Origin of the sequence: Acidisphaera sp. S103, assembly GCF_009765975.1 — a bacterium.
Classification (GTDB): Bacteria; Pseudomonadota; Alphaproteobacteria; order Acetobacterales; family Acetobacteraceae; genus Rhodopila.
Genome location: NZ_LMUJ01000048.1, coordinates 308224 through 365109 on the forward strand (window position 1 = coordinate 308224; position 56886 = coordinate 365109).

Here is a 56886-nt window from a genome sequence, read left to right on the forward strand (position 1 = left end):
ATCGCGCCCGGCCGCGGGTGATGGTGCGGCCGCTTGCACTCTATCGCTGCCGATCGAACTGAAAATCCGCGAAACGGTGCAATTCCGCTTCGACACGCGCCTTGTGTGACCGAACCGACCCGCGCCCTACCCAGGTCCACTGCTGGACAAGCAGTTTCTGCTTCTCACGATCCGCCTTGAGATCGATGGCGGCGATAATTTCGTCGCCATCAAGCACGGGCAGGGCAAAATAACCAAGCAACCGTTTCTCTTTAGGGACGTACGCCTCGAAGCGATGTCCGTAATCAAAGAAGAACTGCAACCGTTTCCGTTGAATGATCAGCGGGTCGAACGGCGACAGCAAATGAACCCTGTCCGGGCCGGATGGCGGCGGCGTATCCAGCATCTCGGGTTGCACCCAGTGCTCCAGCTTCCCGGCCCCCTCTATCGCAACCGGCAGAAGTTCCTTGCGGCGAACCCGGGCGTCGATCAGTCGCCGGATCTCGGCCTTTCGGGGTGCATCCAGATGACAGATCGAATCGAGGCTGACCACGCCTTGCGATCGCAACGCCCGATCCAGCACATAAACCAGGACCTGCCGTTCGGAGGCGGCGTCCGGCCGCCTGTTCCAGCCAAAATGCCGGTCCATGAGTTCGTAGGTCTTGACCATGCCGGATCGCGCGCTGATGGTCAGCGCGCCGCTGTAGAATGCCCGTTGCAAGGCCCGTTTCGACGGCTTTCGGCTGGCCCAGGCATGGTCTTTCTCGACCAGCACCTCATCGTCGATGTCGCGGATGGACAGGGCGCCGTCATTTCGGATGAGCGTCAGAACGCGTCGCAAATCGTCTTGGCTGACCGCGGCGAATTGGGTCTTCGGCGACTGACGATGGCGCTTCATGGCGGGAAGAAAGAACCGGATGTCCTTGGCCGGCACGTAAGACAGAGCATGTGTCCAGTATTCGAAGATGGTCTTGTCCACCGACAGCGCCTGATGCAGATGCTGCCGGCGGTAGGCCGGAATGCGGGTCCATAGAATGTGGTGATGGCAGCGCTCTATCACGTTGATCGTATCGATCTGCACATAACCGAGGTGGTCTACCGCCTTTGCCACCGCCTCCGATCCGTCCCCAAACGGTGCAGGTCCGTCCAGCCGCTGCGCTCGAAGCCATATCCGCCTGGCTTCGGGCTTCGTGAGCATAAGGGGCGCGGCAGCAAGGTAAGGCATCACGTACTGGCAATGAACTGCAGCGTCTGCTTGGCGCATTCCTCAGGCTGGACTGCCGCGATGTGGTAGGAATTTCCAGGCAGCACCAGCAGTTTCGACTTCGGTATCTTCTCCTGATAGGCGCGCGCCGCCGAGACCGGTTGCAACGGGCTCGTTTCAGTCGTTACGACGAGGGTCGGCGCCGTTATCCGGCCGAGCAACGGTTCGAGGTCCATGATACCCGCGGCGCCGGAGTAGCCGATGCAGGCCTCCGGACTCGCCTTTCCCATCAATTCGTCAGTCCACCACTTCATCATTTCTGGTGAGGCATCGCTGCCAAGACGCGACGCCATCGTCGCCGCGGCCCAGCCACGGACGCCGTCCCTGCGTATCCACGCCGGGAACGAGGTCAAATCGGCTTTGCCCCCGGGTGCTCCTTTCGCAGGGGTACCGAAGACTGCCAGCGTTTTGACCCGGTCGGGATAGTCGGCGGCCAGTTGCAGGGCGGTCGAGCCGCCTATCTTGGCACCGACCAGGTGAAAATGCTCGATCCTCAGCGTATCGAGGAGCCGGATCAAATCGCTGGCGACCACTTGCGTCGTGCAGGCATAGGAGAGCGGCAACGGCGATTGTCCGAAGCCGGGCAGGTCCGGCCGCAACACGCGGAACCGCCCCGAGAGAAACGGCACCCACTGCTGCCAGGCGACATGGGATTCGGCAACCCCGTGCAGCAGAAGAATGGGTTCGCCGTCCTGCCACGGCGCGCCGAACCACTGGTCTGCATAGGCGATGACGACGCCTGGCCTGACTTCGTGTCTCGCCATGTCCGCGTCTTGTCCCGCCGCGACTCGCGTGGCCCGCGCGGAACGCTGCATCCCGGCATGCGGTTGGCCCGCCGCGGCCTGAAGCGGACGAGGCGCCGCGACAAGCCCCGCGATGGTGCTGGATCCAAGCGCCAATAACCCACGCCGTAGCGGCTGCTGCGTATTCATGTTTCGCTCCCCAGGAACCTTGTCGTTTGGGATTAGACCCTGGCCATCGCACGCCGTGCAACTCCGTCCCCCTGTGTGTCTGCAACGATCTGATAACGGCACTCGTTGGCGTTCATGTGGATGCCGTTTGCGGCCGGCCGATAAAAGTTCTTGATTTGTTCGAATGACCATCTAAAGTAGCTTCCAGCGAGGAACATTAGGGGAATATCGATGGAATGCAACCGATGCGGCGGCTCTGTGATGTTGGAGACCGTTATTAAACTTCGGCGTGGTTTCTTCGGTTTTCGGGAGACGCGGTCGCGGGGCACGTATTGTGCAAGCTGCAAAATTGGCGCGCCGATGGAAACCCATCAATCCGCCGCACGTTCGGCATCCTTGGCGGTTGCCCGCCGTGGCGGCAGGCCGGCGTTTCTCGATCGGATAGCCGCCGCAAGCCGGCCATCGCGTCGTGCGGCCCTGTTTCCGTGGCGAGATCGGCACAGCAAGATACCGGCATGGATGCTGTCCCGCCTTCAACGCGTTGCTCTCGACGCGCGATAAAGGCTTCTGGACGTTCTCGTCCACGATCGGGTTCGTCTGACGGCGTTTCGTGCTGTCCCAATTGGACTTTAGGGTTCGCGGATAAACAAGTGCTTCGGCGTTGGCACCGTCGCCCAATCCCATCATCGCAGGCGTAGGCCCGCCATGACAATGCGGGACTGGCGGCTCTCGCCAAACGATTCGGCTATTTTGCCGCAAGTCCCAAGGTGGCAGTCACCCCCCGTGGCGCAAATTCCGAGCGAAGAGCGCGAGCATCGCGACCCAGCCGCGCTCGGCGGCGGCATGATCGTAAACGGGGAAGTCCGGCTTCATCCAGCCGTGCGCGGCGGGGTAGGCTTCCGTGCTGTAGCGCACACCACCTTGGGCCAGCACCTTCTCGAACTGCTCGGCCATCTCAGGCGGATAGCTGCCGTCGTTCTCCGCGGCGGCGATATAGACCTCGGCCTTGATCTTTGGCGCAACCAGATGCGGGCTTGTCGGCGCGTCGGTCGCGAGATTGCCGCCATGGAAGCTGGCGACCGCCGCGAAGCGATCAGGGTAGGCTGCCGCCGCGGCAAACGCCATGCCGCCGCCCATGCAGAAGCCGACCGCGCCGACCTTGCGGCCCGCAACATCGTCGCGCGTGTCGAGGTAGGCGAGCAAGGCCTCTGTGTCCTCGACCGCCTTGTCGTTGCCGGTCGTGGCCATCAACGGACCCAGGATGGCGCGCACGTCGCCCGCGAAGACCTCCTTGGGCACGAACGGGCCATAGGGACCGTAACGGTAGAAGAGGTCTGGCAGCAGCACGGCGTAGCCGTCGTCCGCGAGCCGCTGCGCCATGTCGAGAACTGCCGGCCGTATCCCGCCAGCGTCCATATAGAAGATCACCCCAGGCCATGGCCCGTCGCTCGCCGGGATCATGACATGACAAGGGCAGTTCCCATCGCGCGTCCGGATCGTGACTTGCTCGTTCGGCATCATGTATTCCTCGGTTGCTCGTTCCAATGGTCTGCTTTGGGCCATCCATGACCGCAAGCGGACGGATTGGGATCGTGTCCCCCAAGTGGTGCAGGAACTGTGAATAAGTAGCCCGCCGCCGCGACCGCCCGGAGTCACCACGCAGCCCGTCGCGTTGGATCGGCCACCATCAGCCTTCCCCGTGCCTGGGCAAGTGAGATAGCGTTCCGTGCAACTCGCTTACAGGTGCACCCATGAACGACTTCGAAAACCCCGACTTTGCCGCCGCAACGGCGCTTCGATTGATCGGCCCCGACGCGGCAAACTGGGTCCCCGATCGGCCCGGCATCGATCACAACGTGATGCTGGTCGGCGGTGGGCAGACCGGATCCGCGCTGGCTTTCGCCCTACGCCGAGCCGGTGTCGGCAAGGTTTCGATCATCGATGCGGCGGATGACGAAACCACGGCCGGGATTTGGCTGACCGCCGCCAGGATGCACCTGTTACGCACGCCCAAGAACCTGTCGGGTCCGGAGCTGGGCATTCCCGAACTCAGCTTCCAGGCTTGGTATGAAGCCCGTCACGGACAGGCCGCGTATGCCGCGATCGACCGTATCCCACGGTTGCTATGGGCCGAATACCTGAGTTGGTATCGGCATTTCCTGAACATTCCCATTCGCTACCGCACGAATTTGATCCGCATCGAACCGGCCGACGGCTGCTTCCGCCTGCATCTGCGGATCGAGGGACGGTCCATCGTCGAAACAACCCGGAAAATCGTCCTGGCGACAGGCTTCACCGGGAACGGTGGCGCCTACATCCCGCCGGTTCTCGCCGCTCTTCCGAAGAATGTCGTGTCACACACCCATGACAGCATCGATTTTGCCGCGCTTCAGGGAAAGATGATCTCGGTCGTCGGCGCCGCGGCCGCCGCCTTCGACGCCGCCGGGGTTGCGTTGGAGAACGGAGCCGCCGCGGTGCATTTGTTCGCCCGCCGCCCCTCGATCGCATCGGTGCCCATTACCCGCCTGCGCGGCTATCCGGGTGCCTACGACAACTACCGGCAGTTGCCCGACGCGATCCGCTGGCATCAGGCGATCCGCTTCCGCGACGCCGGATCGACGCCAACCGTCGATGCGATCCAGCGTGCCGTTGCCTTCCCGAATTTTCACTTGCACCTCGCCGCCCCATGGCACGACGCGTCCATGGACGACGGCCAGATCGTGGTACGCGCCGCGGATGGCACCTTCCGTTTCGATCACGTCATCGCCGGCACGGGTTATTTCGTCGATCCCTCCGCTCGACCCGAAATCGCCGGTTTCGCGGACCGCATCCTGTTGTGGCGCGACAAATACCGGCCACCCGCGACCGAGGAAGACCCGTTCCTGGGCAGCCATCCCTATCTGGGACAGGGCCACGAATACCTGGAAAAAATACCCGGTCAGGCGCCGTATCTACGCGACATCCATGTCCACAATCCGGCCGGTTTCGTCAGCTTCGGCCTGCCGATCGGCGATGTCCCCAGCATGCGGCGAGACATCCCGTTGGTCACCGCCCGCATCAGCCGCGACCTGTTCCTGGCTGACCTCGACAGCCACGAGCAGCGGATGACAGGGACGATCCAGGCCGATTTCCCGGACGCCATTTATGCGTCCGCCGTGTGGAAGCGGCCGGACTGACCCGCCTGTGCCAGCCGCATCGAGGCTGGTTACATCGCCAGATAGCCGCCATCGACGTAAAGTTCCGCGCCGGTGACGTAGGACGCCTCATCGGAGGCCAGATACAGAATGGCGTTGGCGACGTCGTCCACCTCGCCATTGCGTCCCAGCGGCACGGCCCGCAGCATTTTCGCGCGGACGACCGGATCGGCGGTCGCGCCGGAGGTGCGCATCGGCGGCATCAATCCCGGATGCACGGAGTTGCAACGAATATTGTCCTTGCCGAACTGCACCGCGGTGGATTTGGTCATGACCCGCACCGCACCTTTCGCGGCATTGTAGCTCATATGCACCATGGTCTGGCCGACGATGCCGGAGATCGACGAGAGATTGATGATCGAGCCGCCGCCGTTCTGCTGCATCTGCCGCACCGCCGCCGCCGTGCCCAGAAAGACCCCGGTGCTGTTCACCGCCATCACCCGATTCCACAGCTCGGAATCGAGCAGATCGTTGGTGGCGCTGCCGCTGATGCCGGCATTGTTCACCAGGATGTCCAGTTTGCCGTAGGCCGCGACGGTCTTGTCCACCACCGTTTTCCAGCCGGCTTCGTCGGTCACATTCAACGCCATGAACATCGCCTTGCCGCCAGCCGCGTTGACGCTGTCGGCAACCGCCTTGCCTTCTTCCTCCAACATGTCGGCGATGACGACTTTCGCGCCTTCCTTCCCGAAACGCCGAGCGGTCGCGGCGCCCATGCCGGATGCGGCACCGGTGATGATGGCGACCTTGTCTTGCAGACGCATGGCTGTTTCCTCCTTTTGCCGTGGTTGACCGGACTCTGCCATCGCGGCCGCCCCTTGGCTACCGGCGGGTATTTGAGGCACATAGAAGACAGCATCATTGGAGCATGACCCATGGCCCACCGCGGCTTGACCTTCGGTATCTTCCTCGCCCCGTTCCACCGGCTGGGCGAGAACCCGACCCTGGCGATCGCGCGCGACGTGGAACTGATCCAGTGGCTGGATTACCTGGGGTATGATGAAGCCTGGGTGGGCGAACATCACTCGGCCGGCTGGGAATTGATCGCGTCGCCGGAACTGGTCATCGCCGCGGCGGCCGAGAAGACGAAGCACATCAAGCTGGGATCGGGCGTGACCAGCCTGCCGTATCACCATCCGTTCCTGGTGGCGCAGCGCTGGGTGCAACTGGATCACATGACCCGCGGCCGCGCGATGCTGGGCTGCGGGCCGGGCGCGCTGACGTCCGATGCCTACATGCTGGGGATCCAGCCAGCGACGCAACGGCCGCGCATGCTGGAGTCGATGGACGCGATCATGCGGCTGCTGCAGATGGACGGCCGGGTGACGATGAAGACCGACTGGTTCGAGATGAACGACGCCCGCCTGCATCTGGCGCCGTACAGCGACCCGCATTTCGAGATCGCCGTGGCCAGCACGATCACGCCGTTCGGGATGATCGCGGCGGGGACTCACGGGACCGGTGTGCTGTCGATCGGTGCGGGATTGCCGGGTGGGCCGGAAGCGATGGCCAGCCAGTGGAAAATCGCCGAGGAACACGCCGCCAAGAACGGCAAGACGGTCAGTCGGAAGAAGTGGCGGATCGTGGTGAACGCCCATATCGCCGAGGACGATGAACAGGCGCTGGACGAAGTCCGCAGGGGCGAGCGCAACGAGACGATCAGCTATTTCGAGGACACGCTGGGCCGGCCGCCCGGCCGGTCCGATGATCCGCTGAGCGACGGGGTAAAGCAGGGAACCACGCTCGTTGGCTCACCGGAAACAGTGGCGAAAGGGATCAACCGCCTGCTGGAGTACAGCCAGGGCGGATTCGGCGGCATCCTGTTCCGCGCACATGAGTGGGCGACGCGGGAACAGACGATGCGGAGCTACGAGTTGTTCGCCCGCTACGTGATGCCGGTGTTCCAGTCGTCGCTGGAAGGCCCAGTTGGCTCGCTGGCGTGGGCGCGGGAGAACCGGAAGCAGGTTTTCGGCGCGACACCGGATGCGGTGCGCCGGGCATTCACCGACTTTGGTGCGGCAGTGCCGGAGGACTTCAAGCAGCGCACGCTCGGCGGGCGGGATGTGACGTAGGGGCTGCTTCAGGGCACCCCGTTATACCAGCCGCCGTTGAAGCCGACCTTTGATCCGTCATGGCCCGGCGTCAGTCCGGGCTATCCGCCCCAGTAAGGTGCTGGATCGGATGCCCCGCACTTCGCCGGCCCAAGACGAGCCTGATGTGTCAACGTCAACGGCGGCTGGTATTACCAGTCGCCGGACAGTGCCCGTTACGGAAGTCTTCCATGAGGATCCTGTCCGACCCGTCGTCTTCATGCACCCACAACAATCAGCCCAACCGTCATTTATGTTCTATTGACCTCCGCTCAAATCCGCCAGCAGCGGCATGGCCTCCCGAGCGAACCATTCGATCTGATCGGCCTTCTGTTCATAAGGACCCAGCAGGTCCAGCACGACATGCCGCACCCCGGCGGCGTAAAATTCGCGGATGCGTTCCGCCACCATGGCCGGCGTCCCTAGCGCGCAGTACCGCTGCGCCGCCTTCCGGAAATCCATGGCATACCGCACACTCAGGGTTTCCGTCGCTCGGTCCAGCGCCTCTTCGTAGGTGTGATCCAACCGTGTAAACAGCAGATGCCCGGTCCCAAACGGGATCGATCCGCGGCCCGCCTGTTCCGCCGCTTCGCCGATCGTCGCCAGCGAGGCGCGATACATATCCGGGGAAATCACATAAGCTAGGTAACCGTCCCCCAGCCGCCCGATACGGCGCTGCGCCGCCTCCTTCCGGCCGGCAAACCAGATCGGCGGCCCGCCCGCCTGGCGCGGCGGCGGATTCATCGGCACGTCCTCGAACGGCCCATAGAATTTGCCGTGATGCGTCACCGGCTCGCCGCTGAAGAATTTTCGCAACACGGTCACCCCCTCGGCCAACCGAGCCCCGCGCTCGTTATGCGGCACATCGCAGGCAGCATACTCACGAGGAAACTCCCCACCCACGCCAACGCCCAGGATAAACCGCCCCTCGGTCAAATGATCCAACGTGGTGACCTGCTTCGCCACCGGAGTCGGATGCCGCAGCGGCAACAGCAGCACCGAAGTTCCCAACAACAGCCGCCGGCTGACCACCGCCGCCTGCGCCAACTGCAGCAGCGGGTCGAAGATCGCGACGGGGAAGGAGATATGGTCGCCCACCCACAGCGAGTCGTACCCACTGTCGTCCACCAGCCTCACCAGTTCGACCAGTTCGTCGATCCGAGGCAACCACGGGCTGTCCGCCGGTTCAGTCCGGCGGTGAATGGTCTGGATGCCGATACGCAGGCGCGTGTCCAGGATAAGGCTCATGCGGTGGGTCCCCCCCTTGATGCGGCATGCAGTGTTGCAGCCGCCGCCCCGTCACGCCAAGCTGGCCACGACTGACATCCTGGAGAACGTCCATGCCCGACCTGCTGGAGACCGTCGAAGACGGCATAGCCACGCTGACCTTGAACCGGCCCGAGAACCTGAACGCGCTGTCCGACGACATCCGCAACGGATTGGTGGAGGCACTGACCCGCCTGGGTGCCGATCCGGGCATCGGCTGCATCATCCTGACCGGCGCCGGCCGAGGCTTCTGCGCCGGCGGCGACGTCAAAACCATGGGCGGCCGGTCGGCCAAGGTGTTCGAGGAACGCGCCGCCGGCATCCTGCATTCCGGCCGCGTGCCGGAGCTGATGCACCGCACCCCGAAACCCATCATCGGCATGATCAACGGCGTTGCCGTCGGTGCCGGCCTCGGCATGGCGACCGGCTGCGACATCCGCATCGCCGCGCGATCGGCCCGTTTCGGCGCCGGCTTCATCAAGATCGGCCTGTCCGGCGACTGGGGCACGACCTGGTCGCTGACCCATCTCGTCGGCACCGCCAAGGCTCGGGAGCTGATGTTCACCGGCGACATGATCGATGCCGAGGAAGCCATTCGGATCGGTCTGGTCAACAAAGTGGTCGACGATGCGGAACTGCTGACGACAACAATGGCAATGGCGAAAAGGATCGCCGCCATGCCGCATCTCGCCCTGGGCTACACCAAACGGAATCTGGAAGTGGCCAACACCGCCGACTTCCCCACGTCGCTGGACGCCGAAGCCTTCAACCAGGCCCGTTGCTCGCAGATGGAGGACCACCGCGAAGCCGTCCTGGCATTCAAGGAAAAGCGCAAGCCCGTCTTCACAGGGCGCTGACCGATGCGCGTTCTGAACACGCTGCCGCAGGCCGACCTGCGGCAGACCGCCGCATCCGCCAAAGCATCCGAGGCAGCCGGCTACGACGGCCTGCTGACCATGGAGAACAAGCACGACCCGTTCCTGGCGCACGCCATCGCCGCCGTGAACACGGACCGGGTCGAACTCGGCACATCCGTCGCCATCGCCTTCCCACGCAGCCCGATGGTCGTTGCCAACGCAAGCTGGGATCTACAGAACGCCTCCCGCGGCCGCTTCGTGCTGGGCATCGGCCCGCAGATCCGCCCGCACAACGAAAAGCGCTTCAGCACCCCCTGGACCGCGCCGGCCCCCCGTCTGCGCGAATACGTGCAGGCCCTACGAGCCATCTGGAGCACATGGGAAAAGGGCGAAAAACTCGACTTCCGCGGCAAACACTACACCTTCACCCTGATGCCGCCTTATTTCATGCCGCCCTCGACCGGCCAGAAGATGGTGCCGATCACCCTCGCCGCCGTGGGCGAACACTCCCTGCGTCTCGCCGGAGAAGTGGCCGACGGCGTCCGCCTGCACGGCTTCTGCACCCGCCGCTACATCGAGGAAGCCATCATCCCCCGCGTCCAGGAAGGCATGGCCCGCACCGGCCGCACCCGCGAGCATTTCGAAATCACCGGCGGCGGTTTCGTCGCCACCGGCAAGGACGAGGAAGCAACCGCAAAAGCCTTCGAGATCGTCCGCGGCCGCGTAGCCTTCTATGGCTCGACCCCCGGCTACTGGGGCGTCCTGGAACTGCACGGCCACGGCGATCTGGGCCGCGAACTGAACGCCATGTCGAAAGCCGGAAAGTGGAACGAAATGGCCAGCCGCGTCTCTGACGACGTCGTCCACCTGTTCGCCGCCGTCGGCACGCACAAGGACATCGCCACCCGCATCCAGGAACGTTTCGGCGGCCTCAGCGACGCCCTGAACTTGCGAGCGGACTCCTCATCCTTCGGCGGCGACGTCCCACCCGACATAATCCAGGAGATCAAGCGGATCGCCACCCCGTTCCAGGGCTACAAAACCGACTGGTAGAGACTCGCAACGAAATCACCGAACCGCTTGGCGAGAGCCGCCAGCGTCTCATCGTCATGGCGGGCGAAGGCCCGCCATCCACGCCTTTTCCAAGGCCCGCTCTGCAAGTCGTGGATAGCGGGGCTTCGTCCGTCATGAAGGGATTGGGTGGTAATGCCAACGTCGAAGCACTTACTTATCCACGGGGCTTAAGCGGGCGAGGCTACCCCCGCTTCCACCCCAGCCAGTCGACCACACCCTGGCCCATCACCGTCTCCAGGTCCTTGCCCTTCAGCCAGGGCAACTCCTCGGTGAAGAACGTAACGCACTGCCGATAGCTGCACGGCATACGCGTAATATCCGTGCCCCAGAAGAACCGATCCGGACCGTAAGCATCGAAAATCCGATGCAGCCCATCCTGGATATCCCGGAACGGGTACCCCTCTTTCGAGTATCCCGGCGCCCCGGTCGCCTTGATCGCCACGTTCGGCAGCTTCGCCAACGGCAGCAGGTCATCCAACGTCGCAAACGCCTCCTGGCCCTGTCCCGACCGCACCAGCCCCAGGTGATCGACGATCAGCTTCAGATGTGGATGCCGTTCGGCAATCTGCTTGAATAGCGGCAGGAATCGCCACGCCATCGTCGCGATCGGCGTGCCGGCTTTCTCCGCCGCCGGCCACAGCCAGTCCATCGTCCCGTCCTGATGCCAGGTCTCCTGCCCATCCCGAGTCAACGACCACCGCAACCCCAGCATCCCCGGCTGCTGTTTCCACGTCTCGATCCGCTTGCGTTGCGACGGATCATTCAACGTAAACCACCCCAACGAGCAGAACTTATCCGGATACTTGACCGCCGCCTCAACAGCCATTTCGTTCGATTTTGCGTCCCAACTCGGCGGATGCAGGACCGCGCCGTTCACCCCCGCCGCGTCCATTTCCGCAATCAGCTCCTCCGCCGTGTAAACTGAGGTCTGGCGATGATGTGCGCTGGGCTTGCCGCTGCCCCAGATATGAACCTGCGCATCGATGATCAACATGGACGATCTCCTTCCCTTTCCCCGATGCTGGCCTCTTGCCCGCCGGGACGCAACCGGGCCAAACAGAGGCGGCAACAAGGAGTGCGCACAGTGCTGGATCGGGTCATGCTGACGAACGATGACGGGATAGACGCGCCCGGCATGCAGGTGCTGGAGGAAGTCGCCGCCCAAATCGCGCACGAGGTCTGGGTCGTCGCTCCCGAACACGACCAGAGCGGCCAGTCCCACGCCATCAGCCTGCATCACGCCCTACGCATCAGCGAACGCGGTGACCGTCGCTTCGGCGTGACCGGCACCCCCGGCGACTGCGCCGCGATCGGCCTGTGCCACATCATGAAGGACAACCCGCCACAACTGGTGCTGTCCGGCGTCAATCGAGGCCTGAACCTAGGCATGGAAACTGTCTTCTCCGGCACCGTCGGAGGCGCCATGACCGCGATGATGCTCGGCTGTCCGGCTCTGGCCCTGAGCCAGGCATTCAAGGACCGCAACAATGTCCCATGGGACACGGCGCGCTCATTGGGCGCCGAAACGATCCGCAAGCTGCTGGCGGTGGGATGGGGCAAAAGCGCCGTCCTGAACATCAACTTCCCCCCCATCCCCGCCGCCGAGGTAGGCCCGATGACCCTGGCCCGCCAAGGCGAAGGCGCAGTCGCCGGAATGCACGTAGACAGCCGGATCGACCCGCGCGGAATGACCTACCACTGGCTGAACTTCAAACGAGGCGACATCCAGCAAGGCCCAGAAAGCGACTACAGCGCCATGCGCGCCGGCAAGATCGTCGTGACCCCGCTACGCTACGACCGCACCGACGACGACGCCTACGCCGAACTAGCCGAACACCTACCCCGGTTCGGCCAATAGCGAGTTCGCCTCGCGCCTAAGGTCGTGCCAAGACCCAGCTCAGGTCCCCCCGTCATGCCGACGAAGGTCGGCATCCACGCCTTTCACATCCCAAACGAAACCATGGCACCCAGAGACCGCCCGACCACAACAATGACCGTTCCCAGCCATCACGGAACCGGCCCTACCCCGACTGCCCACCCGTCACATCGATCGTCAACCCCGTAACGAAATCCGCATCCGAGGACGCCAGAAAACAGATCACCTTCGCCTGATCGGAAGCTTCCGCCACCCGCCGCAACGGCGTCGCCTCGACCTGCGCTGCCTGAGCCTCCGGCGACCGCTGGTTCCAATGCGGCCTGATCCGCTCCGTCAACGTCAGGCTCGGCGCGATCGCATTGATGTTGATCCCAAACGGCCCAAGCTCGAACGACAATTTCCGAGTCAGCGCAATGATCCCGCCCTTGGCCGCGGCATAGGCCACCCCGCTGGCAACACTCATCCCCCGCCCGGCAATCGACGCCAGGTTGACGATTTTCCCCGCCTTCTGCCCCTTCATGATCGGCACGATCGCATGGGTAAACAGGAACGTCCCATCCAGGTTGAACTTGATCACCCGCTGCCAATCATCCAGCGAATGTTCCTCGACCGTCGCCGAAGGCTTGGCAATGATCGTGCTGCCGCCCACGGCATTCACCAGGATATCGATCCGGCCGAATTCCCGAACCACATCGGCAACAACGGCATCGACCTGCCCCTGATCCAACGCGTCACACAACCGCCCATGCGCCTGCTTTCCCAGTGCCGCGACCGCCGAACCCAGCCGTTCCGGGTGGTTATCAACGCAAACCACCGTCGCGCCCTCCGCCGCCATGATCGCCGCCGTTGCTCGGCCGATACCATTAGCCGCCGCCGTGATCAGCGCGATTTTGCCCTCAAAGCGCATCGTTTCCCCCATCCTCAGTTCAACCGAGCAGCCTGTGCCATCACCTCTATAGCCTCAGACTGACGAGACCGGACGGTCAGACTATTCGCACCTGAATCTTCCCAAGCCCGGAACCGTTCGCGAATGCGCGCCGGCGGTCCCACCAGGGACTTCATGTCCACCCATTCATCCGGAACCGCGGCAATGGCTTCGTCCTTCCGGTGCGCCAGATACAACTCCTGGATTCGATCCGCGGCCTCGGCGAATCCACGCCGGATCATCTGGTCCTTATGGAAATTCTTATCCTTGTGCCCCATGCCACCGACATACAGCGCGACCTCCGGCTTCAACTTCGCCAGGGCGCCTTTGACGTCATCGGCGACTTCCACATGGATCGACGCCTGGATATGAAAATCCTTCAGGCTCTTCCCATTGCCGGCCCGCCTGAAACCTTCCTGCAGCCAGGGGCCGTATTCCTCCATACAGCCGGGCACGAACCCCATCGGCAACCAGCCATCCGCGATTTCCGCTGTCAGCTTCACCGTCGATTCACTGCCCGTGGCCAGATAGATCGGAATCTCCGGGTTCATATGCAGAATGGATTTCAACGGCTTGCCAACACCGGAGGCGCCATCGCCGGTGTAGGGCAGGGGGATCTCACGCCCATCATGCGTAACCGGCTCTTCACGCGCAAAGATCTTGCGCATGATGGCAACATAGTCCTTCAGCCGGTAATACGGCCGTCCCCACGGCTGCCCATACCAACCCTCCACGATCTGCGGGCCTGACACGCCCAACCCGGCGATAAACCGCCCACCACCAGCCAGCGCATCAACCGTGCCCGCACACATCGCCGCATTGGCCGGCGTCCGCGCCGCCAATTGCATAATCCCCGTGCCCAGCCGGATCCGCTTCGTCACCGCCGCCAGGAACGCCAGCGGCGTCACCGCATCCGATCCATAAGCCTCGGCCGACCAGACCGAATCATACCCCAGTTCCTCGGCCCGCTGAACCAAGGCCACCGGCAGATCCAGCTTCGCCTTGGAATAACCGATCGACAACCCGAGTTTCATGTCACGCTCCTGCGCGGAATAGGAATCCCCAAATTCTCCCGTAACGTCGCACCCGTATAATCCTTGTGATACAACCCACGCCGTTGCAACTCCGGCACGACATGTTTGACGAACTCCATATAAGTCCCCGGCACGTGCGTCGCGGCGATCACAAACCCATCACACACGCCAGTGCTGAACCACTCTTCCAACCCGTCGGCAACTTCCTTCGGCCCCCCAATGAACGGCAAATTCGGCCGCGCCCGGTGGCTGAATTTCACAAAATCCCGAGGCGTCGGATTGCGAATACCGCTGGCCTTCACCACCCGGTCACGCATCGATTGCGTCCCGGAAATCCCATCCAACTCCTCATCGGAAAACGGTTCATCCAGCCCCTTGCTGGCGAAATCGAAATTCATCGCCTCCGACAGCAACGACAGGGCGTCTTCGTCAGTCGCCAACGTCTCGATCAAGGCCATCTTGTCCTCGGCCTCCATCTTCGTTTCAGCGCAAACAACATAAGCGGACGGCGTGATCGACAGATGCGAGGGATCGCGACCCTGACGCTCCACCTCGGCCTTCATCTCACGGTAATTCTGCCGCCCCACCTCCAGATTGACCGGGGTGCTGACGAACACCAACTCGCCCCAGCGTGCCGAAAACTGCTTGCCGCGGCCGCTCTGCCCCGCTTGAATGATAACAGGATGCCCCTGCTTCGACCGAGGCACCGTGAACGGCCCGCGAGACTTGAACCATTCGCCCTTATGATCCAGCCGGCTCACCTTGTCAGGGTTCGCAAACACACCGGTCGTCTTGTCATGCACGATGGCATCGTCGTCCCAGCTATTCCAATGCCCCAACACGACTTCCATGAACTCATCGGCGCGATCGTAACGAGAATCGTGTTCCTGATGCTCGTCCTTCCCCATGTTCAACGCTTCGCCATCATTCATCGACGTCACGACATTCCAAGCCGCTCGCCCTTCCGTCATCAGATCCAGCGTCGCAAACGTACGGGCGACGTCGAACGGCTCATAATAGGTCGTCGATCGTGTCGCACCCAAACCAAGCCGCTTAGTCGCCATGCCCATGACAGTCAGCACGGTAACCGGGTCCATCTTCACACAGCGGATACCATGTTCGACCGTATGCCGATGGTCGTTGCCGTATCGATCCGGCATCGCCAGCCGATCGTCAAAAAAACCAACGTGGAATTTACCCTCCTCCAGCACCCGCCCAATGGTCTGGTAATAGTCCGCCGAGGTCGAATCCGAACGCGACTCCGGATGCCGCCACGAGCTGACAAGGTTTGTACAGTTCTGGGCTTGCAGGAAGCCCACCATCACCATCTGGCGCATCAAAACATCTCCCGTTCCGTCTTCAATGTCCGCTAATTCCCGGCCGCGGCCATCCGTTCCTTCTCCGCCATCCGCTGCTTTAGCTGTTCGGGAGTCATCCGGACAATATCCTCATTCTGGTGCGCGTACAAATCGTATCGTTCGGTATCCAGATCCTCCAGCACGATCCGCCCCGCCAGCACATCTTGCTTCCAAGCGTCCTGCCGATCCTGCCGCCCATGGAACTCCGGCATCACCTCCCGAGCGAACAGGTCCAAGCTCTCACAAATATCCTGATGCGAGGTCTTCCCTGCCTGATTCAGCAGGATCACCTGATCGACATGCGCCTCCTCGAACTGCCGCAGCCGCTTGCGAATGGTTTCCGGCGATCCGATCAGCCCATTCCGCAACGCCGCCTGAGCCTTCTCCGTATGCCGCCAATCTTGATACTCGCGCCACAAATCGCCCTTGCCCGGCGCATCGACCCCTTTGCGCCCATAATACGACAGCGCGAAAATGAAGAACGTCCACCCGGCCGCCTTCTCCAGCGCCTCCTCGTCCGTAGGCGCGCACATGAACCCATTCACGATCGCGACGTTCGGGTTGGTCGCATACTCCGTCAGCCGCCGAGGCTGATGTAAATACATGTTATAATATTTATGCACCCACGCCTTCGCCGCATCAGGCGAAACGAAACTGAACCCCAGCGCACCCATGCCCCACTGCCCTGCCTCACCGATCGTGCGGATGTTGGAGCACGCGACCCACAGCGGGGGATGCGGCTTCTGATACGGCTTCGGCACCACATTCCGAGCCGGAAAGTCATGATACTTGCCGTGAAATTCCCAACTGTCATGCGTGAACATCGGGATGATGGCCTGCACCGCCTCTTCCCACCGGTCCCGCTTGTCGCGCACCCGAGTTCCGAACGGATGCAGCTCCGCCGGTCCCGCGCCTTCGCCCATGCCCAGTTCCACCCGCCCGCCGGAGATCTGATCCAGCGTCGCCACCCGCTCCGCCACCCGATGCGGCTGGTTGGTGGTCAACTGGACGATGCCATGCCCCAGCCTGATCCGCTTCGTCCGCTGGCTGGCCGCCGCCAGAAACACTTCGGGCGCCGAGGAATGCGAATACTCCTCCAGAAAGTGATGCTCGACTTCCCACATGTAGTCATAGCCCAGTTTATCCGCCAACTCGACCTGGGACAGTGAGTTCTGAAACAACTCATATTCGCTGGTCGCCGTCCACGGACGGGGCAACTGATGCTCGTAGAAAACACCGAATTTCATCGACTTTCTCCCTGGGCATCACGCTTGCACCCGCCCTATCCAGCGTCAAGGTTGCGCCGTCCCCGTCACACGCCTACCCTATCCGGAACGATAAGCCACGGGGAAACGAACCATGAACATGCGCGCGGCGTTGCTGATAACGTGTGGACTTGCGACCATCACACCCGCCCTCGCCAGCACCCACGACATGCTGATCGGCCTGGATGAAAAAGCCGCCTACGGCCCCAACGGCTCAGTCAACGCCGAACCCGGCCACGATGCCGTGCTGGTCGTGGATGTCTCCAACCCAGCCAAGCCCCGCATCCGCGCATCGCTGCCGCTGATGAACTCCCTGCTTGGCCCGCCCACCAACTTGCAGATCACGTCCGACGGCAAGCTGGGCCTCATCGCCAACTCCGTTGTGATGAACAAGGACGGCGACGCCTGGAAGACTGCGCCCGACAACAAGCTGTTCGTGATCGATCTGAACGCCAACCCACCGAAACTCGCCGACACCGTCACCGTCGGCGCCCAACCGTCCGGCATCGCGATCTCCAACAAAGGCGATCTCGCCCTAACAGCCAATCGCGCCGGCAAAAGCGTCTCCGTTCTGTCCATCCAGAACGGCGTCGTGAAATCCCTCGGCGACGTCCCGATGGAGCAGGAAGCCGCCGCCGTGGTCATCACTCCCGATGGCACGCGAGCCTTCGTCTGCCTGAACCTGGTCAACAAAATCGCCGTCCTCAACATCGACGGCCAGAAAGTCACCTACGACAAGACGCTGGACATCCCGTCCGCGTTCAATCCTTACAACATCGACATCACCCCGGACGGCAAATACGTCATCGCCTCCAACACCGGCGCCATGAAAAACAACGCCGACGCCGAGGTCATCATCGAAGCAACCGGCCCTCATCCGCATGTCGTCAACATCATGTCCCCCGGCACCGGGCCCGAGGGCTTCGCCATTTCCCCGAACGGCAAATGGGCCGCCACGCCGCTGATAGAAGGTTCGGGAGCGAAAGAAAGCGACTGGTTCAAGACCAAGGGCGGCGAACTGGCCGTGATGTCGATCGGACCCGGCGGCAAGCTGACCGTCACCGGCAAGGCCCCATTGGGCAAGCTGCCGGAAGGCATCGCCTACAGCCCGAACAGCGACTATATCTACGTCGGCAACTTCGTCGACAAAGACCTGCAGGTATTCCGGATCAACAACGGAAAACCGACCCAGGTCGGACCCAACATCAAGCTGCCCGGCCAACCCGCCTCGATGCGAGGACTGGCTCGGTAACAACCGTTAGCAGGAGAGCGCGTCATGAAACTGGCATTCTTCGATGATTTCAAACTGGGCGTCGTCAAAGGCGATGCGATCCACGACGTCTCCGCCGTGGTCAAGGACATCCGCCACGTTGGCCCCGGCGACCTGATCAGCAGCTTGATCGCCGATTTCGCCAACTACCGATCCAAACTGGAAGCCGCCGCCACCGGCTCCGGCACGCCGTTGGCCAGTGTCCGCATCCGCCCGCCGCTGCCGAAGCCCGGCAACATCGTCTGCATGGCGGTGAACTACATGGAAGACGGCACGCTGGCGAAACCCGCCCCGATCAACGCCTTCCACAAGGCCTCCACCGCCATCATCGGACCGAACGATACGATGGTGCTGCCCGACGTTCCGGCAACGATCTTCGAGGGCGAAGCCGAAATGGCCCTCGTCATCGGCAAGCGAGCGACCAACGTGAAGGCCGCCGACGCCATGGACTACATCTTCGGCTACATCAACTTCATCGATGGATCGGCCCGAGGCCTGCCGCCCGCCGGCAACGTGTTCTTCCAGATGAAATCCCGCGACACCTTCGCCCCCATCGGCCCGTACCTGGTGACCAAGGACGAAATCGCCAATCCGCAGAAGCTGCCGATCAACCTGTGGGTGAACGGCGACCTGAAGCAGTCTTTCAACACCGACGACATGGCCCACAACATCGGCCGCTGTATCGAATGGGCAACGTCGATCCACACGTTGGAACCCGGCGACATCCTCGCCACCGGCACCAACCATCGCGGCCTGTCCAGCTTCATGGATGGCGACGTCGTCGAACTGGAAACCCAAGGCCTTGGCAAGCTGCGCTTCAATATCCGAGACGAATTGAAACGCACCTGGTCACGCGAAACCCGCCTCGACCGGCAGAAGAAGAACCAGGAAGGTCCAACCCCGCAAATCGGCGGCAAATACGCAAAGTAACAAACGAAAGGATCGACCATGGCCGACCCCGAAATCGCCAAACTGCGCGCCACGATCGCCGCTCGCCCCCGGGCAACGGAAATCGCCCAGATGCGCCTCGATTCCGACGCGCGGGGGTTGGCCTTCGGTTTGGCGGCCGACGTAACCGTGCAGCCGGTGAACGCCAACGGTGTCAAGGCGGAATGGACCTCGACACCGAGCGCAGATCCCGCCAACGCCATCCTGTATCTACACGGTGGCGGCTATGTGATCTGCTCACTGGACAGCCACCGTCATTTGGCGGCCGAAGTCGGCCGGGCCTCTGGCGCCAGGACACTCGCAATCGACTACCGCCTGGCACCGGAGCATCCGTTCCCCGCGCCGGTGGAAGATGCCGTCGCAGCCTATCGCTACATGCTGGACAGCGGCCTTCAACCAAAACACATAGCCTTCGCCGGCGACAGTGCCGGTGGAGGCCTGGTGATCGCCGCCATGCTGGCCGCCCGCGACGCCGGCCTGCCGCTGCCCGGCTGCGGCTGGTGCATCTCCCCCTGGGTAGACATGCAGGCCACAGGCGCATCTTTCATCGACCGAGCCGAAACCGACCCGACAGTGCAGAAGGCCACGATCCAAATGATGGCCGGATTGTATCTCGGCGGCGCCGATCCGCGCCATCCGCATGCCTCACCGATTCACGGCGACTTACGTGGCTTTCCGCCGCTAGTGATCCAGGTCGGATCGGTTGAAACCTTGCTGGACGACTCCATTGCGCTCGCCCGCAAGGCCGGCACGGCGGATGTCCCCGTCGATCTGCAGATATGGCCCGAAATGATCCACATCTGGCACATCTTCTTCCCGGTCCTCTCGGCCGCAAGACGAGCCATCGCGGCCGGCGGCCTGTTCGTGCGCAACACCATCCGGCCGGAGTAGACGCTTACTCCGCCGCCATCCGGGACTGCCCGACGGCCTTCGCCTTCACCACCACCTTGATCGCATCGTCGATGCGTTCCCGAGCATAGCGCAGCGCCGTCGTCAAATCGGCCAGCGGGAACGTGTGCGTGTGGATTTTCGTCGCGTCGAACCGCTTCTGCCGCATGAAGGCTTCGGCACGATGCGTCGCACTTTTGCCCTCGCCGCGAATGCCATACAGGTAGATATTGTTGCGAACGATATTAGCGATATCGATCGTCGCCGGGTCATGCGGGAACGCCGCCAGGCAGATCCGCCCGCCGCGGTTCAGCATCGAAGCCGCCTCATTGATCGCATTCGGCGCACCCGAACACTCGATCACATAATCCACACCCTTGCCGCCGTTCAGCCGGCGCACCGCCTCAACCACATCTTCAACCCGAGCATTCACGACATGATCCGCCCCAAGCTCGACACCCATCTTCAACCGGTTGTCGCGCGTGCCGGTCAGGATCACCGGAGAAGCCCCGAGCGCCTTGGCGACCGCCACCGCCATCAGCCCGATTGGCCCAGGCCCGGTCACAACCACGCTCTCACCCGCCACCAGTCCGCCCAGTTCGGTCAGCCCGTACATCGCGGTGCCAGCGGTCACCACCAGCGTCGCCTCTTCATCGGACATACTGTCCTCGATATGAATCAGCGTGTTGATATGGTTCACCGCATATTCGGCGAAACCGCCATCGGTGGTGAAGCCGTTGGCGCGATGGCCCTTGTTCACGTCGCCATAGTTCAGGCCGTAGTTATGGCACGACGTGTACATGCCCTCACGGCACCGCTTGCACTGCCCGCAACCGGCATGGATCTCGACCGTCACCCGATCGCCGATCGCGTACTCGTCAACACCGGCGCCCAGCGCCACGACAGTGCCCATATATTCGTGGCCGGGCGTGAACCGCTTGTTGAACGGCATGCCGCCTTCGATCATCGCCGGCGGACCATGATAAATGATCTCCAGGTCGGTCGCACAAATCGCAACCGCATCGATCCGCACCAGCACTTCCGCCCGACCCGGCACCGGCGTCGGCTTTTCGCTAAAACTCAACTGGCCCGGATCGCCCAGCACCCACGCCTTCATCGTCTCCGGAACCGGAAAGTCCCGCTCGGTCTTCACGTTGGGATGGCTGTACATCGGCATCTCCTGTGTCCCCGTTGTCCCCGCCATATCACGCGCGTACAATCGACAGCAACAGCAGCCGGAAGTTGCTGTCAGAACATAAAAAGGAAACTGATCCATGGATGTTCGCTTTGATGACCGCGTGGCGATCGTCACCGGAGCCGGCGCCGGCCTCGGCCGCCAGCACGCTTTGCTGCTCGCCTCGCGCGGCGCCAAAGTCGTTGTAAACGACCCCGGCGGAGCGGTTGATGGCACCGGCGGCGCCAACGCGGCAGCCGATGCGGTGGTGGCGCAAATCAAGGCAGCCGGCGGCCAGGCCGTCGCCAGCTATGCCTCCGTCGCCGAGGAAGCCGCCGCCCAAACCATCATCGACACGGCAATCAAAACCTGGGGCCGCCTGGACATCCTGGTCAACAACGCCGGCATCCTGCGCGACAAGGCGTTCAACAACATGACGATGGCGGACTACGAGTTCGTCAATCAGGTGCATCACTTTGGCACCGCCTACTGCATCAAGGCGGCCTGGCCCATCATGCGCAAGCAGTCCTACGGCCGCATCGTCGTCACCACCTCCGGTTCCGGCACGGTCGGCAATTTCGGCCAGGCCAACTACGGCGCCGCGAAAATGGCGGTGAACGGCCTGATCAATGTGCTGCGCCACGAAGGCGCCAAATACAACATCCGCTGCAACGCGATCTCGCCATCCGCCTACACCCGAATGACCGAATCACTCCTCCCGCCCGACATCGCCCCCTGGATGAAGCCCGAACTCGTTTCCCCCATGGTCGCCTGGCTGTGCAGCGAGGAATGCGACCAGAACGGAGAAATCATGGCCGCCACTGCCGGCGGCTACGCCCGTGTGCAGTATTTCGTGAGTGAAGGCGCCCAGTTCGACCCCGCCGAGTCCGTAACGATCGAGATGGTGCGCGATAGTCTTGACCGTATTCGCGACCTGTCCGATGCCAAACCGTATTTCGGTATGATGGGCAACGTCGTGGAAAAACTGCGCGAAATGGGACGCATCAAGTAGCCATTTCCAATCGCCACAAAACCTGACTAAGCTTCCCGACGGAGCGCGCCCCAGAGAGCAGCGCCCGCGGGAGGCAACATGGGACAGACGACGACGGCCAACGGATGGGCGTGGGTTCGCGAAATCAGCCGCTATCAATGGATGGTGTTCCTGATCGCGTGGCTGGGATGGTCACTCGACAATACCGATTTCAGTCTGTTCGCCCTGGTGTTGCATCCGGCGATGACCGAGTTGATCGGCGGGCACCCGACCGCGGCAGATATTGGCCGGGTCGGCGGCTTCCTCAGCATGGCCGGCCTCCTCGGCTGGGCACTCGGCGGCTTCGTGTTCGGAATCCTCGGCGATTACTTCGGGCGGGTCAGAACGCTGATGTTCAGCGTCGTCCTGGTGGCCGTCTTCACCGCGCTGCAAGGCCTGACCCACAGCACCCTGACATTCGGCATCTGCCGCTTCTTCACCGGCGTTGGCACCGGCGCCGAAATCATCCTCGGCATCCCCCTGGTCGCCGAGGCATTCGCCGACATGCACCGCGCCAAGGTCCTGGGCATCATGATGACCGGCGGCGGCTTCGGCAGCCTGATCGGCGGCCAGCTTTTCGCGATCGTCGGACCCTATGGCTGGCGCTACGTCATGTTCACCGGCGTGCTGCCGGCGATCATCCTGGTCCTGCTGCGCCGAGGCCTGGAAGAACCCGAACATTTCCAAGCCGTCGCCGCTCGGCGCAAGGCGATCCGGGCACAGCGGGAACAATCAGCGGCCGACCAGGCCTATCTACGCTTCACCCCGGCGCAACTGTTCTCGCCAGGACTGCGTTACGCCACGTTCATCGGGCTGCTGTTCTGCCTCGGCACCTTGCTGGCGATATGGACCAGTGCCATCTGGCTGCCGACTATCCAGGGACAACTGCTGGCTCGCCAGGGCATCACCGGCCCGGCGGCGGCACCGTTCATCGGCCACGGCATGATGCTGTGGGGATTGGGCGGTATCATCGGCTACGCAACCTTCGGCTTCATCGCCGATGCGATGGGCCGCCGGGCGACCATCATCTTCTACAATGTCGGAACCATCGCGGTCGGGCTTTACATGTATCTGTGGGTGGATACCTGGGATCTGTATCCATATTTGCTGCCGCTGTTCGGATATTTCGTGTTCGGTGTGTTCTCCGGCCACGCCGTCTACCTGCCCGAACTGTTCCCAACCCATGTCCGCGCCACAGCCGTCTCCTTCTGCAACGGCTCCGGCCGCGTCGTCACCAGCTTCGGCCCGCTGGTCGCCGGCCTGCTGGTCGGGATCATGGGCGGCGCCTTCAACCAGGCCACCGCCATCATGACCTGCTTCGCCGGACTGAGTATCATCGCCGCCCTGCTGGGACGGGAAACAAAGGATGAAGTGCTACCGGAGTAACACCACCGCCGTCGCTCACCACTCGTCATGTCGACGAAGGTCGACATCCACGCCTTCGACACGCAAAAGCGAAGGCGTGGACAGCCACTGGCCAACGACAATGTGCTGATACTCGAATTTCCTTTCGTTAATTCGTTAACGGCACCAGTTCGTGCTATTCCGCAATTGCGTTGTCAGGATCAGGCCCATGGTCAAACCCTCACTTGTCGCCACGGCCATATTGGCACTGACCGTCGGATTGGCCCACGCCGAGGGCGCCGAACACGCACTGCCCGTTCCCGCGGTGGATGAGGCAGCAACCACCGGCCTGCAGACCGCCGTCTTCTCAGGCGGCTGCTTCTGGGGCGTTCAGGGCGTATTCGAACACGTGAACGGCGTCACCCGAGCAGTCTCCGGTTACGCCGGCGGCCACGTCGCCAACCCGAGCTACGAACAAGTCAGTTCAGGCGCCACCGGCCACGCGGAATCGGTCCGGGTGACCTTCGACCCCGCCAAGGTCAGCTACGGCACGCTGCTGCGCATCTTCTTTTCGGTCGCCCTGGACCCCACGCAGAAGGACCGGCAAGGTCCAGATTGGGGCACGCAATATCGCTCTGAATTGTTTGTGAACGGTCCGGACCAGGAACGCGTCGCGAAAGCTTATATTGCCCAGCTTGACGCCGCGCATGTCTTCAGCACGCCAATCGCCACGCGCGTCGATCCTGCCGGTCCATTCTACCCCGCCGAGGCGTACCATCAGGACTATCTCGACCTGCACCCGGACCAGCCATACATCGCCATCAACGACATCCCGAAGGTCGAGGCGTTGCAGACGTTGTTCCCCAACAACTGGCAGCCCACACCGGTCAAGGTCGGTAAACTGGCCTCAACCGACTGAATCACCCCTTCAAAAACGCTTCGAATTCCTCTTTGTAATCCGGGTGCCAACGCGACAACGGCGCCCGGTTCTCCGTGATGTCCTGCGCGCCCCACAGAATCCGCTTGTTGTCGATCTCGGTCGTCACCTCATTATCCGGGCAGATGATGTAGAAATCCCGCCGGTTCACCCGCTCGACCATCACATCCACCACCTGCTCCGGCGTCCAGGCACCCGGCGGCTTTTCCGTCCGGTTCCGTCGTGTCATTCCGGTGAACGTAGACCCCGGCACCAGCAGATGCGCCGAAATCCGAGCGCCCTCTTCATTCCGAAGACTGTGGGCCAGCGCCTCGGTCAGCACCTTCACCCCCGCCTTGCTGACATTGTAAGCAGTATCGCCCGGCGGGCACGTAATGCCCTGTTTTGACCCCGTATTGACGATGGCACATTCGTTACGCTGAGCCAGCATGGACGGCGTGAACGTTTGCACGCCATTGATGACGCCCCAAAGATTCACCTCCAGCACACGCCGCCAACGATCGATATGTTCGTATGGCCCGCCACCAGGCGAAGTGCCGGCATTGTTCATCAACACCGCGACCTCCCCAAACCGAGCATAAGCCGCATCCCGCAACGCCTGAACCGACTCCACCCGACTGACATCCGTCGCCACGGTCAGCACCGCATCCCGCCCGGAAACCGCAACCACACTCTCCGCGGCCCGCTCCAGCGCGTCCGCCGAAAGATCGGCCAGACAAACCTTCAGCCCCATCGAGGCAAACCGCACAGCCGCGGCCAGGCCGATGCCGCTGGCCGCACCGGTGATGACCGCAACGCGGCCGGCTTGCAGGGCAGGGTGGTCGGTCATCGATAAAACTCCTTCGCCGAGGGACGGCCCTTGGCCGTCCGTGATATCCAGGACTATATAACGCAGGAAGCCTCGGGCACGAGGCCGGTCAGGAGGATTACAGCATGGAACACGAACGGCAGCACTACGTGAACGGGGCCTGGGTCGACCCGCTGCAACCTACGCTGCTGGACGTCGTCGATCCGTCTACCGAGGAAGCCTTCACGCAGATCGCCGTCGGCGGTCCCAAGGACGTCGATCGCGCCGTCGCTGCCGCCAAGGCCGCATTCCCGTCGTTCTCCCGCACCTCACGCAACGACCGGCTGGATCTGCTGAAAGCCATCCTCTCCGAATACAACAAGCGCAAGCAGGACATCGGCGAGGTCCTGTCCCGCGAAATGGGCGCCCCGGTCGCCTTCGCCGTGCAGCGGCAGGCCGGCACCGGCACCGCCCACCTGACGCGCATGATCCAGGTCCTCGAAACCTACAAGTTCGAAGACGTCGAAGGCTCCACCCTGATCGCTCGCGAACCAATTGGCGTCGTCGGCCTGATCACCCCCTGGAACTGGCCGATCAACCAGATCGTCTGCAAGGTCGCACCGGGCATCGCCGCCGGCTGCACCATGGTGCTGAAACCGTCGGAAGTCGCACCGCTGAACGCCATCATCTGGTCCGAGATCATGCACGCCGCCGGCGTTCCAGCCGGTGTCTACAACATGGTCCAGGGCGAAGGTGGCGTCGTTGGTGAAGCCATGTCGTCTCATCCTGACATCGACATGATGTCGTTCACCGGCTCGACCCGCGCCGGCATCCTGGTGGCACAGGCGGCGGCGAAGACGGTGAAGCGGGTCTCCCAGGAACTGGGCGGCAAGTCCGCCAACATCCTGCTGCCGGACGTCGATTTCCAGACCGCCGTCACCAAGGGCGTGCTGGGAATGATGGGCAACAGCGGCCAGTCCTGCAACGCGCCCACGCGCATGTTCGTCCCCGCTGACCGGCATGAGGAGGTCAAGGCCATCGCCAAGGCCGCCGCCGAACGCGTCGTCGTCGGCAATGTCACTGACGACAAGACGACGATCGGCCCGGTCGTCAGCGAAGTGCAGTTCAACAAAATCCAACGCCTGATCCAGGCCGGCATCGACGAAGGCGCGGAAGTGGTGGCCGGCGGTGTCGGCCGTCCGGAAAACCTCAACCGAGGCTATTTCGTTCGCCCAACGGTATTCGCCGGCGTGCGCAACGACATGACCATCGCGCGCGAGGAAATCTTCGGGCCGGTTCTGTCGATCCTGCCCTACAAGGACGAAGCCGACGCCATCCGCCTGGCCAACGAAACCGTCTACGGCCTGGCGGCTTACGTGCAATCCGGCGACATCAAGAACGCACGCCGCGTCGCGGCCGAGATGCGCGCCGGCAATGTGTTCGTGAACTATCCGTCCAGCGACACAGCCGCACCGTTCGGCGGCTACAAACAGTCCGGCAACGGCCGCGAATACGGCAAGTGGGCACTGGACGACTTCACCGAGATCAAGGCGGTGATCGGCTACGAAGCCGCGTAACGAACAGATTCCGGGCAGGTCGCGGCCTGCCCGGAACCAGCCTAATCCGGCGTGAAATCCATCGCGACACCGTTGATGCAGTAGCGTTGGTACGTCGGCGGCGGGCCGTCGTCGAACACATGCCCCAGATGACTGCCGCAGGTCGCGCAATGCACCTCGGTGCGGATCATTCCAAGGCTTCGATCGACCGTCGTCTCCACCGCCCCCTCGATCGGATCGTTGAAGCTCGGCCATCCGGTTCCGCTCTCAAACTTCAGCTTCGTCTCGAACAGCGGCGTCTCGCAGCCCGCACAAGTGAAGCGGCCGGCCCGCTTTTCCGCCAGCAAGGCGCAACTGCCCGGCGCCTCGGTGCCATGGGAACGCATCACGTAGTATTGCTCCGGCGTCAAAATACGACGCCATTCCGCATCGCTATGGGTGACAGGGTAGGTCTTCACGGACATGTTTGCTTCCTTCTCGCTATCCGAAAGTTGGTGGGGGCAGCGTGGGACACAAGACGCGCCCTGTTATCCTAACCGGCACAGGCATCGACTGTCCGCCCCGTCATGCCCCCGGGTCAATCCCGTCGGCGCGCCGAACATTCGCGCTGCCGATGCATCTATACCGAAACGGATGAAACCATTATAGAATGGTTCGGATCGAGCAAACGAGGCATACACACGTGATTCTCTCCCGGCGAGGCCTGCTCAGTTCTCTGCTCGCCCTGCCTGCGGCGCAGTCCGAAGCGGCGCCCGCCCCTGTCCAAATCTACGCCGCCATGACATTTCGTCCCGCGCTGGACCGCGTCCTGGCGGCCTATCGCGACACCGGCGGCGCCGCGGTCGCGGTCTACGCGCCAACGCCAGTCCTGATCCGCCAACTCACCGGCGGCGCGCCGGCCGATATCCTGCTGACCGCCGATCCAACCTGGATGGATGAGGCCGTACGCCAGAAACTGGTCCGCCCGAAATCCCGGACCAATCTCATGACCAACGACCTTGTGCTCGCCGGCCCGGCCGGCAGCCCGATCGTCGGCATCATCTCCCGGACCTTCTCGCTGCAAGCCCGGCTTGGTGGCGGCCGGCTCGCCATGTGTGACCCCGACCACGACCCAGCCGGGCGATACGCCAAACAAAGCCTCCAGGCGCTCGGTTTTTGGCCGATGGTTGCGTCCCATATCGCAATCGCGGAAAGCGCGCCAGCGGCCGTCGTCCTTGTGGATAAGGGAGAAGCCGCCGCCGCGGCCTGCTTCAAAACCGATGTGCACGGCGATCCGCATGTTGTCGCCATCGGCACATTCCCCCCGGACTCGCACGCACCGATCGTCTATCCCATCGCCCTGGCCAGCGAACTTCGCAACCCCCAGGCGCCCTCGACCCTGGCGTTCCTGCGCTCACCCGCGGCAACGCGCATTTTTACCGATTTCGGCTACACCCCCGCGACCTGACCGGCGATCCCCTGCCGGCGCGCACTGACGGCCCGCTCGACCCAGTCCGCGACCGCCGTCGAAGCCAACGGCAGCACGGTCGCCGCCCCCCCAAGGAAGCGTTCGAGACCCTCCAGCCGAGACACCCGCACCGCAATCAGCACCACCGCGTCGGAGCAGATCGCGTCCGCGATCTCAGCCCGCATGCCGTCCCCCACACTCTCGGCATAACCGAAGCGGTTGACGACGACCACGTCCTGCCTTTGTTCGATGACCCGCCGCAACAGGCACGCGGCATGGGCCAGCGCATCCGGATCGACAATGCAGTCCTTCGCGCCCGGTCCCCGCGGCTGGTCCAGCCGGAGTGTCTCGCCGGTGCCGACATCGTCCAGCCATATGCTCAGCCGGCCATTGGAAAGCCGTTCACCGGTGCGCTGCAGCAGACCCCCGACGGTCATGCCTCGATTGCGGACGCGCCGGACCGCCTCGCCCAGGATGGCATCGACCGCGACGTCCGCATCATACGGCAGCACGCCGACTTTCGCGGCGATGTCCGATAGGGCCGGCATGGGTTGGTTCGTTGCCATGGACCACCTTCGCACATGACCCGGGACATTCAAAACGCGCACCGGCAACCGATCGAGGCTCACGCCGTTCAGACGCCATGAACCCGCCGGCATTGCCAGATGCGCCACCAAATGCGATATACCCGAACGGGAATAGCGCTTACCGCCTGGCGGTATCCGGTCGCCTGCGCGACCCGGCAATCCCGTCACCATGTCCGCAAGGGAACATCCTGATATGTCCAACTACCCACAACTGAAGCTTTACATCGGCGGCGAATGGAAGACCGCGGATGGCGCGCCGGTCCTGAATCCCAACGACGAAAGCGTCCTCGGCATCGTGCCCCACGCCACCCGTTCGGACCTCGACAACGCCCTCGCGGCAGCCGAGGAAGGCTTCAAGCTGTGGTCCCGCACCGCCCCGGCGAAACGCGCCGAGATCATCCTGAAGGCCACCTCGATCATGCGCGGCCGCATCGAGGAGATGGCGGTGGCGATGACCCTGGAACAGGGCAAGCCCATTGCCCAGTCCCGCCTGGAAATCCTGCGCGGCTGTGAGATCATCGAGTGGGACGCTCAGGAAGGTCGCCGCGTCTACGGCCGCATCATCCCCAGCGAGCCCGGCATGCGCCATTCCGTGCTGCGCCAGCCCATCGGCGTAGTCGCCGCCTTCTCCCCCTGGAACTTCCCGATGAGTTCCCCCGCCCGCAAGGTCGGCGGCGCGCTGTCGGCCGGCTGCTCCATCATCCTGAAGGCCTCTGAGGAAACCCCCGCCGGCGCCGTGCAACTGGTGCAGGCCTTCCACGACGCCGGCCTGCCCGCTGGCGTGCTGAACCTGGTGTTCGGCAAACCGTCCGACATCTCCGAATACCTGATCCCGCAACCGTCCGTCCGGTTGGTCACCTTCACCGGGTCGGTGCCGGTCGGCAAGCATCTGTCGTCCCTGGCGGGCGCGCACATGAAGCCGGCGATCATGGAACTGGGCGGCCATTCCCCGGTCTTCGTCTGTGACGATATCGATCCGGTTTCCACTGCCGCGAAATCCGCCATCGGCAAGTCGCGCAACGCCGGCCAGGTCTGTGTTTCCCCTACCCGCTTCTTCGTTCCGGATGCGATTTACGACCAGTTTACCGAAGCCTTCGCCGAGAAGGCCGCCGCGATGAAGGTCGGCGACGGCATGGACCCGGCGAACCAGATGGGACCGCTGGCGAACGAACGCCGCATCGAGGCGATGGAAATGTTCGTCGCCGACGCCAAGTCGAAGGGCGCCAAGATTGCGGCCGGCGGCACCCGTATCGGCAACCGAGGCTACCACTTCCCACTAACCGTCGTCGCCGACATCCCCGACGACGCGCGCGCAATGCGGGAAGAGCCGTTCGGACCGCTCGCCCTGATCAGCCGTGTCCGCAGCCTCGACGAAGCAATCGAGAAAGCCAACTCCGTCCCGTACGGCCTCGCCGCCTACGCCTTCACCAACTCCGCCCGCAACGCCGAACAACTGGCTGAGAGCGTCGAGGTCGGTAACCTGTCAATCAACCACTTCGTCGCCTCCGCCGCCGAGACCCCATTCGGCGGCGTCAAAGACAGCGGCTTCGGCCGCGAGGGTGGTGTCGAAGGATTGCAGTACTACACCGTCACCAAAAACGTTTCGCACCTGACCGCGTAAACCACGAAATCCTCCCTTGGCCGCCGGCCGGGGGAGGGATCGATTACGTCGATGCCCCAATCGTCATGCCGATACCTGGGTCAAGCCCATCGTCATGTCGACGCAGGTCGACATCCACGCCTTAACACCGACGCAGATCGGCATCCGCGCCGCCTCAACGCCCTACCGCCGATGCGCCCTCAGAAACCGCCGCACCCGATCGATCGTCCGAGCCTTCAACTCAGCCGGCTCCCGCCACGGAAACACGTTGATCTCGGCATTTGGGCACAACTGCGCGACCTCAACCGAAGACACCAGCGGATGCGCCGGCACGTCGTCCGGCAGCACCAGGATCGGCGTCTGGCAAGAACGCGCAAAATCCTTCGACACGCTGTAAACAAACTCCGGCCGCACACGGTAAAGGTCGTGCAGGAACTTATCCACCTGCGCCTGCGTCAGATCCGGCCGCTTCGGCAGCAATTCCGGCGCCCACACATCCCGCCCTGAGTTGTACATGTAATCCGGATGATCTGGATGATGCCCAACCGTCTGCACCAGCACGCCGCCAACCACACGCTCCGGCGCCCGTTCCATCAGCTTCATGGCGAAACAACCACCGATGCAGTACCCCATGAACAGGAACTGCTTGATGCCCAGATGGTCCATCAGCCCAAGCTGATCGTCTGCAAAGGCACCCCAAGGATCACTCTCCGGAATGGGGCCAGTCGACTCACCACCATTGGCATTCCGCTGGTCCATCGTGATGCAGCGGAATTCATCCTTGAAAATATCCATGGAGTTGAACACCGCGGTCGGCCAGTTGCTGACACGGGAATTCAACCCACCGCCAGGGGTAACCAGCAACGGAAACCCGCTACCGGCTTCCTCATAGCGAATGCGAACATTGCCTCTTTCATAGAACGGCATAGCGGTTTCTCCTCCTGTTTCGTTGAGTCATCCCGACTTTCGCGAGTACGGGGCAATCCGTAAAGAGATCGGCTACGCCCGCTTGATCGCCAGCGGCCCCGGAGCCTGACACGTCGGCATGATTTCCATCCGGTTTATGTTCATATGCGCCGGCAGGCCAACCACCCAGGCCGCCGCCTCGGCGATGTCGTCCGCCGTCAGCGGCACCGTCCCGGCATAGACCTTGCCAGCCCGTTCCGCATCGCCACCGAACCGGTTGACGCTGAATTCGGTGCCACCCACCAGCCCCGGTTCCAGGTCCGTCACCCGTACCCCCGTGCCCACCAGGTCGGCACGCAAATTCAGGCTGAACTGCGTAACGAACGCCTTGGACGCGCCATACACGTGCCCGCCCGGATACGGGTAGATCGCCGCGGTGCTGCTGATATTGATGACATGGCCCCGATTGCGAGCCACCATCCCCGGCAGCAGCGCATGCGTCATATGCATCATGCCCGAAACGTTCACTGCGACCATATGATCCCAGTCCGCCATGCTCGCCTTGTGCGCCGGATCGAGCCCCCGAGCCAGCCCCGCATTGTTGACCAGCACGTCAACATCCCGCCAATCCGCCGGCAGGCTGCCGGGCAGGGCGCTGACAGCATCGGCATCGGTCACATCCAACGTCAACGCCAGCACCGCCGCCCCGAGTTCCTTCCGCAACGCCTCCAACCGATCCACCCGCCGAGCCGCCGCGATCACACGATGACCATCACCGACGAAACGGCGAGCCATGGCCGCACCAAAACCGGCCGTCGCGCCGGTCACCAGAATTGTCAAAGCCATAAGCAGTCGGTTCCTTTGTCAGCTACGCCATATGCGGAATAACATCGGACGCCAGCAGCTCCAGCGTTTCCGCGTCATTCTTATACGCGCTGCAAATGAACAACTGCACCCCCGCATCGCCGTATCGACCGATCAGGTCTCTCACCTGGGACATCGTTCCGGCAAATCCCCGGAACGGTCCCGACACACCCAGCCGAATGCGCTTCGCCGCCAGCGCCGCCTCATCGCGGGCCAGCATCAAACTGAGCGTGTTGGTCCGTTCGATCGCGTCGTAACGACTCCCTTCCGCCTCGCAATGTCGCCGCAGGATTTCAAACTTCCGCCCCACCTCCGCCGGGTCACCGAACACATTGCAGGCATCCCCCAACCGAGCCACCACGCGCAACGTCAGTTGCTCCCCACCGCCCGCGATCATCACCGGCGGCCGCCGAGCTGGTTTCGGTTCCAGAATGGCGTCTTCCACATGAAAATAACGGCCGTGGAACGACGTCCGCCTCTCTGACCACATCGCCTTGATCAGCTTGACCGCTTCCTCCAACTGCCGGATGCGTACCGCCGGCCGTTCCGGAAACTCCCAGCCATATTGCCGGTATTCCGTATCGAACCAGCCAGCGCCGATCCCCAGCGTCAGCCGTCCGCGGCTGATCAGATCGACCCCCGCTGCGATTTTCGCCAGATGTGCCGGGTTGCGATAAGCAACCGACGACGCCAGCGTCGCCAACCGAATGCGGCTGGTGACCGCCGCCAGCGCCGACAGCACGGTCCAGCCCTCGATAAACGGCTCATCAGCCGCCCCGACCGGCGGAATCTGGATCAGATGATCCATCACCGAAAACCAAGTGAACCCATGGTTCTCGGCCCACTGAGCCTTCCCTTTGATCCCCTCGAAAGCCTCCGCCGGATCGGACCCAAACACGAACGATGGATTATGGATACCAAACCGCATGCCCGTCCTCCCAAAATCGAATACTGACCGCCGCTGACGTAGGCCCTCCGACCGGTCCAACCCGTCATGCCGACGGAGGTCGGCATCCACGCCTTTCACAGATGAAAGCAAAGGCGAATTGGCAACCGATCACCGCTCCGCGTCGACCGCCCGCCAACCATGCGTCATATCATCCAACCGGCCGAAAAGCTCCGACTGCAACCGCCCCTTTTCCGCCGCGGCCAGGCTGTCCGCAAGCTGCTCCGGCCGGCTGGCACCAATGATCGGCGCCGTGATCGCCGGCTGAGACAACACCCACGACAGCGCCAACGTCGCCATGCTCATCCCCGCTTCGGCCGCAACCGGCCGCAGCGCCTCAATCGTTTCAAACTGCCTCTCGTTCCAGTAACGGTCCTGATACCGCTTGGCAGCGCTCCCCAGAGCGAAGCGTGTTCCCTCCGGCGGCGGCGCCTGCCGGTCATGCTTGCCGGTCAGCAGCCCGCCGGCCAGCGGGTTGTACGGTATAACCGCAATCCCCTCCTCCTCGCACAGCGGCAACAGGTCGCGCTCAAAACTCCGGAACAGCAAATTATACCGAGGCTGCACCGAAGCCACCTTCACCAAATTCCTCACCTCGCTCCGTCCCACCGCTCGGGCGACCTTATACGCCGGCCAGTTCGAAACGCCGACATAACGAGCCTTCCCCGACCGGACCACGGTGTCCAACGCCTCCAGCGCCTCATCGATCGGCGTATGCCGGTCATAGCCATGCAACTGGTACAGATCGACATAATCCGTCCCCAGCCGCCGCAGCGAAGCATCGATCGCGTCGAGGATATGTTTGCGCGACATCCCCAACTCCCAAGGCTTCGGACCCATCTGACCCACGCATTTCGTGGCCAGGATGAAATCATGCCGCTTGCCCTTCAGCCAGCCGCCGACGATCTCCTCAGTCCGCCCGGCCGTCGTCCGTCCACCACCCAGCGGATACACATCGGCGGTATCAAAGAAGTCGATCCCACCCGAGGCCGCCGCATCCATGATCGAATGGCTCCGAGCCTCATCGCATTGCAGCCCGAACGTCATCGTCCCAAGGCAAAGCCGGGAAACACGCAAGCCGGTACCGCCGAATTTCACATACTGCATGACATCGGGTCCTTATTTTCGCAAAATCCGCCGAGGCAACGCTATCCCTGAACAGGATAGTCCGCACCGATGGCCACGTCCGCCCACGTATCCAGATCGCGGCGCTGCGCATCCATCTCCGCCCCAATGCGTTCGACGGCGGAACGGCCAAGCGCCAGCCGGAACGGAGGCTTCTCAGCTTCCACGGCCTTGATAATAGCATCCGCGGCACGAACCGGATCACCAGCCTGCCGTCCATCATTGGTAAGATTTTCCTTACGCCGCAAACCAGCCGTCTGCGCATAAGCATCGATCGTCCGGGCCGACTGCCGCAACGACCGCCCCGCAAAATCCGTCCGAAACCCGCTCGGTTCTACCACCATCACGCCGATACCCAGCGGCCTCAACTCCTTGCGCAGCGCATCCGACATCCCCTCGACCGCGAACTTGCTCGCCGAGTAAAACCCCGAACCAGGCGCCGCCATCCGCCCGCCCACGGATGAAATATTGATGATATAGCCCCGGCTCCTGGCACGCATCCCCGGCAGAACGGCCTGCGTCATGGCGACAAGGCCAAAGAAATTGGTATCGAACAGAGTACGAATTTCCGTCTCGCTGGCTTCCTCAACAGCGCCGCGATAGCCATAACCCGCATTGTTCACCAGCACATCGACGGCACCAAACCGAGCCTCCGCCTGTCGCACCGCCTCGGCGATCTCCACGCCATCCGTAACGTCCAACCGCACCGCCAATCCCGTATCGGCATGTCCGGCGACAATATCCGCCACCGTCGCTGGATCGCGCGCCGTAACAACAGCATTCCAGCCCCGAGCCAGCACGGAACGAGCCAAATCGCGGCCCAGCCCCGTGGAGCAGCCGGTAATCATCCATGTCGGCATAAGTCATTCTCCCAAACGAACACCCCTCCCGGCCGAAACCGGGAGGGGCCAAGCGAACGCTCGCGACTAGTCAGTCTTGATCCAGACCGCCTTCACGTTCAGGTATTCTTCCAGATGCTGCACGCCGGACTCACGGCCATACCCGCTCATCTTATATCCACCGAACGGCACCGCCGGATCCATCGCCTGGTAGCAATTGATCCAAACCGACCCTGCCCGAATAGCCCGAGCAAGCTTGTGCGCCTTGCCGACATCCCGGGTCCACACGCCGCTGCCCAACCCAAACTGAGTCTTGTTACCGCGCTCGATGACTTCCTCGACGTCGGTGAACGGAATGGCAGAGATCACCGGCCCAAAGATTTCTTCCTGCGCGATCCGCATGTCGTCGCGCACGTCGGCGAATACCGTCGGCGGCACGAAGAAGCCCTTCGCCATATCGCCGTCGGTCAGACGCTCACCACCCGACAGCGGACGCGCCCCTTCCTGGCGGCCGATGTTCAGGTAGCTGCTGACACGCGTCATCTGCTCCTGCGACACCAACGGACCAACCTGGGTCTCCGGATCGGCGCCGTTCCCAACGCGCAATGTCTTGCTGAAGTCGGCAACGCGGCTGACGAATTCGTCGTAAATTTTCTTTTCGACGAACAGACGCGTCCCGGCACTGCAGATCTGGCCGGAGTTCGCGAACACCGCCATGCCCGACCCCGGCACTGCCTGCGACAGGTCGGCGTCAGCGAACACGATGTCCGGCGACTTGCCGCCCAGTTCCAGCGACACCCGCTTCAGGTTGCCAGCCGAGGCCCGAATGATCGACTGCCCCGTCACATGCGACCCGGTGAACGCCACCTTGTCCACGTCCGGATGCGACGCCAGTGCCGCACCGGCGGTTTCACCAAAGCCCGGCACCACGTTCACCACGCCCGGCGGCACACCCGCTTCCAGGCACAACTCACCCAACCGCAACGGAGTCAGCGGCGCTTCCTCGGCCGGTTTCAGCACCACGGTGCAGCCGGTCGCCAACGCCGGCCCGATCTTCCAGATCGCGGCGGTCAACGGACCATTCCACGGGATGATCGCACCGACCACGCCAACGGGCTCCTTCAGCGTGAACGACACGATCTCACCCGGCAACGAGTTATTGATCGTTTCGCCATGCAGCGCCGTCGCCATACCGGCATAGAACCGCAGCATCCCCACCGCGCGAGCCTTATTCCCCCGCGTGCGGGAAATCGGCGCGCCCATATCCAGCGTATCCAGCGCGGCGAATTCCTCGATATTCTCTTCGACCAGATCAGCGAGTTTCAGCAACAGCGCTTGCCGCTGCGCCGGCTTGAACTTGCTCCACGGGCCATTGAAGGCCTCACGCGCCGCGGCGACCGCGCGATCGATATCCTCGGCGTCGCCTTCGGCGACATGCGCCAGGATTTCCCCGGTCGCCGGATTGCGGGTTTCGAACGTTTTGCCGGATGCGGCCTCGAGCCACTTGCCGCCGATCAGCATGCGTTTCGTCTTGCCATCCAGGAACGGATGGACCTGCGTCATGACGTTCATCAGGTCAGTCTCCTCACCAATGTTTGGATGAGCGTCGCCCCCGTCGCTTTCTGAACGGCGCAACGCTATACCCTGACGAACATAACGTAACACGCGCCAAGAGTCCACCCGACCGCTAGGCAGGCGTAGCTGTACGATCCGGCTTCAAATCGATCAGCGGCGTGCCATCAAGGCAATCCAGCCCACGAACCAGCAACGTTCCGCCCTCTATTCCCACCAGTTCGACCACCGACGACGCGATCGGATTGGGCCGCACCGGGGACCGCAACGCGAACGTACCCGTTGTCCGCCCGGTACGAAACGGCGACTGTATCACCAGGTCCCGCCGAGACCGATGCATCCAGTAAAGCACCTGGATACGCGTATGGTCGGCGATGTCCGTCAGCCCCTGACGCCAGCGTTCATCCACAACAATGGAACATACCGGACCATCCAGTCGTCCCCGCTTGGGACATTCACCGCGTTCCCGCCACGGCGTGCGGATCACACCGATGAAATACACACCGGCATCAGTCGTCGGGGGAAGCGGCACCGCCACTTCCCCCGGTCGTTTGTCATGGTCGTCGGTCATGCCGCCAGCGTGGCACCCGACGCTGCCTCAAGTCCAGCCGCCGATCACAAAGCCGCGGTAACGGCCTTCACTTCGGTGTAGTTGTGGAACACTTCCGCGCCCATCTCCCGGCCCCAGCCGGATTGCTTGTAGCCGCCGAACGGCAGCGACGCGTCGAACACGTTGTGGCAGTTGATCCACACCGTGCCGGAACGGATGCGGCTGGCCAGCTTGTGCGCCGTCCCGCCATTCGCCGTCCACACGCTGGCCGCCAGGCCATAGATCGTGTCGTTGGCGCGCTTGGCGATCGCATCCAGGTCGTTGTCGTCGAACGGCGTGGCGCAGACCACCGGCCCGAAGATTTCCTCGCGGATCACCTTCATGTCCGGCGTGGTCTTCTCCAGCACCGTCGGTGCGACGAAATACCCCAGGTTACCCACCCGGTTGCCGCCCACCGCGACATGCGCACCCGACCGGCGCCCATCCTCGATATAGCTGGTCACGCGGGAGAACTGCTCATCCGACACCAGCGGCCCCATTTCCGTCGACGGATCGAGACCCGGCCCGACCTTGATCTTGCTGGCAATATCGGCAACGCCCGAGACGACCTTGTCGTACACCGATTTGTGCGCGTACAGCCGAGACCCGGCGCAGCAGCACTGCCCGTGATTGAAGAAGATCGCATTCGCCGCCCCGGAAATCGCCAGGTCCAGATCGGCATCCGGCAGGATGATCGCCGGCGACTTGCCGCCGAGTTCCAGCGACACTTTCTTCAGGTTGCCCGCCGCCGCCTGCACGATCAGCTTGCCCACCTCGGTCGACCCGGTGAACGCCACCTTATCAACGTCCGGATGCGCCGCGATCGCCGCGCCGGCGGTTTCGCCGAACCCGGTCAGGATGTTGACCACGCCCGGCGGGAACCCGGCTTCCTGGAACAGTTCGCCCAACCGCAGCGCCGACATCGGCGTCTGTTCCGCCGCCTTCAGCACCACTGTGCAGCCCGCCGCCAACGCCGGCGCCAACTTCCAGCACGCCATCAACAGCGGGAAATTCCACGGGATGATCTGCCCGACCACGCCCACCGGCTCCCGCACCGTGTAGGACAGGTATTCGCCCGGCAGCGACAAGGGCAGGGTGGACCCGGTGATCTTGGTCGCCCAGCCGGCCATATAGCGGAACATATCCACCGCCAGCGGCAGGTCGGCGACCTTGGCGACCGCATACGGCTTGCCGTTGTCGATCGATTCCAGTTCGGCGAGTTCCTCCAGATCGCGCTCGATCAGATCCGCCAGCTTCCACAGCATCTTGCCGCGCGCCGACGGGCCGACCTTTGCCCACACACCATCGTCGAACGCCCGCCGCGCCGCTGCGACCGCAAGGTCGACATCCGCCTTGTCGCCTTCCGGCACATTGGCGATCACCGTTCCGGTCGCGGGATTATACACCGGGAACGTCTTTCCCGACACCGCCTGTACCAGCTTCCCATCGATCAGCATGCCCGACCGGCGGCCGAGAAACCCGCCAGCGTGCCGCAACCTTGAATCAAGCGCGATTGTATCCATGATTGTCTCCTCCTTGGTTTGCCGGCCGCGACACCAGTTTCCACTTGGCGGGTACGGCTCGATGGGCCACTATCGCTGTAGCCAGTCAAACACTACGACGGGATATCGACGGGCGCGAGTCGTTATATCCAAATGGGATCAACGCTGCAGAAGGGCATGGGAATGGGCGGAGTGGGGCCTGCGTTCGCGATCAAGAGCACCTCGGTGCTGACGCGGCCGTTCGACTTCCGTGCGATCCCGCCGACGCTGGTCAAGCGCGAAACCGCGCCGAGACGCACCAAGATCTGGGAATTCAACACCAATCTGCACTGCTCGATCATCGGTACCTGCCTGTCCAACGCCGAAATCCGCCAGGTCCTGAAGAAGTTCGGCATGGCATCCCAGGACTGTTCGGACCACGAGCTGCACGGCATCGCCGTCAGCCTGGCCGGCCGCCAGGACGACGCCGCCCGAGCGCTGCACAAAGCGCTGGATCATCGCCACAAGCTCGCCGTCAACCAGTTCGCCCGAGCGGACACCGAGGACGCGCTTCGCACCCAATGGCGGGATGCAGTCCGCCGAGGCGACATCCCCGGCGCCTACTGGGCGACCCTGACCCACCCGCAGACCAACCAAACCATCATCCGCGAAGCATTCGGCGAAGTGCACATGCTGTCGCACCTCATCGGATCGGCCAACCGCGCCGATATCAGGCGCCTGTGCCAACTCGAAGCCGACAAGGCGGCGCTGGAAACAAAACTGGACCGCCAGCAGCAGGCCCTGCACGACGCGGTCGTCACCCGAGACACCCAGATCAACCAGTTGCGCCAGGCCCTGGCCGACCGGATCGTCACCGACGCGGCGACCAACGCCCCGACTGAAGAAACCACCCTGCACGACCTGATCGCCGACCGCGAACGCCGCCTCGCCGTGGAATCCCGCCGCCGTGCCACACTGGAGGAACGCCTCCAGGCCATGCAGGCCGAACGGGATGCCGAACGCGCCGCCAGGGTCGCCGCGGAACGCGCGAACGCCGCCCTGCGCCAGGAACTCGACGCGGTGGAAGCTTCCCTCGCCACCTCGCCGGAGGACTCCCCCTCCGCCCGCCTCGACAACATCGTCCTGCTCTACGTCGGCGGCCGCCCCAACCAGGTCGCCCCCATGCGCGCCATGGTGGAGGGTCTGGGCGCGACCTTCCTGCACCACGACGGCGGCGTGGAAAACCACCAGACCCTGCTGCCCGGCCTGGTCAGCCGCTGCGACTTCGCTCTGTTCCCAGTGGATTGCATCAGCCACGACGCCGCCAACGCCACCAAATCGCTCTGCCGCCAGGCCGGCAAGCGCTTCATCCCACTCCGGTCCGCCAGCGCCACCGCCTTGCTCGCCGCCCTCCAGGCGCCCGAAATGACCCGGATGGCTGACGCCGCGGACTGATTTTGCCCGCCGTATCTTCCCCGCTATACCGTTCCCATGACGATGTTATCGCCCGAGGAATGGGAAGCCGTCTGGCTGACCCTGGCCGTTGCCGCGCGAGCGGTGGCGTTCGGCCTACCCTTGGCCGCCCTGACTGCCTGGGTCCTGACCCGCTATCGCTTCCCCGGCCGAGGCATCCTGAACGCCCTGGTCCATCTGCCCATGGTGCTGCCCCCCGTCGTCACCGGCTGGCTGCTGCTGCTGATCTTCGGCATCCGCGGCCCCATCGGCGCGCTGCTGCTGGACTGGTTCGGCATCCGCCTGGTGTTCACCACTGCCGGCGCCAGCCTCGCCTGCGCCGTCATGACCTTCCCCATCATGGTCCGCTCCATCCGCCTCGCCCTGGACTCCATCGACAGTGGCCTGGAGCAGGCCGCCCGCACCCTGGGCGCCGGCTGGTGGGACCGCCTGGTCAACATCACCCTGCCGCTGGCCTCCCCCGGCATCCTTGTGGGCGGCATCGTCGGCTACGCCACCTGCCTGGGTGAGTTCGGCGCCGTCATCACGTTCGCCGCCAACATCCCCGGCCAGACCCAAACCCTGCCGCTGGCGATCTACGCCGCGCTGCAATCCCCAGGCGGCGAGACCAAGGCGGCCGAACTCTCGATGGTCTCCATCACCCTCGCCCTCATCGGCCTCCTACTCTCCGAATGGTTCGGCAAAAAACTGAACACCATGCTCGGACGATGAGTTTTTCCATTACGCTGACCCATCGCTTTCCGTCCGTCCGGATGGATCTCGCGTTCGAGGTCCCATCACCGGGCGTAACGGTGCTGTTCGGCCCCTCCGGCGCCGGCAAGTCGACCATCATCAACGCCACCGCCGGCCTGCTGCGTCCCGACATCTGCCGCATCGAGGTCGACGGCACCGTCCTCGCCGACACCGCCTCCGACACCTGGATCCCACCGGAACGCCGCCGCGTCGGCCTGGTGTTCCAGGACTCGCGCCTGTTCCCGCACATGTCGGTCGCCACCAACCTGCGCTTCGGCATGCGCCGCGTCGCCCCCGGCTCCATCCACTTCGATGAGGTCGTCGATCTCCTGGGCATCGCCCCCCTGCTGACTCGGCGCCCCCACACCCTATCCGGAGGCGAACGCCAACGCGTCGCCATCGGCCGAGCCCTGCTCGCCCAACCGCACTTGCTGCTGATGGATGAACCCCTGGCCAGCCTCGATGCAGCCCGCAAAGCGGAAATCCTGCCCTACCTGACCCGCCTGAAAACCGCGCTGAGCCTCCCCATCCTCTACGTCACTCACGCCCTGGACGAAGCGGTGCAACTCGCCGATTCCATGGTGCTGGTGGAAGCAGGCCAGGTGGTAGCGTTCGGCGCCGTGTCCGAAGTCGCCGCTAGGGCCGACCTGCCACTGGCCCGCCGAGACGACGCCGGCGCGCTATTGCTATGCCAGGTGAGCGAAAACGACACCCCACGCGCCCTGACCCGCCTCGAAGGCGCCGGCGCAACCTTCTGGGTCCCCTTGCTGGACCTGCCGGTCGGCACCAACTGCCGCATGCGCATCCCCGCCCGTGAGGTCATCCTGGCCAGCCAGCCCCCCGAGGCGATCAGCCTCCACAACATCATCCCAGGCACAGTCCGCCAAATCGCCAACGATCCCACAAGGCGTTCGGTGATCGTCGAAATCGCCCTGCCAGACGGCGGCCTGCTGTCACGCGTCACTCCCGACGCCGTGGCCCATCTAGGATTATCGACCGGCACCCCGGTCCTGGCCCTGATCAAATCCACCTCGATCGAAGTGCTGGGCCAATAGCCTTGACCCCCTCTACCATCGCCGAGCAGCTTATCAGGCGCCGCTGGCAACCCTTCTGCACCGTCGCGACTCCTTCGGCACCGCCGCGCCACCGTCATGGCAAGCGAAGGCTCGCCATCCACGCCTTTGCTTTCGCGCCAGGAAAGCGTGACGGCCGAAAAGTCAATGAAAACGCCTGCTCATATGATCAGTCGCGGCCAATCCGTTGCCTATCCGTCATGGCCGGGCGTGTCCCGGCCATCCACGCACCGGCCCACGAACCACACCCAACCCCCGCCACCACCGCCCAGACCTTGCCCCAAAACGCTATATCCTGTTGGATATGGCGAAGCCTAGAGCCATGAGAGCCCCATCCGAATGAATGCGCCGTTCGATCCCACGCTGCTGACCGCTGAGAAATTCGCTGTCGGACAACCGGTTTCCCGCAAGGAAGACCCCACCCTGCTGCGCGGTCAAGGCCGCTACACCGACGATCTGAACCGGCCCAACCAGCTCTACGCCGTCATGGTGCGCAGCCGGATGGCGCACGGCATCATCAACAGCATCGACGTCCAGACCGCCCGCGAAATGCCCGGCGTCCACGCGGTCATCCTGGCCGAGGACCTGGACGCCGCCGGGATCAAGAACATGCCGGCCGCGGCGGGCAAGCACCGCGACGGCACCGCCACTCCACGCCCTGCCCAACGCGCACTGGCATCCGGAAAAGTCCGCTACGTCGGTGAACCAATCGCCATGGTCGTGGCGGACACCAACAAACTGGCAAAAGACGCAGCCGAGGCGGTCTTCGCCGACATCGATCCGCTGCCCGCCGTCACCACCGCCGGTGACGCCGCCGCCCCAGGCGCACCCCAGATCCACGACGATGCGCCAGGCAACGTCTGCCTCGATTTCCATTTCGGCGACGAGGAGAAAGTAACCGCCGCCTTCGCCGAAGCCGCGCACGTCACAAGCCTGTCAATACGCAACAATCGCATCGTCGTCTGCCCGATGGAGCCCCGTTCGGCGATCGGCGAATACGATCCGGAAAAGGATCGTCTGATCCTCCGCCTGGGTTGCCAGGGCGCGTTCGGGCAACGAGCGCTGCTCAGCAGCGTCATGGGTATGCCAGTCGAAAAAATCCATGTCCTGACTGGAAACGTCGGCGGATCATTCGGCATGAAAGCCTCCGCCTACCCGGAATCTATCTGCCTGCTGCATGCCGCCCGAGTCCTCGGCCAGCCGGTCAAATGGACAGATGAACGCTCCGAAAGCTTCATGTCCGACAGCCACGGCCGCGACCACGAGATGATCGCCGAACTGGCTCTCGCCGCCGACGGCAAGTTCCTCGCCCTGCGCGTCACCGGCCACGGCAACCTGGGCGCCTGGCTGAGCAACGCCACCACCATCCCGCCGACGCAAAACACCGCGAAGAACATCATCGGCGTCTACAACACGCCGCTGATCCAGGTCACGACCAAGTGCATGTTCACCAACACAACGCCCGTAGGGGCCTACCGAGGCGCCGGCCGCCCCGAGGGCAACTACTACATGGAACGCCTGGTCGAAACCGCCGCCCGCGAAATGGGCATCGACCGCGTCGAACTGCGCCGCCGCAATCATATCCAACCTGAACAGATGCCATATCAGGCACCGAACGGAATGCTCTACGACTGTGGAGAATTCCCCGCAGTGATGGAAAGAGCCCTCGCCGCCGGCGACTGGGACGGTTTCGCCACCCGCCAAGCCGAATCTAAATCCCGCGGCAAACTGCGCGGCCGAGGCATGGGCCATTTTCTGGAGGTCACCGCCGGTGACGGCAACGAAATGGGCGGCATCCGTTTCGAGGACGACGGCAACGTCACCATCATCACCGGCACCCTCGACTACGGCCAGGGCCACGCCACGCCCTTCGCCCAGGTCCTCTCCGCCCAGCTCGGTATACCATTCGAAAACATCAAGCTGCTGCAAGGCGATTCCGACGAATTGGTCGCCGGTGGCGGCACTGGCGGCTCCCGCTCGATGATGCAAAGCGGCGCCGCCATCATCGCCGCCAGCGATATCGTCATCGAACGCGGCAAACGCGCCGCCGCGCACTTCCTGGAAGCCTCTGTTGCCGACATCGAATTTTCCCGCGGCCGGTTCAGCGTCGCGGGAACCGATCTGGGCATCGGCGTCGTCGATCTCGCACAACGGTTGCGCCTGGAAGCCCAGATCCCGGAAGACCTGCCGCAATCGCTGGATGTCAAACACATCAACAAAGGCGTGCCCTCCGCATACCCCAATGGCTGCCACATCGCCGAGGTCGAAATCGATCCCGAAACCGGCACCGTCGAAGTCGTCAGCTACGCCACCGTCAACGATTTCGGCACATTGGTGAACCCGATGCTAGTCGCCGGCCAGGCCCATGGCGGCATCGCCCAGGGCATCGGCCAAGCCCTGATGGAAAGCGTCAGATACGACGAGGACGGTCAGCTCATCACCGGCTCATACATGGATTACGCGCTGCCACGCGCAGGCGACTTCCCCACCATGGGCTTCATCAGCCACCCCGTACCCGCCCGCACCAATCCACTCGGTGCAAAAGGCTGCGGTGAAGCCGGTTGCGCCGGCTCCCTGCCGGCGGTGATGAACGCCGTCGTAGATGCGCTCTCGGAATTTGGCATCACCCACATCGACATGCCCGCCACACCACACCGCATTTGGCAGGCAATCCAGGCCGCGCAAACATGATCGACGCAACCGAACTGCTGGATGTCCGGATGTCATCCGACGGCAAAAACCTTCAGTTGCGGTTGCGTGACCAGAGCGGCCAGGCAGTGACCTTTTCTCTGCCGGCCTGCTGGCTGAACACCATGCTGAACGCCGTGCCCGCGTCAACCGGAACCGAAACGGTCCACCCACTGGACAGTTGGAGCATGGATCGGACGGGCAACAGCGAAGACCTGATCCTGACCCTACGCACTCCCGAAGGCCAGGCGGTCTCCTTCACCATGAAACCCTGGCAAGTCGAAGGCATGACCACAATCGCCACCTACGGCCGCTCCGGCCGCACAACAGGAACCACAATCCACTAACCGCCCCAACCGTCACGGCCGTACCCTACCGTCATGGCCGGGCATGTCCCGGCCATCCACGCACGAACCGTCGCCACAAGACCGGCCCTCTCATCGTCATACCGGCGAATGCCGGTATCCACGCCTTACAGTACCGACGGCGAACCCTCGCCCCCCCTGATTCGACATTTCCCCAGTTTGAAACTCTGATGGGCACAACAGACGCCCGGAAGAGGAATCCAGGATGACCGATGTCGAAACCGCCGTGATCCGCAAGGTGGCATGGAGGCTGATCCCGTTTCTGTGCATCGCCTACGTGACCAACGCCCTCGACCGGTACAACGTCTCCATCGCCGCCCTGACCATGAACAAGGACCTCGGCCTCAGCGCCTCGGTCTACGGCCTCGCCGCCGGCTCCTATTTCTGGAGCTACGTTCTGTGTCAGGTCCCCGCCAACCTGATGCTGCGAAAACTCGGCGCCCGAGCGTGGCTTGCCATCATCATGGGCCTGTGGGGACTGGTATCCACCAGCACCGCCCTGGTTACAGGTGAAACAAGCTTCGTCTGCGCCCGCTTTCTGCTCGGTATCGCCGAGGCCGGCTACTTCCCCGGCGTCACCTATTTCATGATGTGCTGGTTTCCCAGCCGGCATCGCGGCCGCATGATGGGCTTCTTCTTCGCCGCCAGCGCCATCTCCAGCGTCATCGGTGCACCGCTCTCGGCGAACCTGCTACGCCTCGACGGACTACTCGGTCTCGCCGGCTGGCAATGGATTTTCATCGCCGAAGGCCTCCCGGCCATCATCCTCGCGTTCGTTGGCATCGGCATCCTGCGCAATCGCCCCGCCGACGCACCATGGCTGACCACAACAGAAAGCGAATGGCTGCAAAACCGCCTGGACGCGGAAGCTGCCAACAAGCCGACACATGGCCGAGCCCTGCTGCCCTCGATCTTGAACCCACAGATCATCATCCTGACCATCGCTTTCGCGTTCACCCTCTACGGCAACTATTCCATCGCCTTCTTCCTGCCGCTGATTATCAAGGGCCTGGGTCTCTCGAACCTCGAGGTAGGTTACGTAAGCGCGTTGCCCAGCCTCTGCACAGCCGTCGGGATGATCCTGATCTCCCGCAGTTCCGACCGCTCCGGAGAACGCTTCTGGCACGTGATAGTCCCCGTAACGATCGGCGGACTGGGCATGCTGGCCGCCGCATTTTCGCTCGGCAACGTCTACCTCGCCATGGCCGCGTTCTGCATCGCCTTGTGCGGCCTGTCTTCCACGCTGCCCGTCTTCTGGAACCTGCCGACGGCCTACTTCGGTTCGGCCACCGCCGCCGCGGGCATCGGCGCGATCAACACCATCGGCAACATGTCAGGCTACCTGGCCCCGCAGTTCACCGGCCTGCTGCACGACCGGTCCGGAGGCTACGTCGTGCCATTGCTCGTCGCCGCCGCGCTCGCACTATCCGCGCCAATCCTGATCACCCTCTCCGGCATAAGGCGCTACCTGCACCAACCCGATCGATCAACCACACCGGCCGCCAAAACGGTCTAACCAACCGTCCGTCAAGGCGAGGCAAGTCCAACCGGATCGAAACCGAACCGAGCCAAAATTGCCTGCCCACGCTCCGACATGACGAACAACGCAAAACGTTCAGCGAGAGGATGATCCGATAGCACAACCATGCCATACGCCGGTCCGACCGATAATGCGGCCGGTACCGTAACGGACACCAGTCCCGGTACCTCCTTCATCACCGGCCCCGAACCGCTGCAGTAACCCAGCATAATGTCCGCCCGGTTTGCCAGAAACACGCCCTGGACCGCCCCATGCCCGGGCACCAGCGACGGCGTATTAGGCCCGCCCACCAGCTTCAACGCCTTCGCTTCCAACACAGCCTTGGCGCCCGGATGCACCGCCTCGGCACGAGCAAAAATCGCCCAGGCATAATCGCCACCCAGATCGGCCCCCGGTGTCGACGTCGCCAGTCGCACCGCCGGATCCAACATGCGGTCCAGCAAATTATCCGACGTCAATCGCGGCCGCCCCAGCGCGCACAACCGATTGCGCGTGAACATGATCACCGGCTGCCCCGCCCGCGCCAGCTTCCGAGGCTGCGCCATGTCAGCCGAAGCCAGGATATCCGCCGCCTCCCCATGCTCGATCCGCTCCCGCAACACGCCGGACGGCCCGAACACCGGCGCGGCGACGCTGTCCGGCGGGGCAGGGAAGTCCTTCAGCATTTCCGTGAACGCGCCGCTCAGGCTGCCCGCCGCATAAACCCGCAAACTGTCCGCCATCCCGGCGCTCGGAAACAGCATCAACAGCAACATGACAATTCGAATTCGACCCGCCATCTGGACCCCCGGCCACCGCGTGGCTATATCCCCCACGACATAACCCAAAACGCACTGCCAAGGAACCTCGACCATGTCGATAACCGAACAGGCCCGCCCCGCCGCCACCAGCAAGCCGCGCCATGCGCGCATGCTGATCGACGGCGCCTGGGTAGACAGCGCGTCCGGCGAGACTCTCACGGTGGAAAACCCCGGCCGTCGCACCACCGTCGCCACTATCCCCCGCGGCGCCAAGGCCGACGTCGATCGCGCCGTCAACGCTGCCCAAAAAGCCTTCCCCGCCTGGAGCAAAATCCCACCCCGCCAGCGCGGTCGCCTGCTGCTGCGCATCGCCGACGCGATGGAAGCCCGCATCGAGGAAATGGCCCACATCATCGCGGAAGAAACCGGCAACGCCATCCGCACCCAGGCCCGCCCCGAAGCCACCCTGACTGCCGACATCTTCCGCTATTTCGGCGGTCTCGCCGGCGAACTCAAAGGCGAAACGATCCCCCTCGGTGAGCACGTCCTCAGCTACACCCGCCGCGAACCCCTCGGCGTCGTCGGTGCCATCATCCCTTGGAACGCCCCCGTCCTCCTCGGCGCGCTGAAAATCGCCCCCGCCCTCTGCGCCGGCAACACCCTGGTCCTGAAAACCGCCGAGGACGCGCCACTCGGTGTCCTCCTCATGACCGAAATCTGCCAGGAATTCCTCCCCCCCGGTGTCCTCAACGTCCTGACCGGCACCGGCGAGGAATGCGGCGGCCCGCTCGCCCAGAACCCCATCATCCAGAAACTGTCCTTCACCGGCTCGACCGAGGTCGGCAAGATCATCATGCGCGCCGCCGCCGAACGGATCGTTCCGGTGTCGCTCGAACTCGGCGGCAAAAGCCCATCCATCGTCTACCCCGACGCCGATGAGGATTGGGTCGTCGACGGTGTCATCTCCGGCATGCGCTTCACCCGCCAAAGCCAGTCCTGCACGGCAGGATCGCGTTTGTTCCTGCATCAGGACATTTTCGACAGCTTCCTCGACAAACTGACCACCAAGGTCCAGGCCCTGAAACTCGGCGACCCGCTCGACGAAACATCCGACATCGGCAGCATCATCAACGAAAAGCAATTTCGTAAAGTCTGCAACTATGTTGACGAAGGCCTGAAGCGCAAAGACGCCCGCCTGGTCTTCGGCGGCCTGCCCCCGAAGGATGGCCCACTCAGCCAGGGCTACTTCGCCGTCCCCACCGTCTTCGCCGACACCTCCAACGACTGGCGCCTGGCCCGCGAGGAAATCTTCGGCCCGGTCCTCGTCGCCATCCCCTGGAAGGACGAAGACGAGGCCATCCGCATGGCCAACGACAGCCACTACGGCCTCGCCGCCTACGTCTGGACGCACGAAATCGGCAGCGCCCTACGCGCCGCGCACGCCATCGAATCCGGCTGGGTGCAGGTGAACCAGGGCCTCGGCCAGCAGCCCGGCCACTCCTACGGCGGCTACAAGCAGAGCGGTATCGGCCGTGAATTCTCCCTGGAAGGCATGCTCGACAGCTTCACCCAGCGAAAAAACGTCACGGTCAACATGAACGTCCCGCGCCGCGGCACCTAAGGTGCGAGAGCGGACTGCACCGTTTCACGCAACGAAACGGTGCAGTCCGTCCTTCAGCAGAACGCAATTAAAATTCATCAGCAAAGCCGTCGTGCAGTCGCTCATTCGCAGATACGTCAGTGTTTGGGCCTCATGCACCGGCAGGATGCGTTCGACGGATTTCAGCTCGAGCAGAACAGTGTGGTCCACAATGATGTCCGCTCGGTAGCCGTTATCGATGCGCATATCTTCGTAGACGAATGGCGGGGGAACTTCGCGTTCGAAGGGTAGGCCGTCGTTGTGAAGTTCCCAACAAAGACACTGGTGGTAGACGGACTCGAGCAACCCCGGGCCGATCGTCCTGTGCACCTTGATGGCCAGGCGGATGATGCGGCCAGTCAATTCCGGCCCGGGTTCGGGTGATCGGGTTTTCATAGCCGGATGTTGGGGGCAGGTCGGTTAATAGCGGGTTAACCGGTCGGTTGGTGGCCGTCGGGAACAGCCGGTGTCCGAACGCTCTCCTCTTATTTCCGATGCAGAGTGCGGAGCGCAGGGTACGCAGAGGAAACCCGAGACCGTCGCCAACACGACGGGGCACCCGACCTTTCGTTAAAAATCGACGCCAAACTTGTCCGGGGTACAACCGAAAATCTTCCTCTGCGCACCCTGCGCTCCGCCCTGCGGCCTCTGCGTCGAAAAAGAGATGCCTGTCCGGACACAGGCCTTCCCGGTTGCGGTCCGGTCAACTCACCGAGTCAAGTATCGTCCCGGCCATGGCGTACCGCGACCCAACGACCTCCACGACTCACCCCCTAAGCCTCCAGCGAGGCATCCCAATACAGGAAATCCAACCACGTCCGGTGCAGGTTCTCGCGCGACACATGCCACTTCGCCGCTTCATCGATCTGATGCGGCGTCGGCTCCATCGGCGCGCAACGCAGCCGCAGCCCGCTCTGCTTCAACGACCGGCTGCCCTTGAACAGATTATCCGCCTGGCAGCACGTCACCACGTTGCACCAACTGCTGACCCCACCCCGCGACCGAGGCACGATGTGATCGAACGTCAGATCCTTCGCCGGCAGCGTCTCCCCGCAATACTGGCAACTGAACCGGTCGCGCAGGAACACGTGATACCGCGTGAACGCCACCTTGCGCCGCTTATGGAACCGCTTCAGCGCCACCACCGACGGGATCGCGAACGACCGCCGGGTCGAATGCACTTCCACGTCATAGTTGATGACCGGATTGACCCGTTCCTGCAGCACCGCCACCAGCGCGTCCTGCCAGGACCAGACCGACAGCGGACCCCAGCTCAACGGCTGCATGTCAGCGTTCAGCACCAGGGTTTGCAGGTTGGGAATATGGCTCACAGGCGTTGCCCCGGCCGGAACGCCGCGTTCAACGTAAGATCGGGCAACTGCCATCCGCCAACAGGCAAAAGCGACTCCCTTTCAACAGGAGCACAACACCTGGGCGTTTAGAAATCGTCGAGTCGCCAGATATTGTGCGCCGCCGAAAACCTGCGCGATTTATGACAGACCGCCAACCGCGCCGCAACCCGCTCGTGTCAACCCTGTCCGCGACTTCATTGTTTCGTCACGCAAATCCCCGTTGCAGCGCCAGGCCGCCCAGTGAGATCCCGGTATCGTCGATCCCGTGCCCAAGACCCGGGATATAATGCGCGTCCACCGGCACCTGCGCGCCAATCAGTGCCGCCTCGGCCTCATGCGACCGGGTGACCGGAACCGCCTCGTCCGCCTCGCCATGCACCAACAGGACCGGCGCGCGGTTGACCAACTCGGCCGCCAGGGCCTCCGGCGCGATCAACGCCCCGGAAAACGCCAGGATAGCACGCGGCGCGACCGCATGACGCAGCCCGGTGAACAGCGAGATCATCGCACCCTGGCTGAACCCCATGATCGCATACGCATCGCCGGGCAGCCCCAGCCGAGCCAACTCAGCATCGATAAAGCCATGCAGATAGGCCGCGGCGGTCCGCGCGCCCGCCTCCATCACCGGCGGCGAGCGGTCGGCGACGCTCCACCACTGCCGCCCAAAACCTGAATCGTGCTGAAACGGCGCATGCACCGACGCGAACAGCGCATCCGGACAGGCGTGCTGCCAGGCCGGCGCCAGGTCGATCAGGTCGAACGCATCAGCCCCCAGCCCATGGCAAAGAATCACCAACTGCTTGGGCGTCCCCTTGGAGGCAGGTCCCCAGTGAATCGCGTCGAGGCTTGGCATGCTGTGGTATCTCCCGTTCCCGCGCTAATACACCAGTCTATGATCGTTACCCGCTTCGCGCCCAGCCCGACCGGCTACCTGCATCTTGGGCACGCGTTCTCCGCCTTCAACGCCTGGAGGCGGGCGAGGGATGTCGGCGGACGCTTTCTGCTGCGGCTGGAAGATATCGACCCGACCCGTTGCCGCCCGGAATACGCCGACGCCATCCAGGAAGACCTGGCCTGGTTCGGCTTGGACTGGGACGGCCCGGTCCGCGTACAGTCCCAGCATTTGCCCGACTATAGCGCCGCGCTGGATCGACTGGCGGAGCGAGGCCTGATCTACCCGTGCTTCTGCACCCGCGCCGACATCGCCGCCTCGGCGGCCGCACCACACGGCCCGGATGGAGCGCCGCTCTATCCCGGCACCTGCCGCCATCGATCGCCATCCGAACGAGCGGACCGGATCGCCGCCGGCGAGCGATTCGCCCTGCGGCTGGACATGACCGCGGCCAACCGACCGAACTTGGACTATGAGGAAGAAGAAATCGGCCGCACCATCTGCCATCCGGAACAATTCGGAGACGTCGTGCTCGCTCGAAAAGATACGCCAGCCAGCTATCATCTATGCGTGACGCACGATGACGCGATTCAGGGCATCACCCTGGTAACCCGAGCCATCGACCTGAAGCCAGCAACCGATCTGCATCGGCTGCTCCAGGCGCTGATGGGATGGCCCTCACCCGCTTACGCGCACCATCGGCTCCTCACCGATGATACGGGCAAGCGCCTGGCAAAGCGGGACAAAGCCGTCACGCTCAGATCGCTCCGCGCCGAGGGTATCTCGGCGCGGACGATCATTCAGCGCCTCGATTACCAGTAACGCCAGTGACCATGGTCGTAGTGGCGGTGATGGTAGTGATGATGATGGTAGTAGTAATCAACATCGGTCACCGCCGGGTGCGACGGCACGACGTGAACGCCGGCGGCCGACGGCGCCGCCGAAGCGCCGGTCGCGGCCAGGGCGGTCAGGCCCCCTAGCGCGACAGCGGCGAGTAGTATTTTGCGCATCGAAAAAATCTCCCTATCTGAGGTTCGAGATATTTGTCCGCCGATTGGGACAACACAAGGACAACATTGCGATATCATCGTGGCAATGGAACACCGTTGCACTGTGCCCCCAGGCACACATTCCAGCGACCGCAATGTCCGCTTCGCGTTTTGCTACCAAAACCAAGCTTTCGGTGCGCGCGTCTCGCATTGTAGCATGTTGCCAGGCAACAAGAGGGGCGACCGGCATGACCCCGGCGGGAACAGGTAAAATCGCGGTGATCACGGGCGCCGCGTCGGGAATCGGGCACGCCGCGTGTCGTCGGCTGCTCGAATCGGGCTGGACGGTCTTCGGATTCGATATGGCCCGAGACCGGCTGGAAGCCGTGGGCGACGGATTCGCCGTTTTCCAAACCCGATTCCAACCGGTCGTCTGCAACGTCGCGGACGCCGCCAGTGTCGACGCCGCCTTCGCCCGCGCCGGCGAAACCATCAACGCCTTGGTTTGCTGTGCCGGCGTGCTGCGGACCGCGCTACTGGAAAACATGGCGCTCGAAGATTTCGACCTCGTGCTGAACACCAATCTGCGCGGCACCTTCCTCTGCGCCAAGGCAGCCCTGCCGGCGCTGCGGCACGCCGCGACTGAATCGGACCCTGCTCGAGTCGTGCTGCTGTCCTCCCTTGCGGCGTTGCGGCCAAAGATCGTCAGTGGCGCCTACGCGGCATCCAAAGCCGCGGTCAGCCAGCTCTGCCGCGTGATGGCGGCTGAGTGGGCGCCATCCGGCGTCCTGGTGAACGCCCTGGCCCCGGGAACGGTCGATACGCCAATGGTCCGCGCCATGGCCGATCCGGCCCAGTCGAAAGGCTACCGCCCCTCCGGCGTGTCGCCGGTCGGCCGCATCGCCCAACCCGACGATGTTGTGGATGTCATGATGTTCCTGCTGTCGGACGCCGCGCGCTACGTCACCGGAACGACCATCCCGGTCGACGGCGGCACCCAGGCCGCTTTCATTCCGCCCGGTTCCCCCTGATGATCCGCTGGCTCCTCATCTTCATGGCCCTGGCATTATCCGCCCGGGCGCAGGACCGTGTCGTCAACATCTACAACTGGACCGACTACATCGATCCGTCGGTCCTGGCCGATTTCACCAGGGAAACCGGCATCAAGACCCGTTACGACGTGTTCGACAGCCTGGAAACGCTGGAGGCGAAACTGTTCGCCGGCCATTCCGGCTACGACATCGTGCTGCCAAGTAACGAACCCAGCTTTTCCCGCCTGATCAAGGCAGGCGCGCTGACGCCGATCGACCGAGCCAAGGTGCCGAACTGGAAGAACCTCGACCCGGTACTGATGCAACGCGTCGAATCGTCCGACAAGGACAACCGTCACGGCGCGATCTACCTGTGGGGCTCGATCGGTCTCGGTATCAACCCGGATCGAATCCACGCCGTGGCACCCGACGCGCCGCTGAACTCCTGGGCGCTATTGCTCGATCCCAAATGGGCAAAGCAGGTCGCCCCCTGCGGAATCATCATGATGGATTCAGCGATCGATGTGGTCCCGTCGGTCCTGCGCTACCTCGGCCGCAGCCCCGACGGCGCCACGCCGGAAGACTTCGACGCGGTTTCCAAGGCACTGATGGCGATCCGCCCCTACATCCGCGAATTCGCCAGCGGCGGCGCACTGGAAGCCCTGGCGACCGGACAAGCCTGTCTCGCGCTGGACTATTCCGGCGACGTCGACCAAGCCGGCGCCCGCGCTCGGGAGGCCGGTAAGGGCGTCAACGTCACCTACGTGGTCCCCAAGGAAGGCGCCGAGATCGGTTTCGACATGCTATCGATCCCCGCCGACGCACCGCACAAGGAAGAAGCGCTGGCCTTCATCGATTTCGTTTTGCGTCCGGACATCATGGCGCGCATCACCGATGCGACGCGCTACCCCAACGCCATCCCAGCAACCCGAGCGCTGGTCAAAACCACCCTGCTGGACGACCCCAACGTGTTCCCAACTGACGCGGTCATGCAACGGTTTTTCACCATCGGCCCATCCACCCAAGCCGCCGACCGCGCACGCACCCGCCTCTGGGCCCGCTTCAAGGCAGGAAACTGAGCTTGCCCGCCGGCACCCTCTCACCGCCACAGCCGACCGGCACCCTCTCACCGTCACGACCGGCCAGCACTCTTTCTCCGTCATGGCCGGGCGCGTCCCGGCCATCTTCGCACCGGCCGCCGAAGCGCCGAAACCCCGGACACGCCCGGCCATGACGGCAGGTCGCATAAACGCCGCAGACGCCCTCACCATCTCCGCCCTCACCGTCACCTACGGCACCATCCCCGCTCTCGACCGCCTCGACCTCACCATCAAACCCAACGAACTGTTTGTCCTCCTCGGTGCTTCCGGATCCGGAAAGACCACGCTGCTGAGCGCCATCGCCGGCTTCGTCCGTCCCACATCCGGACAAATTCTGCTGGATGGCACCGACCTGTCCGGCCTGCCGCCGCACCGCCGTCCGGTCAACACCATGTTCCAGTCCTACGCCCTGTTCCCGCACATGTCGGTCGCCGCGAACATCGGCTTCGGCCTGCGTCAGCAAGGCATCTCCCGAACCGAAACCGCCCAACGCGTGCAGGCAATGCTGACCCTGGTCCGCCTGGAAGGCTTCGGCCGCCGCCGCCCCACCGAACTGTCCGGCGGCCAGCAGCAGCGTGTCGCCCTGGCCCGCAGCCTGGCACCCAGCCCCCGCGTGCTGCTGCTGGATGAACCTCTCTCCGCCCTGGACCAAAGCCTCCGCCGGGACACCCGAACCGAGTTGGTGCGTCTGCGCCGATCGCTGGGCATCAGCTTCGTCCTGGTGACCCACGACCAGGACGAAGCGCTGGAAATGGCAGACCGGATCGGCGTCATGCGAGACGGCCGCATGGCCCAGGTCGGCACACCCGCGGAACTCTACGAATCCCCCGCCGATCGTTTCGTCGCCGGCTTCCTTGGTGCCGCCAACATCCTGCCCTGCATGATCGACGGCACCTCCGTCGCCCTGCCCAACCTCGGCATCACCATCCGCACCGCTCGCCCCGGTCCCACCGGCCCCGGCCTGCTGGCGCTCCGAGCGGAACGATTGCGCATCGGCGGCAATCCGTTGCCAAACCGTGTCGACGGCACGGTGACCGACAGCACCTACGCCGGCGACGCCCTGTCCGTCTCTGTCCGTCTAGCGGACGGCACGGTCTTACGAATCAAACGCGCCCTGTCAGACGGTCTGACAGCAGCGGCGATAGAACCGGGAACAACAGTACGCGTCAGTTGGCAGCCCGAAGCCTGCATGCTGCTGCCGCCATGACAGCAGCAACCCGCCGCTGGGTTCTCGCGGTCCCCACCCTGTGGCTGATCCTGCTCCTGGTCGCACCGCTGGCAATCGTTCTGCTGATCGCCTTCGCCACCCCAGCCGACCGGATCCCGCCGTTCAGCCTGGGTTTCACGCTCGATAACCTCCGCCTGGTCGCCAGCGACCCACTCTACCGAGACGCCCTGCTGCGCAGCCTGCGCGTCGCCGGCATCTCCACCGTGATCTGCCTGGTCATGGGCTTCCCCGCCGCCCTGGCCATCGCCCGAGCCCCGTCCCGATGGCGGAACGCATTACTGCTGGCAGTGATGTTGCCGTTCTGGACCGGATTCCTGATGCGCATCAACGCCTGGATCGGACTGCTGGCCGACGACGGCCTGATCGTCCGCCTGCTCGGTACGCCCCACCTGCTCTACACCGACACCGCAATGTATATCGGCATGGTCTATACCTATCTGCCGTTCATGGTGCTGCCGCTCTACGCCCGCCTGTCCCGCCTGGATCCCACTTTGATGCAGGCAGCCGCCGACCTGGGCGCTCCCCCCTGGCGCGTGTTCCTGCGCGTGATCCTTCCCCTCTCCCGACCCGGGATAGCCGCCGGCGCCGCCCTGGTGTTCGTGCCCGCCATCGGCGAATACGTGATCCCGGCCCTGCTGGGCGGCCCGCAGGCGCAATTGATCGGCAAAGTCCTGTGGGAGGAATTCTTCTCCAACCGAGATTGGCCAACTGCGTCCGCGGTGGCCGTTTGGCTGCTGGTTGTGCTGATCGCAATCCCGGCGGTGGTGATGCGGGCGGCGAAGGTTCCTCCCAAACGATGACCGAACAGAGACCCCCAACCCGGCCAATTGGCGTTCCGCCCAGGGCGGCCACGCTAAGACGCTGAATGTAGCACCGAGTGAATATCTTCTCGGTGCAACTCTGTGCCAACTCGGTGCAACTCTGTGTGCGCTTGATTGCTTTCTTCCCTCCAACGGCACTCACGATCCGCGAAGGCGAAGCAGCCCAATGCCACCAAAGGGCACCATAAATACCAAAAAGAGAGTATCCCACCCCAACCAACGCCAATATCCGTTACCCAA

At 63.5% G+C, this 56886-nt stretch carries 53 protein-coding genes; 26 read left to right on the forward strand and 27 right to left on the reverse strand.

Translation table 11 applies throughout. The annotated features are described in order from the left end of the window. Positions 1–40 precede the first annotated feature (40 nt). The 3 genes from GSQ89_RS13915 to GSQ89_RS13925 form a co-directional block, all read right to left on the reverse strand. Positions 41–1090, reverse strand: coding sequence for a winged helix-turn-helix domain-containing protein (locus GSQ89_RS13915; RefSeq protein WP_254073199.1), 1050 nt, complete (start codon positions 1088–1090; stop codon positions 41–43). A 113-nt stretch (positions 1091–1203) separates the two neighbouring features. Then, entirely contained in the window at positions 1204–2175 is a 972-nt protein-coding gene (locus GSQ89_RS13920; RefSeq protein ID WP_158926069.1) for an alpha/beta fold hydrolase, read from the reverse strand. 753 nt (positions 2176–2928) lie between these two features. Further along, the gene (locus GSQ89_RS13925) at positions 2929–3672 is read right to left on the reverse strand and encodes a dienelactone hydrolase family protein (protein ID WP_158926071.1); all 744 of its coding nucleotides are present in this window, start codon (positions 3670–3672) and stop codon (positions 2929–2931) included. 233 nt (positions 3673–3905) lie between these two features. On the opposite strand from GSQ89_RS13925, the gene GSQ89_RS13930 reads away from it, so the two are divergent. After that, complete coding sequence (locus GSQ89_RS13930) at positions 3906–5330, forward strand: NAD(P)-binding domain-containing protein (RefSeq protein ID WP_158926074.1); 1425 nt, start codon at positions 3906–3908, stop codon at positions 5328–5330. Positions 5331–5359: 29 nt separating this feature from the next. Here GSQ89_RS13930 and GSQ89_RS13935 read toward each other — a convergent pair whose 3' ends face one another. Then, entirely contained in the window at positions 5360–6112 is a 753-nt protein-coding gene (locus GSQ89_RS13935; RefSeq protein ID WP_158926076.1) for an SDR family NAD(P)-dependent oxidoreductase, read from the reverse strand. A 111-nt stretch (positions 6113–6223) separates the two neighbouring features. On the opposite strand from GSQ89_RS13935, the gene GSQ89_RS13940 reads away from it, so the two are divergent. Then, positions 6224–7420 carry an LLM class flavin-dependent oxidoreductase gene (locus tag GSQ89_RS13940; protein WP_158926078.1) on the forward strand — a complete coding sequence of 399 codons (1197 nt, stop codon included), beginning with the start codon at positions 6224–6226 and terminating at the stop codon, positions 7418–7420. Between the two features lie 276 nt (positions 7421–7696). On the opposite strand, the gene GSQ89_RS13945 is transcribed toward GSQ89_RS13940, so the two are convergent. Beyond that, the gene (locus tag GSQ89_RS13945) at positions 7697–8686 is read right to left on the reverse strand and encodes an LLM class flavin-dependent oxidoreductase (protein ID WP_158926080.1); all 990 of its coding nucleotides are present in this window, start codon (positions 8684–8686) and stop codon (positions 7697–7699) included. A 92-nt stretch (positions 8687–8778) separates the two neighbouring features. On the opposite strand from GSQ89_RS13945, the gene GSQ89_RS13950 reads away from it, so the two are divergent. Together GSQ89_RS13950 and GSQ89_RS13955 are read left to right on the forward strand one after the other, a co-directional pair. Then, positions 8779–9561 (forward strand): enoyl-CoA hydratase/isomerase family protein, encoded by a 783-nt coding sequence (locus GSQ89_RS13950; RefSeq protein ID WP_158926082.1) that lies wholly within the window; start codon positions 8779–8781, stop codon positions 9559–9561. Between the two features lie 3 nt (positions 9562–9564). Next, positions 9565–10614: a TIGR03617 family F420-dependent LLM class oxidoreductase gene (locus GSQ89_RS13955; RefSeq protein WP_158926084.1), complete on the forward strand. Its 1050-nt coding sequence runs from the start codon at positions 9565–9567 to the stop codon at positions 10612–10614. A 202-nt stretch (positions 10615–10816) separates the two neighbouring features. Here the strand turns inward: GSQ89_RS13955 and GSQ89_RS13960 are convergent, their stop codons facing one another. Then, the gene (locus GSQ89_RS13960; RefSeq protein ID WP_158926086.1) at positions 10817–11629 is read right to left on the reverse strand and encodes an amidohydrolase; all 813 of its coding nucleotides are present in this window, start codon (positions 11627–11629) and stop codon (positions 10817–10819) included. Between the two features lie 105 nt (positions 11630–11734). Between GSQ89_RS13960 and surE the strand changes: the two genes are divergently transcribed. Beyond that, entirely contained in the window at positions 11735–12493 is a 759-nt protein-coding gene (gene surE, locus GSQ89_RS13965; RefSeq protein ID WP_216856156.1) for a 5'/3'-nucleotidase SurE, read from the forward strand. A gap of 163 nt (positions 12494–12656) precedes the next feature. Here the strand turns inward: surE and GSQ89_RS13970 are convergent, their stop codons facing one another. From GSQ89_RS13970 to GSQ89_RS13985, 4 genes are read right to left on the reverse strand one after another with little or no spacing between them, the layout of a single operon-like run. Continuing rightward, entirely contained in the window at positions 12657–13418 is a 762-nt protein-coding gene (locus GSQ89_RS13970) for an SDR family NAD(P)-dependent oxidoreductase (RefSeq protein WP_158926091.1), read from the reverse strand. 14 nt (positions 13419–13432) lie between these two features. Next, a complete protein-coding gene (locus GSQ89_RS13975) occupies positions 13433–14470 on the reverse strand; it encodes an LLM class F420-dependent oxidoreductase (RefSeq protein ID WP_158926093.1) in 1038 nt (345 codons plus the stop codon). After that, positions 14467–15807: an LLM class flavin-dependent oxidoreductase gene (locus GSQ89_RS13980; RefSeq protein ID WP_216856157.1), complete on the reverse strand. Its 1341-nt coding sequence runs from the start codon at positions 15805–15807 to the stop codon at positions 14467–14469. The genes GSQ89_RS13975 and GSQ89_RS13980 overlap by 4 nt, the downstream gene beginning before the upstream one ends. A 32-nt stretch (positions 15808–15839) precedes the next feature. Beyond that, positions 15840–17075, reverse strand: a complete 1236-nt coding sequence (locus GSQ89_RS13985; protein ID WP_158926098.1) for an LLM class flavin-dependent oxidoreductase — start codon at positions 17073–17075, stop codon at positions 15840–15842. Between the two features lie 112 nt (positions 17076–17187). Between GSQ89_RS13985 and GSQ89_RS13990 the strand changes: the two genes are divergently transcribed. Genes GSQ89_RS13990 through GSQ89_RS14000 form a run of 3 tightly spaced genes read left to right on the forward strand, consistent with a single transcriptional unit; the run spans position 17188 to position 20202 of the window. Further along, complete coding sequence (locus GSQ89_RS13990) at positions 17188–18345, forward strand: YncE family protein (protein ID WP_158926100.1); 1158 nt, start codon at positions 17188–17190, stop codon at positions 18343–18345. A 24-nt stretch (positions 18346–18369) separates the two neighbouring features. Further along, positions 18370–19293: a fumarylacetoacetate hydrolase family protein gene (locus tag GSQ89_RS13995; protein ID WP_158926102.1), complete on the forward strand. Its 924-nt coding sequence runs from the start codon at positions 18370–18372 to the stop codon at positions 19291–19293. Positions 19294–19311: 18 nt separating this feature from the next. Beyond that, entirely contained in the window at positions 19312–20202 is an 891-nt protein-coding gene (locus GSQ89_RS14000; protein WP_158926104.1) for an alpha/beta hydrolase, read from the forward strand. A gap of 4 nt (positions 20203–20206) precedes the next feature. Here GSQ89_RS14000 and GSQ89_RS14005 read toward each other — a convergent pair whose 3' ends face one another. Next, positions 20207–21370 (reverse strand): zinc-binding dehydrogenase, encoded by a 1164-nt coding sequence (locus GSQ89_RS14005; protein ID WP_158926107.1) that lies wholly within the window; start codon positions 21368–21370, stop codon positions 20207–20209. A 103-nt stretch (positions 21371–21473) separates the two neighbouring features. On the opposite strand from GSQ89_RS14005, the gene GSQ89_RS14010 reads away from it, so the two are divergent. The 3 genes from GSQ89_RS14010 (at position 21474) to msrA (ending at position 24666) form a co-directional block, all read left to right on the forward strand. Continuing rightward, positions 21474–22385 carry an SDR family NAD(P)-dependent oxidoreductase gene (locus GSQ89_RS14010; protein ID WP_158926109.1) on the forward strand — a complete coding sequence of 304 codons (912 nt, stop codon included), beginning with the start codon at positions 21474–21476 and terminating at the stop codon, positions 22383–22385. A 78-nt stretch (positions 22386–22463) separates the two neighbouring features. Further along, complete coding sequence (locus GSQ89_RS14015; RefSeq protein WP_158926112.1) at positions 22464–23789, forward strand: MFS transporter; 1326 nt, start codon at positions 22464–22466, stop codon at positions 23787–23789. A 307-nt stretch (positions 23790–24096) separates the two neighbouring features. Beyond that, positions 24097–24666, forward strand: coding sequence for a peptide-methionine (S)-S-oxide reductase MsrA (msrA, locus tag GSQ89_RS14020; RefSeq protein ID WP_216856167.1), 570 nt, complete (start codon positions 24097–24099; stop codon positions 24664–24666). 1 nt (position 24667) lies between these two features. Here the strand turns inward: msrA and GSQ89_RS14025 are convergent, their stop codons facing one another. Beyond that, on the reverse strand, positions 24668–25513 hold the full coding sequence (locus tag GSQ89_RS14025) for an SDR family NAD(P)-dependent oxidoreductase (protein WP_158926116.1): 846 nt from the start codon (positions 25511–25513) through the stop codon (positions 24668–24670). Between the two features lie 104 nt (positions 25514–25617). Between GSQ89_RS14025 and GSQ89_RS14030 the strand changes: the two genes are divergently transcribed. Continuing rightward, positions 25618–27048 carry an aldehyde dehydrogenase family protein gene (locus tag GSQ89_RS14030; RefSeq protein ID WP_158926118.1) on the forward strand — a complete coding sequence of 477 codons (1431 nt, stop codon included), beginning with the start codon at positions 25618–25620 and terminating at the stop codon, positions 27046–27048. A 41-nt stretch (positions 27049–27089) separates the two neighbouring features. Here GSQ89_RS14030 and msrB read toward each other — a convergent pair whose 3' ends face one another. Then, entirely contained in the window at positions 27090–27491 is a 402-nt protein-coding gene (gene msrB, locus GSQ89_RS14035; protein WP_158926120.1) for a peptide-methionine (R)-S-oxide reductase MsrB, read from the reverse strand. A gap of 218 nt (positions 27492–27709) precedes the next feature. On the opposite strand from msrB, the gene modA reads away from it, so the two are divergent. After that, the gene (gene modA / locus GSQ89_RS14040) at positions 27710–28474 is read left to right on the forward strand and encodes a molybdate ABC transporter substrate-binding protein (protein WP_158926123.1); all 765 of its coding nucleotides are present in this window, start codon (positions 27710–27712) and stop codon (positions 28472–28474) included. On the opposite strand, the gene GSQ89_RS14045 is transcribed toward modA, so the two are convergent. Further along, positions 28456–29022, reverse strand: coding sequence for a DUF2478 domain-containing protein (locus GSQ89_RS14045; protein WP_158926124.1), 567 nt, complete (start codon positions 29020–29022; stop codon positions 28456–28458). The two genes, modA and GSQ89_RS14045, sit on opposite strands and share 19 nt — an antisense overlap. A 232-nt stretch (positions 29023–29254) precedes the next feature. On the opposite strand from GSQ89_RS14045, the gene GSQ89_RS14050 reads away from it, so the two are divergent. Then, on the forward strand, positions 29255–30682 hold the full coding sequence (locus GSQ89_RS14050) for an NAD-dependent succinate-semialdehyde dehydrogenase (protein WP_158926126.1): 1428 nt from the start codon (positions 29255–29257) through the stop codon (positions 30680–30682). 162 nt (positions 30683–30844) lie between these two features. Here the strand turns inward: GSQ89_RS14050 and GSQ89_RS14055 are convergent, their stop codons facing one another. The 8 genes from GSQ89_RS14055 to GSQ89_RS14090 form a co-directional block, all read right to left on the reverse strand. After that, positions 30845–31588 (reverse strand): alpha/beta fold hydrolase, encoded by a 744-nt coding sequence (locus GSQ89_RS14055; protein ID WP_158926128.1) that lies wholly within the window; start codon positions 31586–31588, stop codon positions 30845–30847. Positions 31589–31660: 72 nt separating this feature from the next. After that, complete coding sequence (locus tag GSQ89_RS14060) at positions 31661–32413, reverse strand: SDR family NAD(P)-dependent oxidoreductase (protein WP_158926131.1); 753 nt, start codon at positions 32411–32413, stop codon at positions 31661–31663. A 22-nt stretch (positions 32414–32435) separates the two neighbouring features. Further along, positions 32436–33359, reverse strand: a complete 924-nt coding sequence (locus tag GSQ89_RS14065) for a TIGR03560 family F420-dependent LLM class oxidoreductase (RefSeq protein ID WP_158926134.1) — start codon at positions 33357–33359, stop codon at positions 32436–32438. Between the two features lie 129 nt (positions 33360–33488). Continuing rightward, positions 33489–34484, reverse strand: coding sequence for an aldo/keto reductase (locus GSQ89_RS14070; RefSeq protein WP_158926137.1), 996 nt, complete (start codon positions 34482–34484; stop codon positions 33489–33491). A gap of 41 nt (positions 34485–34525) precedes the next feature. Next, positions 34526–35362 carry an oxidoreductase gene (locus GSQ89_RS14075; RefSeq protein WP_158926139.1) on the reverse strand — a complete coding sequence of 279 codons (837 nt, stop codon included), beginning with the start codon at positions 35360–35362 and terminating at the stop codon, positions 34526–34528. Between the two features lie 66 nt (positions 35363–35428). Then, complete coding sequence (locus GSQ89_RS14080; RefSeq protein WP_216856158.1) at positions 35429–36913, reverse strand: aldehyde dehydrogenase family protein; 1485 nt, start codon at positions 36911–36913, stop codon at positions 35429–35431. 115 nt (positions 36914–37028) lie between these two features. Further along, positions 37029–37484 (reverse strand): tRNA (N6-threonylcarbamoyladenosine(37)-N6)-methyltransferase TrmO, encoded by a 456-nt coding sequence (tsaA, locus tag GSQ89_RS14085; protein WP_158926141.1) that lies wholly within the window; start codon positions 37482–37484, stop codon positions 37029–37031. A gap of 44 nt (positions 37485–37528) precedes the next feature. Continuing rightward, complete coding sequence (locus tag GSQ89_RS14090) at positions 37529–39025, reverse strand: aldehyde dehydrogenase family protein (protein WP_158926143.1); 1497 nt, start codon at positions 39023–39025, stop codon at positions 37529–37531. 171 nt (positions 39026–39196) lie between these two features. Here GSQ89_RS14090 and GSQ89_RS14095 point away from each other — a divergent pair, with 171 nt between their 5' ends. The 6 genes from GSQ89_RS14095 to GSQ89_RS14120 all read left to right on the forward strand — a co-directional run bounded on the left by GSQ89_RS14095 (position 39197) and on the right by GSQ89_RS14120 (position 46830). Further along, positions 39197–40438 (forward strand): DUF2325 domain-containing protein, encoded by a 1242-nt coding sequence (locus GSQ89_RS14095; protein ID WP_158926145.1) that lies wholly within the window; start codon positions 39197–39199, stop codon positions 40436–40438. Between the two features lie 36 nt (positions 40439–40474). Next, positions 40475–41167 (forward strand): molybdate ABC transporter permease subunit, encoded by a 693-nt coding sequence (gene modB, locus GSQ89_RS14100; RefSeq protein WP_158926147.1) that lies wholly within the window; start codon positions 40475–40477, stop codon positions 41165–41167. Continuing rightward, positions 41164–42243 carry a molybdenum ABC transporter ATP-binding protein gene (gene modC, locus GSQ89_RS14105; protein WP_158926149.1) on the forward strand — a complete coding sequence of 360 codons (1080 nt, stop codon included), beginning with the start codon at positions 41164–41166 and terminating at the stop codon, positions 42241–42243. The genes modB and modC overlap by 4 nt, the downstream gene beginning before the upstream one ends. A 357-nt stretch (positions 42244–42600) precedes the next feature. After that, the gene (locus GSQ89_RS14110) at positions 42601–44952 is read left to right on the forward strand and encodes a xanthine dehydrogenase family protein molybdopterin-binding subunit (RefSeq protein WP_158926151.1); all 2352 of its coding nucleotides are present in this window, start codon (positions 42601–42603) and stop codon (positions 44950–44952) included. After that, complete coding sequence (locus GSQ89_RS14115; protein WP_158926153.1) at positions 44949–45296, forward strand: hypothetical protein; 348 nt, start codon at positions 44949–44951, stop codon at positions 45294–45296. The genes GSQ89_RS14110 and GSQ89_RS14115 overlap by 4 nt, the downstream gene beginning before the upstream one ends. A 223-nt stretch (positions 45297–45519) precedes the next feature. Then, positions 45520–46830 (forward strand): MFS transporter, encoded by a 1311-nt coding sequence (locus GSQ89_RS14120; RefSeq protein WP_158926155.1) that lies wholly within the window; start codon positions 45520–45522, stop codon positions 46828–46830. An 11-nt stretch (positions 46831–46841) separates the two neighbouring features. On the opposite strand, the gene GSQ89_RS14125 is transcribed toward GSQ89_RS14120, so the two are convergent. Then, positions 46842–47597 carry a substrate-binding domain-containing protein gene (locus tag GSQ89_RS14125; RefSeq protein WP_158926157.1) on the reverse strand — a complete coding sequence of 252 codons (756 nt, stop codon included), beginning with the start codon at positions 47595–47597 and terminating at the stop codon, positions 46842–46844. A 109-nt stretch (positions 47598–47706) separates the two neighbouring features. Between GSQ89_RS14125 and GSQ89_RS14130 the strand changes: the two genes are divergently transcribed. Further along, the gene (locus GSQ89_RS14130) at positions 47707–49215 is read left to right on the forward strand and encodes an aldehyde dehydrogenase family protein (RefSeq protein ID WP_216856159.1); all 1509 of its coding nucleotides are present in this window, start codon (positions 47707–47709) and stop codon (positions 49213–49215) included. Positions 49216–49239: 24 nt separating this feature from the next. On the opposite strand, the gene GSQ89_RS14135 is transcribed toward GSQ89_RS14130, so the two are convergent. The 3 genes from GSQ89_RS14135 to GSQ89_RS14145 all read right to left on the reverse strand — a co-directional run bounded on the left by GSQ89_RS14135 (position 49240) and on the right by GSQ89_RS14145 (position 51438). Then, the gene (locus GSQ89_RS14135) at positions 49240–49629 is read right to left on the reverse strand and encodes a GxxExxY protein (protein WP_158926159.1); all 390 of its coding nucleotides are present in this window, start codon (positions 49627–49629) and stop codon (positions 49240–49242) included. Positions 49630–50006: 377 nt separating this feature from the next. After that, on the reverse strand, positions 50007–50564 hold the full coding sequence (locus GSQ89_RS14140; RefSeq protein ID WP_254073200.1) for an HNH endonuclease: 558 nt from the start codon (positions 50562–50564) through the stop codon (positions 50007–50009). A gap of 226 nt (positions 50565–50790) precedes the next feature. After that, entirely contained in the window at positions 50791–51438 is a 648-nt protein-coding gene (locus GSQ89_RS14145) for an alpha/beta hydrolase (protein WP_158926162.1), read from the reverse strand. A gap of 39 nt (positions 51439–51477) precedes the next feature. Here GSQ89_RS14145 and gluQRS point away from each other — a divergent pair, with 39 nt between their 5' ends. Next, positions 51478–52299 (forward strand): tRNA glutamyl-Q(34) synthetase GluQRS, encoded by an 822-nt coding sequence (gene gluQRS / locus GSQ89_RS14150; RefSeq protein ID WP_158926164.1) that lies wholly within the window; start codon positions 51478–51480, stop codon positions 52297–52299. Here the strand turns inward: gluQRS and GSQ89_RS14155 are convergent. Next, positions 52290–52487, reverse strand: a complete 198-nt coding sequence (locus GSQ89_RS14155) for a hypothetical protein (RefSeq protein ID WP_158926166.1) — start codon at positions 52485–52487, stop codon at positions 52290–52292. The genes gluQRS and GSQ89_RS14155 overlap by 10 nt on opposite strands. A gap of 227 nt (positions 52488–52714) precedes the next feature. On the opposite strand from GSQ89_RS14155, the gene GSQ89_RS14160 reads away from it, so the two are divergent. The 4 genes from GSQ89_RS14160 (at position 52715) to GSQ89_RS14175 (ending at position 56625) form a co-directional block, all read left to right on the forward strand. Next, positions 52715–53497 (forward strand): SDR family NAD(P)-dependent oxidoreductase, encoded by a 783-nt coding sequence (locus GSQ89_RS14160; RefSeq protein ID WP_158926168.1) that lies wholly within the window; start codon positions 52715–52717, stop codon positions 53495–53497. Next, positions 53497–54576, forward strand: coding sequence for an extracellular solute-binding protein (locus GSQ89_RS14165; RefSeq protein ID WP_158926170.1), 1080 nt, complete (start codon positions 53497–53499; stop codon positions 54574–54576). Before GSQ89_RS14160 ends, GSQ89_RS14165 begins: the two co-directional genes overlap by 1 nt. Positions 54577–54727: 151 nt before the next feature. After that, complete coding sequence (locus GSQ89_RS14170) at positions 54728–55804, forward strand: ABC transporter ATP-binding protein (RefSeq protein WP_158926172.1); 1077 nt, start codon at positions 54728–54730, stop codon at positions 55802–55804. Beyond that, positions 55801–56625 (forward strand): ABC transporter permease, encoded by an 825-nt coding sequence (locus tag GSQ89_RS14175; RefSeq protein ID WP_158926174.1) that lies wholly within the window; start codon positions 55801–55803, stop codon positions 56623–56625. The genes GSQ89_RS14170 and GSQ89_RS14175 overlap by 4 nt, the downstream gene beginning before the upstream one ends. The last annotated feature ends 261 nt before the right edge of the window (positions 56626–56886 follow it).

Excerpts from the sequence above, each read along its gene's own strand:
- GSQ89_RS13920 (WP_158926069.1), bottom strand. The coding sequence starts at position 2,175 with ATGAATACGCAGCAGCCGCTACGGCGTGGGTTATTGGCGCTTGGATCC.
- GSQ89_RS13925 (WP_158926071.1), bottom strand. The coding sequence starts at position 3,672 with ATGCCGAACGAGCAAGTCACGATCCGGACGCGCGATGGGAACTGCCCT.
- GSQ89_RS13930 (WP_158926074.1), top strand. The coding sequence starts at position 3,906 with ATGAACGACTTCGAAAACCCCGACTTTGCCGCCGCAACGGCGCTTCGA.
- GSQ89_RS13935 (WP_158926076.1), bottom strand. The coding sequence starts at position 6,112 with ATGCGTCTGCAAGACAAGGTCGCCATCATCACCGGTGCCGCATCCGGC.
- GSQ89_RS13940 (WP_158926078.1), top strand. The coding sequence starts at position 6,224 with ATGGCCCACCGCGGCTTGACCTTCGGTATCTTCCTCGCCCCGTTCCAC.
- GSQ89_RS13945 (WP_158926080.1), bottom strand. The coding sequence starts at position 8,686 with ATGAGCCTTATCCTGGACACGCGCCTGCGTATCGGCATCCAGACCATT.
- GSQ89_RS13950 (WP_158926082.1), top strand. The coding sequence starts at position 8,779 with ATGCCCGACCTGCTGGAGACCGTCGAAGACGGCATAGCCACGCTGACC.
- GSQ89_RS13955 (WP_158926084.1), top strand. The coding sequence starts at position 9,565 with ATGCGCGTTCTGAACACGCTGCCGCAGGCCGACCTGCGGCAGACCGCC.
- GSQ89_RS13960 (WP_158926086.1), bottom strand. The coding sequence starts at position 11,629 with ATGTTGATCATCGATGCGCAGGTTCATATCTGGGGCAGCGGCAAGCCC.
- surE (WP_216856156.1), top strand. The coding sequence starts at position 11,735 with ATGCTGACGAACGATGACGGGATAGACGCGCCCGGCATGCAGGTGCTG.
- GSQ89_RS13970 (WP_158926091.1), bottom strand. The coding sequence starts at position 13,418 with ATGCGCTTTGAGGGCAAAATCGCGCTGATCACGGCGGCGGCTAATGGT.
- GSQ89_RS13975 (WP_158926093.1), bottom strand. The coding sequence starts at position 14,470 with ATGAAACTCGGGTTGTCGATCGGTTATTCCAAGGCGAAGCTGGATCTG.
- GSQ89_RS13980 (WP_216856157.1), bottom strand. The coding sequence starts at position 15,807 with ATGCGCCAGATGGTGATGGTGGGCTTCCTGCAAGCCCAGAACTGTACA.
- GSQ89_RS13985 (WP_158926098.1), bottom strand. The coding sequence starts at position 17,075 with ATGAAATTCGGTGTTTTCTACGAGCATCAGTTGCCCCGTCCGTGGACG.
- GSQ89_RS13990 (WP_158926100.1), top strand. The coding sequence starts at position 17,188 with ATGAACATGCGCGCGGCGTTGCTGATAACGTGTGGACTTGCGACCATC.
- GSQ89_RS13995 (WP_158926102.1), top strand. The coding sequence starts at position 18,370 with ATGAAACTGGCATTCTTCGATGATTTCAAACTGGGCGTCGTCAAAGGC.
- GSQ89_RS14000 (WP_158926104.1), top strand. The coding sequence starts at position 19,312 with ATGGCCGACCCCGAAATCGCCAAACTGCGCGCCACGATCGCCGCTCGC.
- GSQ89_RS14005 (WP_158926107.1), bottom strand. The coding sequence starts at position 21,370 with ATGTACAGCCATCCCAACGTGAAGACCGAGCGGGACTTTCCGGTTCCG.
- GSQ89_RS14010 (WP_158926109.1), top strand. The coding sequence starts at position 21,474 with ATGGATGTTCGCTTTGATGACCGCGTGGCGATCGTCACCGGAGCCGGC.
- GSQ89_RS14015 (WP_158926112.1), top strand. The coding sequence starts at position 22,464 with ATGGGACAGACGACGACGGCCAACGGATGGGCGTGGGTTCGCGAAATC.
- GSQ89_RS14025 (WP_158926116.1), bottom strand. The coding sequence starts at position 25,513 with ATGACCGACCACCCTGCCCTGCAAGCCGGCCGCGTTGCGGTCATCACC.
- GSQ89_RS14030 (WP_158926118.1), top strand. The coding sequence starts at position 25,618 with ATGGAACACGAACGGCAGCACTACGTGAACGGGGCCTGGGTCGACCCG.
- msrB (WP_158926120.1), bottom strand. The coding sequence starts at position 27,491 with ATGTCCGTGAAGACCTACCCTGTCACCCATAGCGATGCGGAATGGCGT.
- GSQ89_RS14045 (WP_158926124.1), bottom strand. The coding sequence starts at position 29,022 with ATGCCGGCCCTATCGGACATCGCCGCGAAAGTCGGCGTGCTGCCGTAT.
- GSQ89_RS14050 (WP_158926126.1), top strand. The coding sequence starts at position 29,255 with ATGTCCAACTACCCACAACTGAAGCTTTACATCGGCGGCGAATGGAAG.
- GSQ89_RS14055 (WP_158926128.1), bottom strand. The coding sequence starts at position 31,588 with ATGCCGTTCTATGAAAGAGGCAATGTTCGCATTCGCTATGAGGAAGCC.
- GSQ89_RS14060 (WP_158926131.1), bottom strand. The coding sequence starts at position 32,413 with ATGGCTTTGACAATTCTGGTGACCGGCGCGACGGCCGGTTTTGGTGCG.
- GSQ89_RS14065 (WP_158926134.1), bottom strand. The coding sequence starts at position 33,359 with ATGCGGTTTGGTATCCATAATCCATCGTTCGTGTTTGGGTCCGATCCG.
- GSQ89_RS14070 (WP_158926137.1), bottom strand. The coding sequence starts at position 34,484 with ATGCAGTATGTGAAATTCGGCGGTACCGGCTTGCGTGTTTCCCGGCTT.
- GSQ89_RS14075 (WP_158926139.1), bottom strand. The coding sequence starts at position 35,362 with ATGCCGACATGGATGATTACCGGCTGCTCCACGGGGCTGGGCCGCGAT.
- GSQ89_RS14080 (WP_216856158.1), bottom strand. The coding sequence starts at position 36,913 with ATGAACGTCATGACGCAGGTCCATCCGTTCCTGGATGGCAAGACGAAA.
- tsaA (WP_158926141.1), bottom strand. The coding sequence starts at position 37,484 with ATGACCGACGACCATGACAAACGACCGGGGGAAGTGGCGGTGCCGCTT.
- GSQ89_RS14090 (WP_158926143.1), bottom strand. The coding sequence starts at position 39,025 with ATGGATACAATCGCGCTTGATTCAAGGTTGCGGCACGCTGGCGGGTTT.
- modB (WP_158926147.1), top strand. The coding sequence starts at position 40,475 with ATGACGATGTTATCGCCCGAGGAATGGGAAGCCGTCTGGCTGACCCTG.
- modC (WP_158926149.1), top strand. The coding sequence starts at position 41,164 with ATGAGTTTTTCCATTACGCTGACCCATCGCTTTCCGTCCGTCCGGATG.
- GSQ89_RS14110 (WP_158926151.1), top strand. The coding sequence starts at position 42,601 with ATGAATGCGCCGTTCGATCCCACGCTGCTGACCGCTGAGAAATTCGCT.
- GSQ89_RS14115 (WP_158926153.1), top strand. The coding sequence starts at position 44,949 with ATGATCGACGCAACCGAACTGCTGGATGTCCGGATGTCATCCGACGGC.
- GSQ89_RS14120 (WP_158926155.1), top strand. The coding sequence starts at position 45,520 with ATGACCGATGTCGAAACCGCCGTGATCCGCAAGGTGGCATGGAGGCTG.
- GSQ89_RS14125 (WP_158926157.1), bottom strand. The coding sequence starts at position 47,597 with ATGCTGTTTCCGAGCGCCGGGATGGCGGACAGTTTGCGGGTTTATGCG.
- GSQ89_RS14130 (WP_216856159.1), top strand. The coding sequence starts at position 47,707 with ATGTCGATAACCGAACAGGCCCGCCCCGCCGCCACCAGCAAGCCGCGC.
- GSQ89_RS14135 (WP_158926159.1), bottom strand. The coding sequence starts at position 49,629 with ATGAAAACCCGATCACCCGAACCCGGGCCGGAATTGACTGGCCGCATC.
- GSQ89_RS14145 (WP_158926162.1), bottom strand. The coding sequence starts at position 51,438 with ATGCCAAGCCTCGACGCGATTCACTGGGGACCTGCCTCCAAGGGGACG.
- gluQRS (WP_158926164.1), top strand. The coding sequence starts at position 51,478 with ATGATCGTTACCCGCTTCGCGCCCAGCCCGACCGGCTACCTGCATCTT.
- GSQ89_RS14155 (WP_158926166.1), bottom strand. The coding sequence starts at position 52,487 with ATGCGCAAAATACTACTCGCCGCTGTCGCGCTAGGGGGCCTGACCGCC.
- GSQ89_RS14160 (WP_158926168.1), top strand. The coding sequence starts at position 52,715 with ATGACCCCGGCGGGAACAGGTAAAATCGCGGTGATCACGGGCGCCGCG.
- GSQ89_RS14165 (WP_158926170.1), top strand. The coding sequence starts at position 53,497 with ATGATCCGCTGGCTCCTCATCTTCATGGCCCTGGCATTATCCGCCCGG.
- GSQ89_RS14170 (WP_158926172.1), top strand. The coding sequence starts at position 54,728 with ATGACGGCAGGTCGCATAAACGCCGCAGACGCCCTCACCATCTCCGCC.
- GSQ89_RS14175 (WP_158926174.1), top strand. The coding sequence starts at position 55,801 with ATGACAGCAGCAACCCGCCGCTGGGTTCTCGCGGTCCCCACCCTGTGG.